This window comes from Novosphingobium sp. PASSN1 (assembly GCF_002278815.1).
Genome location: NZ_NKIS01000002.1, coordinates 283,754 through 340,412, shown reverse-complemented (window position 1 = coordinate 340,412; position 56,659 = coordinate 283,754). Strand labels below are relative to the sequence as shown.

Genomic DNA, 56,659 nt, shown 5'->3' with positions numbered 1-56,659 from the left:
CCACAGGCGACAAGCTGTTCGAACTGACGGGCGAAGGCATCGACCTCGTCAAGGCCAGTGTCAGCTTCTCCCTCGCCGCTTTTATCGAGAACCTCGCGCTTCAGGGCACAGCCGCAATCAACGGCGCCGGCAATTCAGCCGCCAACAGATTGACCGGCAACGGCGCGGCCAATGTGCTCAAAGGGCTGGGCGGCAACGACTTGCTGGATGGCGGGGCCGGGGGCGATACGATGTATGGCGGCACGGATAACGACACATACATTGTCGATTCCACTGCAGACAAGGTCATCGAACTGACCGGCGAAGGCACCGACCTCGTCCAGTCCAGCATATCCTTCACCCTCGGCGCCAATGTCGAGAAGCTCCTCCTGACAGGTTCGGGCGGGAACACCGGTATCGGCAACACGCTTGGCAATGCGCTCACCGGCAATGGAGCGAACAACACGCTCAAGGGCTTGGCGGGCAATGACGTGCTGGTGGGCGGCGCGGGCAATGACGTGTTGGTGGGAGGCACCGGCATGGACACCATGACCGGCGGCACCGGTAACGACAAGTTTGCGTTCGACGACGGCGATTTTGCCAGCAAAACCTCAATCGGGGCGGATGTGATTGTCGACTTCACCGCAGGCGACAAGATCGACCTCGGCCTTGTTGATGCTGTCAGTTCGTCCACCCCCTACAACCAGCCGGGCGATCAGTCGTTTGTCTTCGTCGGCCACAACCGCTTCATGAACGAGATGGGCCGCCAGCTGCGCTATGACGTGGTCGGCGGGAATACTTACGTCTATGGAAACGTTAATGGGGATACGACCGCCGATTTCTGTATCAAGATACTGGGTAGTCATACGCTGACATCCAGCGATTTCGTTCTTTAAACTGCGCGCAGGAGGCGCATCGCCGTGATGACTGGATCAGATACATTGTCGCGGCGCGCCGTTCTGGGCGGGATGACTGGCGCGGCAGCCGCGGCAATGCTCCACACCCCTGCCATGGCTGCGGTTTCGCTCGATCTCGCGAAGTATCGCGGCAAGGTCGTCTATGTCGATTTCTGGGCCTCGTGGTGCGGGCCTTGCAAGCTCTCGTTCCCGTTCATGCAGCAGCTTGCCGGGCGCTATCCCGCCAATGATCTGGCGGTTATCACCGTGAACGTCGATCGCCAGCGCGCGGCAGCAGACCGCTTCATGCAGCAGGTCCGCTCCAACCTCCCCGTAATCTATGACGCGGCGGGCGATCTGGCGCAGACGTGGAAAGTGGCCGATATGCCGACTTCGCTGGTGTTCGACCGCAAGGGCACGATGCGGTTTCGCCATCAGGGCTTCTTCCCGGGCAAAGTGCGCGAATACGATGGGCATATCGCCCAGCTTGTGCGCGAGGGCTGAGGCGGTGCGGGGGGCTCGGCTTGCCATCCTCGCGGCGGCGCTCCCGCTGCTTGGTGCCTGCACGCATATCGGTGCTCAACCTTGGCAGCGTGATGTGCTGGCGCGCAAATCGATGCAGCTCGGCCGCGAGCCTGCGATCATGGCCTTCGACGAACACACGTATTTCAGCAAGGAAGCCGCCTCGGGCGGGCGCAGCTTCGATGGCGGGGGCTGCGGGTGCAATTGAGCCGGGGTGGGCTTGCCGCGACACTGGGCGTGCTGGCGGGCACGCTGCTGGGATCCGCGCCTGCCGCCGCGCAGGTCGAGGCTGCGCCCATTCCCACGACCGCCGCGCCCAATGCCTATGACCAGACCGCGAGCGAAGTGGGCACCATCGTCGCGGACACTGCGCTGCTGATCTATCAGGAAGACGATGACCGCGTCCGCGCGGTGGAAACCACTGCCGCGCTCACCTGGAACACGCCCGGCGGCATGGTCCTCTCGGGCAAGTTCACCTATGATTCGCTGACGGGTGCTACGCCCAACGGCGCGGTCCGTTCGCGTTTTCCCCAAAGCTTCTTTCCGCCGCGCCAGCCGCGCCCCATCGGCATGGCTGCCGCAGCGGGGGAGCTGGGTACCAATCCCGATTCGCACACCGGCGCATCCGGGCGCTACACCATCGCGCCGAACCAGCTACCGGTGGACAAGGGCTTCAAGGACAACCGCAAGGCCTATGATCTTGGCGTGACGCTGCCGCTGGCCAGCGGGCTGAAGCTCAGCGTGGGCGGCGCGGCGTCCTATGAAACGGATTTCACGTCCTATTCGGCGCGCGCTTCGCTCGCCAAGGACTTGTGGAACAAGAACACCACGCTTTCGCTGGGCATCAATTACGAGCACGACACCGTGCGGCCCTTCACCGGCGTCCCGCGCGCGCTTTCGTTCATGGGGGACGAGTTTGTCGGCGCGGCGCGCAAGAAGTGGATCACCAGTGTTGTGGCGGGGGTCACGCAAGTGATCTCGCCGAGCTGGCTGGTCCAGCTCAACTACAGCTATGGCGATAGCCGGGGCTATCACACCGATCCCTACAAGCTGTTCAGCCTGATCGACAGTGCAACGGGCGATCCCTTCTACACGATCTATGAAAATCGGCCCCGGCGGCGGACACGCAACAGCGTCTACGCCGCCACCAAGTTCGCACTGGGTTCGGCGGTCACCGATGCTTCGGTGCGCTGGTATCACGATAGCTGGGGCATCACCGCGATGACTTATGCCGTGTCGGAACATGCGCCGGTGGGGCGCGTCGGTTATGTCGAACCCGGCTTGCGGTTCTATCGGCAGACTGCGGCGCGTTTCTTTGCGCCATTCCTCGGCATCGACGTGCCGACGCCAGCCTTTCTCAGCGCCGATAGTCGCCTTTCCCGGTTCCGGGCGTGGACCTTCTCGCTCAAGGCCGGAGCGCATATTACGCAGCGCCTGGAAATATATGGCGCGGCGGAGCGTTATCTGCAGGAAGGCCAGCGTTTCGATCGCACCGCGCCGGGAGTGCTGGCGCGGACCGATCTGTTCGCAGGCTCGCGTTCGACCAGCCTGATCAGCGGGCTGCGCTATACGTGGCGCTAGGCTGGCGGGCGCTGAGGCCCTGCGCTTGCGGGAAAGTGGAATAGCAATGGCCAAGCCGATCAAGCCCGCCGGAGTGCACAAGCACCGTTTCACCGCGATGGGCACGCCCTGCGAGGTCCAGATCGAATCGCGTGACAGCCGGCTGGCCGGCCAGCTCGCCCGGATCGGCGAAGCGGAAGCGCGGCGTATCGAGGAAAAGTACACCCGCTACAAGCCGACCGGCGTGGTCTGGGCGATCAACAATGCGGGCGGCAAGCCAGTCGAGGTGGATGAAGAAACCGCCGGGCTGATCGACTATGCCGCGCAAGTCCATGCGCTGAGCGGGGGCCGCTTCGATGTGACATCGGGCGTGCTGCGGCGGGCGTGGAAGTTCGACGGATCGGACCGCGTGCCGGAGCCTGAGCAAGTTTCCGCGCTGATGCCACTGATCGGCTGGGGCAAGGTTACGTGGGAGCGTCCGCACCTTAGCCTGCCGCCGGGCATGGAGATCGACCTAGGCGGAATCTGCAAGGAATACGCGGTCGACCGCGCGGCGATGGCGATCATGGCCGCGAGTGAAGGTGGGGCCGATTGCCCTGCCCTCGTCAATTTCGGCGGCGATCTGCGCACCACGCGCGCCAAGTCCGCTGGACGCTGGGCCGTGGCCATCGAATCGCTCGATCCGGCCAAGAGCTCTGGCGGACTGCTGCAAATCGGCGAAGGCGCGATTGCCACGAGCGGCGACGCCAAGCGCTTCCTGCTGAAGGGCGGCAAGCGGTACAGCCATATCCTCGATCCGCGCACCGGCTGGCCGGTGGAAGGTCCGCCGCGCTCGGTCACCGTGGCCGCGCGCACGTGCGTGCAGGCCGGGACGCTTTCCACCCTGGCCATGTTGCTCGGCCCGGAAGCGGAAGCGTTCCTCAAGGCGGAGAAAGCCGAAGCCTGGGTGCTCTGGTAACCGGTGCGGCCTTACCCCGGAGTAACTTCATCTCAAGGATCAGTGGGTTACAAGGGGGTTCGCACAGCAGAGCCGTGCTCCCTGCCGGAATGGTCCGGCGGGCGGCACGAGGGGATCAGGTTTGGCACAGGAATGGCAGCTGCCGGGAGATTCCGGGCAGGACAGGACGGATGCGCCAACCGGTGCGGAACTGCGTGCCGCCCCGCGCTATGCGCTGCTGATCCGCACCGCCAAGATCATCGCAGACGGCCGCGAGTTTCTCTGCATCATCCGCGATGTTTCCGCGACCGGTCTCAAGATCCGGCTGTTTTCCGCGTTGCCGCATGCGCGCGAACTGGCAGTCGAAATGGTTACCGGGGCTCGCTATCCGGTCGATCTGGTCTGGCAGGCAGACGACCATGCCGGCCTGCGGTTCCATCAGGACATGGACGTCCAGCGCCTGCTCGATGAAAGCATGGGCCCTTTCCCCAAGCGGCAGGTCAGGCTCCAGATCGCCGTCAGCGGCGTGCTTCATTCCGGTGGTGAGGCCGTGCCGGTGATCTTCCGCAATCTTTCGCAGCAAGGTGCGCGCGTGGAATGTCACAAATGGCTGCTGATGAACGAGCTGGTGCGCATCGAAACCGGCGTCACCCCGCCGCTCTATGCCAAAGTCCGGTGGCGCAGCCAGCCCAGCTATGGCCTGATCTTCGAGCGCACGTTCAAGCTTGATGAACTGGCGCGGATTTCGGCGCCGTTGCAGTTTGCCGAAGCCCTGCAAGACCACACCCGGGGCGAGGACGATCAGGCCGCTCAGCGCCCGATCTGAACCCACCTGCCGCAGTAGGCGTTTTCGCTGATCCCTTTCGCCGCGTTAACCATCCCTTAGCCATTTTCGTTCACTTCCGTTGCCAAGGCATGAACGCATCAGCGGGAGCAAACGATGGGTAACGGTTTCACAGGCGTGCACGGGGACAGCAGCGAGTACGACGTCGATGTCGCCATCATCGGCGCTGGCCCGGCTGGGCTGACCGCGGGCTACCTCCTGTCGAAGCAGGGCCTCAAGGTCGCGATCATCGAGAAGGACACGCGCTATGTCGGCGGCATCAGCCGCACGGTGGAGCACGAGGGCTACCGCTTCGACATCGGCGGCCACCGCTTCTTCTCGAAGTCGCAGCAGGTGGTCGATCTGTGGAACGAGATCCTGCCGGACGACTTCATCCAGCGTCCGCGCATGAGCCGCATCTACTACGAGGGCAAGTTCTACTCGTATCCGCTGCGCGCGTTCGAGGCGCTCAGCAACCTCGGCATCTGGCGCTCCACCACCTGCATGGTGAGCTACGGCCTGTCCAAGCTCTTCCCGATCAAGGAGGTGAAGAGCTTCGAGGACTGGACCAGCAACCAGTTCGGCAAGAAACTCTATTCGATCTTCTTCAAGACCTACACCGAGAAGGTGTGGGGCATGCCCTGCAACGAAATGAGCGCCGATTGGGCCGCGCAGCGCATCAAGGGCCTCTCGCTCGGCGCCGCGGTGTTCGATGGCCTCAAGCGCAGCCTCGGGCTCAACAAGCGCCCGAACGACGGCATGCAGACCAAGACCCTGCTCGAAACCTTCCGCTATCCGCGCCAGGGCCCCGGCATGATGTGGGAAGCCGCGCGCGACAAGATCGTGGCAGCCGGCAATCATGTGCTCATGGGGCATGCGATGAAGCAGCTTGCCAGCGACGGCCAGGGCGGCTGGCGCCTTGCAGCGACCCGCGCCGATGATGGCGGCGAGACGGTGATCCGCGCCCGCCATGCGATCAGCTCGGCCCCGATGCGTGAACTGGCCGCGCGCCTTCACCCGCTGCCGCAATCGACGCTGGAGGCGAGCCGCCTGCGCTATCGCGACTTCCTCACCGTGGCGCTCAAGATTCAAAGCGAGGACTTGTTCCCGGACAACTGGATCTACATCCACGACAGCAAGGTCCGCGTCGGCCGGGTGCAGAACTTCCGCTCGTGGTCGCCGGAAATGGTGCCCGATGATAGCGTTGCCTGCGTCGGCCTCGAATACTTCTGCTTCGAAGGCGATGACCTCTGGGCTTCGAGCGACGAGGAGCTGATCAAGCTCGCGACCAAGGAAATGGACATCCTCGGCCTCGTCGATCCCGCCAAGGTGATCGGCGGCGCGGTCGTCCGTCAGGAAAAGGCCTATCCGGTCTATGACGATGAATACGCCGCCAACGTTGCCGCGATGCGCGCCGAACTGGAAGCCAGCCATCCGACGCTGCACCTTGTCGGCCGCAACGGCATGCACCGCTACAACAACCAGGATCACGCGATGATGACAGCGATGCTCACGGTCGAGAACATCCTCGCCGGGCACCGCGTCTACGACATCTGGTGCGTGAACGAGGACGCCGAGTACCACGAGGCTGGCGACGAGGGCGCGCAGAACACGCTGCCCGCGCGTCCGGTCAGCGAGGATCAGGCCGCCGCGCTCGCTTCGGTGCGCGATGTGCCGACCCGCATCGTTGATGCCGAAGCCGCCAAGGGAGGGGATCGGGCTGCGGCCTGATCGGGACGCACCCACTCCGTCCGTGATGCTCCGCTAGACAGGATCAGGCTGTGACCGTGCTCGATATCACTCCGATCAATCGCCTCCGGCAGATCGTGCTGGTGCGCTATATCCTCGCCAGCGTGGGTGCGCTGGCGGTGGATATGGGCACGTTCCTTGCCCTGCTCTCCGCCGGGGTTCCGCCCGTCGCTGCCTCGGCCATCGGCTATGCCATCGGCATCGCGGTCCACTGGATCCTCTCCAGCCGCAAGGTCTTTGCCGATCAGGTTGCCGAAAGCGGCATCGCGCGGACCAGGCAGAAGGCGATGTTCGTCATCTCTGCGCTCATCGGACTCGGCGTCACCACCCTGATCGTCGGCGGGGCGAGCGCTGCCGGGCTTGATCCGCGCATCGCCAAGCTCTGCGCCATCGTCGTCAGCTTTGCCGTCACCTGGCTGCTGCGCCAGCGCGTGGTTTTCCGCTGATGGCCACGCTCTATGCCGCGGGCAGTGCTGCCCAGCCGCAGACCGCGGCGGTCACCGATCCCGCCAAGGGCCCGCACTGGCGCGTGCTGATCACGTGGGCGCTGCTGGCCGTCACGATGGTTCTCGTGAACTTCAAGCTGATCGCGGCACTGCGCTTCACCGATCCCGATGATGCGCTGCGCCTGCTGCAAGTGCGCGATCTGCTGGCCGGGCAATCGTGGTTCGATGTACACCAATACCGGATCGCCGCGCCCGAAGGCGTGGCGATGCACTGGTCGCGGCTGGTCGATCTGCCGATTGCCGGCATGATCCTGCTGCTGCGCCCGCTGCTCGGTACGGCCGGGGCGGAATTCATCACCGTGATTGCCGTGCCGCTGCTCACCCTGCTGTGCGGCATGGCGCTGCTGGGCCGCCTCGCAGCGCGTTGGTTCAACGATGAAGTCGTCGCGCTTTCGTGCCTGATGATCGGCCTTTCGCCGCCGATCCTGTGCCAGTTCACGCCGATGCGCATCGATCATCACGGCTGGCAGATCGTGCTCGCGCTCGTCGCGCTGAGCGGACTGCATGCCCGCGATGCGCTGAAGGGCGGCGCGGTCATCGGCGTGGCGCTCGCCGCACTCATGTCGATTTCGATCGAAGGCCTGCCGCTGACCGCGCTGTTCCTCGGGCTCTGCGCCTTGCGCGGCTTGCGCGCGCCCGCCAGCCGGTTTGATTGGCTGTTTGCCGCCACGCTCGGCCTTGCAGGCGGCAGCATCGCGATCTTCCTTGGCACGCGCGGCACCTATGATCTTGCCACGCACTGCGACGCCATCTCGCCGGTCCACCTTGCGCTGTTTGCATGGGTCGCGGCAGGGGCGGCGGCGCTGCGCTTTGCCACCCCGCGCACGCTGGCTGGCCAGATTGCCGGGCTTGGCGTCATTGGCGCCGGGGCTGTGGCTATCATGTTCGGCGTCGCGCCCGAATGCCGGGGCGGCGCGTTCGTGATGCTTGATCCGCTGGTCAAGCGCTACTGGTACGATTCGGTGGCCGAGGGCATGCCCTTCTGGCACACGACAGCCCCCATGGCGGCCGCGATTGTCGCCGGGCCGCTGCTCGGGCTCTACGGCGTGTTTCGCCTGTGGCGCGAGGCGAAGGATGCGCCCACGCGGCTGCTCTGGCTCGATCACATGCTGCTGCTCGCCGGTGCCTGGCTGATCGGCATGGCCGTGGCGCGCGCCTCCGCAACTGCGCTGGTCTTTGCTGCCGTGCCCTCTGCCACGCTGATCCTCGGCTGGGTCTACCACTTGCGCAGCGTGCCGATCCTGCCCCGCCTTGGCGGCTATGCGCTGGTCGTCTCGCTGCTCGCGCCCGGCCTGCCGGTCGTCATGGTGATGGGTGCGGTCAGCCCAGTTTCGGCAAATGCCAGTGCTGGGCAGACAGTAAAGTCTGTCGCCGGGATCAATGTCGGCGCGATGAGCATTTCGAAATGCCGCTACGACGTTGCCGGTGCCGCGCTCAACAAGCTGCCCGCGACCGACATTTTCGCACCGCTCGATATCGGGCCAGACCTGATCGTGAAATCACACGACCGCGTCGTCGCCACCGGCCACCACCGCGGGGCTTCGGGGATGCACGATGTGATCGCCGCGTTCATGGCCCCGCCGGAGGAAGCCCACGCGCTGGTGCGCAAGCGCCACGCCACGCTGATCGCGGTGTGCCCGGATATCTACGAGCCTGCGGTCTATGCCGCGCGCGCGCCCAAGGGCCTGATGGCGCAATTGCTCAACGGCAAGGCGCCCGCGTGGCTTGAGCCGGTGGACATTGCCCCCGGCTCGCACATCCGCTTCTGGAAAGTGTTGAACTAAGACGGTTCCTTCAGCGTGACCCACACGGGCGCGTGGTCGCTCGCCTTCTCACGCCCGCGATAGGCTTTGTCGACGCCCGCGCCGACCAGCCGGTCCGCCAGTTCGGGCGAAAGCAGCGCGTGATCGATGCGGAAGCCGTGATCGCGCGGCCATGCTCCGGCCTGATAGTCCCAAAAGGTCCATAGCCCGCCGCGCGGATGGTGCAGATCGAGCGCGTCGGTCCAGCCATCGTTGAGGAGCCGCCGATAGGCATCGCGCGATTCGGGCTGCATCAGCGCGTCACTGGCCATCGCGCGGGTGTCCCACACGTCCTTGTCCTCGGGGATCACGTTGTAATCGCCGATCACCAGCGCGGGGACTTCCTCGGCCGCGATGTCGCGCATCCGCGCGCGCAGGCGCTCCATCCAGCGCAGCTTGTAGTCAAACTTGGGTCCGGGCTGCGGATTGCCGTTGGGCAGATAGATGCACACCACCCGCAAGCCGAACACATCGGCCTCAAGATAGCGCGAATGCTCGTCCTCCGGCTCTCCGGCCAGCCCGCGCTGCACTTCTATCGGGGTGGTGCCGTCGGCCAGGATGGCGACGCCGTTGAAGCCCTTCTGCCCGTGCCAGATCGCGTGATAGCCGATCTTCTCAAACTCGGCTGCGGGGAAGTCTGCGTCCTGCGTCTTGATTTCCTGCAGGCAGGCGACGCTGGGGCGTGTTTCCTCCAGCCATTCGAGCAGGCGGGGGAGGCGGGCCTTGATTCCGTTGATGTTGAACGAGGCGACCTTGATCGTCACACCGAAAAGCTCGCGCCGCAGCCGCAGCCCGAAGCCGCTTGCGGATTGGTGACGCGGAAGGCCGCGCCGCCGAGCGATTCGACGTATTCCACCGTCGCACCCGCGATCAGATCGAGGCTCATCGCATCGACCAGCAGGCGCACGCCGTCGGTTTCGGAGACGAGGTCGTCCGCTTCCGGCTCGCCGCCCATCTCGAACTTGTATTGAAAGCCCGAACATCCGCCGCCTTCCACCGCGAGGCGCAGCACGGCGGGGCGGTTCTGCTTGGCGGCAATCGCAGCGATGCGGGCCGCCGCGCTGGGAGCGAGCGTGACACCGGCGGCAAGCGCGGGTTCATGGGTGAGCGTGGTCATGAGCCCAAGATAGGACGCCGCGACCAGATGCTCAAGCTATGCAGTCTGAATGTATTCCCGCAGTGCTTCCGCTTCCGCTTCGATGCGGTCGATCCGGAACTTCACCAGATCGCCGATGGAGACGAAGCCGACCATCGTGCCCTTGTCGATCACCGGTAGATGGCGAATCCGCCGCCGGGTCATCAGCGCCAGCGCCTCCAGTGCGCTTTGCTCTGGCGAGACCGAGATGACCGGCGCGGTCATCACATCGCGCACGCGCATCTGCAGCGCGGCGGCACCATGGATCTTGAGGGCATAGAGCACATCGCGTTCGGAAAAGATCCCGGCCACCGCGTTTCCGGCATCGGTCACAGGCAGCGCACCGATCCGGCGCGTGGCGAGTGTATCAACGGCGTTGGCAACGAGATCGTCGGCGTGGCAGTGCCAGACTTCTCCGGAACGGCCGGCGATCATCAGGGCGATCGACATGGCATCCTCCTTAGCTGTTTTCGCGGCAAGTCGTTCCAATGCTTGCCGATTCGTCGATCATGCCACCAAAGGGCAGGCGGGGAAAGCAATTGCCTTGCGCGGACGCACAGCGCATGCACTGGCTATGGCAAACCCCGTCCGCCCCTCTCCGCTCGATGATCCGGACTATGCGCAGTTTGCGTGGGGCCGTTATTTCCGGCTGCTGCGCTGGATGGGCCTGCTGACCCTCGTCGTGATCGCGGCGGCGGTCTGGTATCTCTATTCGGCGTTGGGCCTCGTTTCGATCCACCTCTACATCGCGGCGATGCTGGGCATCGGTTTCACGATGATGCTGATGGCCGCGCTGATGGGGCTCGTGTTCCTCTCAAGCGGGACGGGGCACGACGAAGCGGTCGACAACGGCCTCGAACAGCACATCGATCACTGGTGGAAGTAGGGCAGGTTATTCCGGCGGAGTGAGCCGGTAGTCCTCCACCGGAACGCCGCCGATCACGTGTTCCTGGATGATCCGTTCCAGCACCGCTGGCGTGCAGGAATGATACCAGACGTTGTCCGGATAAACGAGCGCCACCGGCCCCGCCGCGCAGACGCGCAGGCAGCCGACCTTGTTGCGCAGCACGCCTTGCGGCCCGCCCAGCTTGAGTTCACCCAGCCGCCGCTTGAGAAAGTTCCAGCTTTCATCGCCGGCTTCGCGCGGGGCGCACTTGTCCTTGTCCGGCCCGGCGCAGAGCAGGATGTGGCGCTGCGGGGCAAATCCGCCCAGACCCGCGACCGCCTGCCGCGCCAGCGTCAATTCGTCAGGTTTCACCGGATCAGCCATGCATCAAGCCTTTCGCGCAAGGCGGGGTCGATCGGCTGGGGCCGTTCGCCATCGGTGAACACGATCGTGACATGCGCGGTCGCCACCGGGCGGCCATCCTGCAGCAGCAATTGCCGCAGGCTCCAGCTGCTGCGCCCGCCGGGGAGCACGCCTACCCGGCATTCCAGCCCTGCGGGGTAATAAGCCTGCGCCAGATAGTCGATGTTGACGTTGGCCACCATGAAGCGCGCGCCGTCCGTGTTGCGAGGCATGCCCACGGCCGTGATGAAGCGCAGGCGGGCATCCTCGAACACAGCAGCCATCGCCACGTTGTTGATGTGCCCGTTGGGATCGAGATCGGCAAACCGCGTGGTCACGGTGTTGCCGAAGGGATAGCGCGCAGGATCGAGCAGCGCGGGATCAGGTCTGGCCATGAGAGCGGGCTTGCTGCCTAGCCCTTCTTGCCGACGATCCGGGCGATTTCGGCCGCTACGAGCTTTTCGACCATCGGCGGCAGATTGCGATCGAGCCATTCGGCCAGCTGCGGGCGCAGCATATCGCGCACCAGCGCTTCGAGCGACGTTTCGCCGGAGCGGACGATCTGCGGCGCAGCGCCGGGGGCCGAAAGCATGGCGAGGGCAGCCAGCGAATCACGCATCGACGTGGCCGCTTCCTCCGCCAGCAGCGGCGCGTCGTCGTCCTCGTCGTCATCGGATGCGGCGGGTGCAGCGCGGTCTTCGTTCAGGATCTGTGCGGCCACTTCGGTAAGATCGAGCACATCCGCCGGGAAGGAGGCCGGGCGGCTTTCCTGCCGCGGGGCCGGGCGCGCGATAACACGGGTCGGGGTGACAGCTTCTGCCGCCACTTCACGCCGACTGCGTTCGCGCGCAGCATCGGCGCGGTTGTCGCGCGCGATCACCTTCTTGATCGATTCGAGAATTTCCTCGACCGAAGGTTCCGAAGCCTGACGCATGCGTATCCCCAACAAATCAATCGACTGGACCAACCGGCCTGACCGAATCAGGCACCCCCGGCGGGCCCTGTACCATTAAGGAACAGTTTGTGCAGGGATTGTTGCCGTTTGAGCCGGAGTGTCAACCGTGCGGGTGGCCTTAGGCGGGGACGGCGCATCGAGCGCCCAATCGAACACGCGGCCTCGCACGCGGCGATAGTTCGCCTCCGGATCATAGAGCGTGGCGGGATCGAAGCCGAGGTCATCGGCCTGCGCGCGGCCCATCGCGGCCAGCAGATTGAACGACGCGACATAGGCATTGCGCCGCGCCGCCACGAGGCCGACTTGCGCGCGCAGCAGTTCCTGCTCGGCATCGAGGATGTTGAGGATCGTCCGGTTGCCCACGGTGTTTTCCGCGCGCACGCCTTCAAGGCTGAGCGCGGCGGCATCGACGGCGGTCTGGTTGAGCGTGATCACGTCACTCGCCGCGCGCCACTGGGTGTAGGCCGAGCGGACATTGGCGATGACCTGCCGTTCAGCGCTGATTTCCTGCTCCTGCGCGGCGCTGGCATTGGCCTGAGCCTGACGCTGGCGCGCAGCGGGAAGCCCGCCTTGAAACAGCGGGATCGTGGCGCGGACACCGGCCTGCGCGGTTGTCTGGCTCTGGGCGAAGCCAGTGCCGCCAGCGCCGCCGCCCAGCGACCCGAAATAGGTTGAGTAATCGCCCGACGTATAGAGCGAGACCGTCGGCAAACGCCCGGCACCGGCGGCCTTGGCATCATAGCCGGCAGCCTTGGCGCGCTGGTGCGCCGCGGCGAGGTCCGGGTTGCTGTCGAGCGCGATCTGCACCGCTTCCTCAGGGCTTGCCGGGAGCCCGGCCAGTGGCGGCGGCGGCTGAAGGTCGTCCGGCGCCTTGCCGACGATCTGCACATAGCGTTCGCGGCTGGCGACAAGCGCGGCCTCTGCGCTGCGCAGATCGGCGCGGGCAAGGGCGAGGCGCGAGTTCGATTGCGCGACGTCGGTGCGCGTCACGTCGCCGATCTCGAAGCGGTCGCTGGTGGCCTTGAGGTTGACCTCTAGAACCGACACGTTGTTGCGGGTGAGGCCAACCGTCGCGGTGTCGCGGATCACGTCCATATAGGCGGCAACGACCTGGCTGAACACGCCCGCTTCCGTGCCGCGCAGGCCTGCCTGCCCGGCCTCGACGCGGACCTTGGCGGCGGCGAGCGAATTCTTCACCGCCCCGCCCGAGAAGATCGGCACGGAGAGAGTCGGATCGGCGGAAAACACGCGCTTGGGCGCGAGGAAGTTGTTCGGCCCCTGCTTGAGGAATTCGGTGTAGGTCGCCGTACCCGAAAGGCTGGGCAGGCCCGGCGCGCGGGCAATCGGCACGCCTTCGTCTGTCGCGCGCTGGGTAGCGCGTGCGGCGGCAAGGTCTGGATTGGTGGCATAAGCGGCCGCGAGCGCGCCTTGCAGGTCGTCGGCGCGAACCGGGGCCGTGGCTGCAGCAACGGCGAGCGCGGCCAGCGCAGACCCGGCGCGGAGGACGCGCAGCATGATGCTCAGAAGCTCCACTTCGGCTTGGCCGCAAAGGCGGCGAGCGGGGCGAAATCGGCTTCGGCCAGAACGGTCAGCGCCAGCGCGCCGTTCACCTTGCGGCCGAGCGCGAGGCGCGTGACGCCGCGTTCCACGACGCCGGTGACGAGACGGCCATCGGCTGCGATCACCTCGGCAAGCGCGGCGGGCAGTTCTTCGATCGCACCGTCCACCAGCACCAGCGCATGTTCGCCTGCCTTGGCCCAATCGCCCGATGCGGCGACCAGCGTGACGTTGGCGGCCAGCTTTCCGGCCAGCGCGGCGAGGTATCCGCCGGGATTGCCGATCACCAGCACGGTGTCGGCGCTGGTCGGCTCGGCTGCGGTGAGCATCTGGCCATAGGTGAGGGCGGGCGACAGCACCGCGCCTTCGCCCAATGCGACCGCGCGGTCCGCATAGGCCACTGCACGGCGCGCCTCGGGCACGAAGTCTTCGCGCGGCACGGCAAGGAATGCGGCAAGAATGGCCGCATCGTTGACTCCGCTCACGCGCAGTTGGCTATCGATCATCGCGCGGCGGGCACCTTCGGTCTCGATGCTGGCAACTTGGGCGCGTTCTTCCACTACCGTCATGAAATCCCTCATTCGCGGGGCCGGAGTGCCTTGCCGGGCAAACCGGCGCAATCCGGACCATGGGCTGCCCGTCCATGGGCAACCAAGTTCTCGCAAGCCCTTAGAATATCGTCTCGGGTGCGCCAAGCGCTTTGCATGACGCTGGTCGATGGCTAAACGGCAGTTCATCGAAATTGGCCTGCAGGGCGCGGGCCTGAACCAGCGGAAGGAACCAGCGATGGCAGAGATGACGACGATCCGGGAGGAAGACCTCATCGAGAGCGTGGCCGATGCGCTGCAATACATCAGCTACTTCCACCCGATGGACTACATCCGCGCGCTGGGCGAAGCCTACAAGGCCGAACAAGGCCCCGCCGCGAAGGACGCCATCGCCCAGATCCTGACCAACAGCCGCATGTGCGCCGAAGGGCACCGGCCGATCTGCCAGGATACCGGCATTGTCAACGTGTTCATCCAGTGGGGCCAGGATTGCCGGCTGGAAAGCGACAAGAGCTTGCAGGATGTGGTCGATGAAGGCGTGCGCCGCGCCTATCTCGATCCCGAAAACAAGCTGCGCGCCTCGGTGCTGGCCGATCCCGCCTTCACCCGCCGCAACACCAAAGACAACACGCCCTGCGTTCTCCATGTCGAGATGGTCAAGGGCAGCAAGGTCTCGGTCGATGTCGCGGCCAAGGGCGGCGGCAGCGAGAACAAGTCGAAGTTCAAGATGATGAACCCCAGCGATTCGATTGTCGATTGGGTGCTGGAAATGCTGCCGCAGATGGGCGCGGGCTGGTGCCCGCCGGGCATGCTCGGCATCGGCATCGGCGGCACGGCGGAACACTGCGTGCTGCTGGCCAAAAAGGCGCTGATGGAGCCGATCGACATGGCCCAGCTGAAGCTGCGCGGGCCCCAGAACGATATCGAGGCGCTGCGGATCGAGATTTTCGACAAGGTCAATGCGCTCGGCATCGGTGCACAAGGGCTTGGCGGGCTTTCGACCATCCTCGACGTGAAGATCATGGACGCGCCGTGCCATGCGGCGGGCAAGCCGGTCGGCATGATCCCCAATTGCGCCGCCACGCGCCACGCGCACTTCACGCTCGATGGCTCCGGCCCGGCCTTCCTCGAAGCGCCCAAGCTGGATGAATGGCCCGATGTGCACTGGACGCCCGATGCGGCGGCCAAGCGCGTCAACCTCGATACGCTGACGGCGGAAGAGGTGCAGAGCTGGAAGCAGGGCGACCGCCTGCTGCTCAACGGCCGGATGCTGACGGGCCGCGATGCCGCGCACAAGCGCATTGCCGACATGCTGGCCAAGGGCGAGGAGCTGCCGGTCGATTTCAAGGGCCGCGTGATCTACTATGTCGGCCCGGTCGATCCGGTGCGCGAGGAAGTCGTTGGCCCGGCTGGCCCGACCACCGCCACCCGCATGGACAAGTTCTCCGATACCATGCTGAACCTCGGCCTGCTCGCCTCGGTCGGCAAGGCGGAGCGCGGGGTGGCGGCGACGGAATCCATCGCCAAGCACAAGTCGGCGTACCTGATGGCTGTGGGCGGCGCGGCCTATCTCGTCAGCCGGGCGATCAAGCAATCGAAAGTCGTGGGCTTTGCCGATCTCGGCATGGAGGCGATCTACGAATTCACCGTGGAAGACATGCCGGTGACGGTCGCGGTCGATTCGACCGGGCAGAACGTCCACCAGCTCGCTCCGCTGGTGTGGAAGAAGAAGATCGCGGAGGAAGGGCTTCTGCCAGCCTGATCCATCGACCAACGGCCAACCGGGTTCGACCACCCGGCTGGCGTTGGTCCGCTAGTTGGGCGTAGAAGCAGCCGGATGGCCACGCTTCCCGCCGAACCTGCCGATCACCATCCGCACGTGCCTGCACGCGCGGTGCTGCTGTCTGCGGCAGCGCTGTGGTTCACCTATTTCCTGCTCATCACCCTGCGCGGGGCGGTCACGTATCAGGGCGAATTTGCCGAACTGCTGTGGCGGCGCGCGCTTGTCACGCTGGCGGGCATTGCGGTCACGCTGCTGGCCTGGCCGGTGCTGCGCCGGTTTGATGGGCGCAGCAATGGCGTGCGGATCGCTGCCGCGCTGGTGATCATGCTGCCCGCCGCCGTCGCGCTCGCGGCGATCAACCAGCAGGCTTTCGCGCCGGTCGAGCGCAAGATGATCGAGCGCGAGGCGAAGGCCGTGCAGGCGCAGGCCGAAGCGGCGGTGAAGGCGATTCGCGCGCAGCAAGGCGTGGCTCCCGGTGCGATGCCGCCGATGCCCGACGTGCGCACACGCCACGATGTTTCGGGCAATATGCTGATCGACGTGGCGGATCCGCCCATGCCCGATTTCCCGCCCGAGCCGCCTGAACCGCCCGCCGCGCCCGCACCGCCAGAACCGCCTGCACTGCCCGCGTCATCCTCCAAGGAACTCCCGCCGCAGCTGGCCAGCGTGGTGATCCACAAGATGGCGGAAGATCAGGGCCTGTGGAAGCAGCTCACCGATGTGGCGCTGGGCCGCTATTTCCTGCTCATCGCGTGGGCCGGGCTCTATCTCGCGCTGGGCAATGCCGAAATGGCGCGCGCCTCCGAACGGCGCGAGGGTGAATACAAGCGCGCGGCCAAGGCGGCGGAGCTGCGCAGCTTGCGCTATCAGGTCAATCCGCACTTCCTGTTCAACACGCTGAACTCGCTCTCCGCGCTGGTCATGGTTGGCCGCACCGAACAGGCGGAGAAGATGATCCAGACGATCTCCAGCTTCTATCGCCACAGCCTTGCGGGTGATCCCTCCGCCGACGTGCGGCTGGCCGACGAGATTGCGCTGCAGCGCCACTATCTGGAGATCGAGGCGGTGCGTTTCCCCGAGCGGCTGGCGTGCGAATTCGATGTGCCCGAAAGCCTCGAAAGCGCCTGCGTGCCCGGCATGATCCTTCAGCCGCTGGTGGAAAATTCGATCAAGTACGGCGTTTCGGCCAGCACCCGCCCGGTCACCCTGCGCATCGCCGCGCAGGAAGCGGGCGGCAGGCTGGTGCTGACCGTGGCGGATGATGGCCCGGGCAAGACCAGCGCAAACGGCGGCACCGGAATCGGCCTTGAAAACGTGCGCAGCCGCCTTGCCGCGCGTTTCGGTGATGAAGCGCGGGTCGAAAGCGGGCCGCTACCTGCGGGCGGCTATGCCACGGTGCTGACCATCCCGCTGGTGCGGGCAGCCTGCGAACAAGGGGGGCATGATGCGCACGCTGATCGTTGATGATGAACCACTGGCGGTGGAGCGGATGCAGATCCTGTGCGCGCGCATCCCGGCGCTGAACGTCGTCGGTACTGCCAGCGACGGCGCCGCCGCGCTGCGGCTGTGCGAGGCGCTCGCCCCCGAACTCGTGCTGCTCGACATGACGATGCCCGAAGTCGACGGCCTCGGCGTGGCGCGCGGGCTGGCGAAGCTATCGCCCAATACGTCAAAACGCCCGGCGGTGATCTTCGTGACCGCACACGATCACTTCGCGGTGGAAGCGTTCGATCTGGAAGCGGTGGACTATGTGCTCAAGCCCGTCGCGCAGGACCGGCTCGAACGCGCGGTCGATCGCGCGCTGGCGCGCCGCGATGCCGCTCTGCCGGTCGAAGCAGCCCCGGCAAACAGTCCGTGGATCGAAGAGTTCTGGGTCCCCCACCGCAGCGAACTCATCCGCATCGCGGCGGGCGATATCGACCGGATCGATGCCGAGCGCGATTATGTGCGGCTGCATGTCGGCGCACGCAGCTACCTGCTGCTCCACACCATCCAGCGCCTCGAAGACCGCCTCGACCCCGAACGCTTCATCCGCCTGCATCGCTCGACGATTGTGCGGCGAGACCGGATCGCGGGGCTGAAGCATGATGGCCTGGGGGTATGGTCGGCGCAGCTGGTGGATGGCGAACTGCTGCGCATCGGGCGGACTTATCTTGCCAAAGCGAAAGCGATGGCGGGGCGCTAGCTTCTCGGCGCAATCCGGCGATAGCTCAGCGCCTCGGCCACATGCACCCGCCCGATCGTCTCCGCCCCCGCCAGATCGGCAATCGTGCGCGCCACGCGCAGCATCCGGGTGTAGCCGCGCGCCGATAGCCGCATCGCTTCGGCGGCTTGGGCCAGCAGCTTGCGGCCCGGTTCGTCCGGCGTGGCGTATTGTTCGAGGAGGTCGCCTTCCAGTTCGGCATTCGTGCGCCGTCCGCTGCCCTCCAGCCGTGCGGTCTGCACCCGCCGCGCCGCTGCCACCCGCGCGGACACGGCGTCCGAGCCTTCGGCGGGGGGCGGCAGGGCAAGGTCTGCGGCGGAGACGGGATCGACTTCCACATGCAGATCAATGCGATCAAGCAGAGGGCCGGAGACCTTGGACTGATAATCCCCCGCGCAGCGCGGCGCGCGGCTGCAGCCGAGCGCGGGATCGCCGAGATAGCCGCAGCGGCAGGGGTTCATCGCGGCGATCAGTTGCACGCGCGCCGGGAAGGTCACATGGGCATTGGCGCGCGCGACGGTGACTTCGCCCGTCTCCAGCGGCTGGCGCAGCGAATCGAGCACCGCGCGCTGGAACTCGGGCAGTTCATCGAGGAAGAGCACGCCCAGATGCGCGAGGCTCACTTCGCCGGGCCGCACTTTCAGCCCGCCGCCGGTGAGCGCTGCCATTGAGGCGGAATGATGCGGGCTGCGGAAGGGCCGCGCGCGGCTGATGCGGCCTTCCTCCAGCAGCCCCGCCACCGAAGCGACAAGCGAGGTTTCGAGCGCTTCGGCAGGGGTGAGTTCGGGCAGGATGCCGGGCAGGCACGAGGCCATCAGCGATTTGCCCGCACCCGGCGGCCCGATCATCAGCAGGTTGTGCCCGCCCGCTGCTGCGATCTCCAGCGCGCGCTTGGCGGTTTCCTGTCCTTTGACTTGCTTGAGATCGGCGCGGCGCGGCGGCAGTTCCACTTCGCCCGGTTCGGGAACGGCCAAGCGCATCGTGCCCTTCAGGTGATTGAGCAGGCTGATGAGATCGGGCGCGGCGACGATTTCCACCCCGCTCGCCCAGCGCGCCTCCGCGCCCTGGCCTGCCGGGCAGATCAGCCCTTTTTCGATCCCGCTGGCGTGGAGCGCGGCCAGCAGCACGCCGGGGCTGGCGATTACCCGGCCATCGAGGGCGAGTTCGCCCACGGCCACGAATTCCGCGATGGCTTCCAGATCGACCACGCCCATCGCCGCGAGCAGCGCCAGCGCGATCGGCAGGTCATAGTGCGAGCCTTCCTTGGGCAGGTCTGCCGGGGAAAGGTTCACCGTGATGCGCTTGGGCGGCAGCGCGAGGCCCAGGGCGGCGAGCGCGGAATGCACCCGCTCGCGGCTTTCGCCCACGGCCTTGTCTGGCAGGCCGACCACGCGGAAGGCGGGAATGCCCGGCGCGATCTGGCACTGCACTTCCACGGCGCGGGCTTCCAGCCCCAGATAGGCAACCGTTGATACCAGCGCGACCATGCCAAACCCCCAGCCAAGGGGGCAGCCTAAGGGCCAGCCCCTATGCGCGATAGGGGCCGAGCGCCGGTCCCGCCAATTTGGAGGCAAAAGGCATTACGGGCGGTTTACCGCCTTTTGCTGGCAAAATGGCAACCAGCGAGGGAAGATAGTGGCATCATGAAGCGAATCGCCTGCGCCTTGCTGCTCAGTATCGTCTGCGCCGCGCCCACGTCCGCGCAGGAGGTGGCGACGCGGACCTGGGTCGATTCGCACGGCACGCGGTGGACCGAAGTGACGACCACGCAGACTGTGGTCGAAGTGCCGCGCGGCCAGCGCATTGCGGCGGCCATCGCGGGCCTGCCGCGCTTTGGTCCGTTTGCGGTGATCGATGGCGCGCACGCCGCGTTGGTCGGGGAAGTCGATAGCAAGTCGCCCGCGCAGTTCCGGCAGATGCTGGCCGCGAATCCGGGCATCCGCGTGCTCGAACTCGTCGATTGCCCCGGCACCGTGAACGATGGGGCCAACCTCGCGCTCGGGCGGCTGATCCGCGAGCATCGGCTCACCACCGATGTCCCGTCGGGCGGATCGGTGCGGTCGGGCGGGTTGGAGCTGTTCCTTGCGGGCACCACCCGCCGCGCTGCGCCCGATGCCGAATTCGGCGTGCACGCGTGGAAGGACGCGGCGGGGCACCAGCCCGGCGATTACCCCGCCGATGCCCCCGCCAATCTGGTCTACCTCGATTACTACCGCGAAATGGGCCTGAGCAACGAGGAAGCGGAAGGGCTTTATGCCCTGACCAACTCAGTCTCCAACGAGCAGATGCTCTGGCTGCGCACCCGGGATATTGCTCCTTACGTGGCCCTCGGACGTTAACAGGATGAATTTTATATTGTAATGTTGCCTACAAAATGAAATCGGCTAACAATAATGCTGGGGCACCGCGCACATTAATTGAAAAATCTGCTTTTCCGTCACCATTGGTATCGCCTTCAATGTAAAGACCATTGACGATACTATCTACAACATGAATTTGCCCAGCAGCAGTGAAAGGCTTTGTTCCGATAAAGGCAAAGGCTTGATCCCCGGAAGAACTCCGAACTGCATCAATACCTGAAAGGTCGATCCGATCCCCTTGCGCGTGGTTGAAATCAATGATCCCGTCAGCATCGAAGTGTTTTGCGGCGCTGTCACCGACAAAGAATACGAACGTGTCAGCGCCAGAACCACCTTTGAGGCCATCTGATCCTTTGCCGCCGCGCAAGATGTCGTTGCCATCTTGGCCATCGATGAAATCATTGCCCCTTGATCCGGTCAGGCGATCATCGCCCGGGCCTGCAAGGATAGAGTAATGCTCAATTCCAGTTAGGGAACTGCCCGCCTTGATTGAATCTGCGAGTGAAAAGATTAGCGACTTGCTGCCATTGTAGTCGATTAGCAAATCGTCATAACCATCGCCGCCATCCAGCATCAGTCTTGAAAGTCGGGTGGGGGCCTGATCCGGAAGCGTAATCCAAAGGGTATCGTCCCCATCGCCGGCGTTGATTGCAACTGGGCTAGTCGCGCTGATAACGTCGTCAGTCAGTAGGTCGTCGCCGCCCAAGCCAAAGATGGTGTCGTTGCCGCCGAATCCCTCGATCAAGTCAGTCCCATTAGAACCAATTATGTGATCGCCGAATTCGCTGCCTTTAATGTCGACTGTTTCGACGTTGGTGACCTTCGTGCTTGCCAGCTTGCTACCAGAAAGATCAAGATCGAGTGCCGAACCCGCGTATATGGTTAACGTGTCTTTGCCCGTGCCACCGTTGATCGTGAAGGCTGGGCTTGAGGTTTTTAGGATGAGGGCGAGAGCGTCGTTGCCGTTTCCGCCTTTTAGAGAAACTGTGACAGAGCCAGCCGTGACAACCGCGTTGATTGTGTCGTCACCATCGTCTCCGTAAATTGTGTCACCACCCGCACCCGAATCGATGAGATCATTGCCTGCACCGCCGTGAATCACATCGCGCGACGCTACGCCCGCAATCGTATCGTCGTTTGCGCCGCCCGTTTGGTGGAGTGTTTCGTTTTTCGAGCTCCAGCTCCAGCTGGCGACCTGCGTGCCATCATTGGCGTTGGTGCCATAAAGGTATTGCACGGCAGCGATGTCTAGCGGGCCAAGCTTCCGTCCATCTGAGCCGTCCGATGTATAGCTCATGACGGTATGGCTGACATTATCAAGCGTGGTATCAAGCGTTATCGGCCCTGAGAAGGGATGCTTTAGGCCCAGCGCGTGGCCGATTTCATGGATCAAAGCGAGGTAATAATCAGTGTACTTGATATCTATGAACACACCACTGTCATCGCCATAGCGTAGAGTTCTGAAGGGGTAGGAAGAGAAACCTGCACCGCCCTGGTGCCCTGTTAGTACAGCAGTATCATAGTTCCCGAAATTGATATCCCCAACGCCTTTGGTGACTTCGAACAAAGTAATCCCGCAGGCTGATGCCCACGCCGACAGCGCAGTCCGTGCATCGGCCTTTTGCGCCTCCGAAAATGGGGTGAAAGTCGCCAGTCCCTGCTTCGTGTAAACTTCGCTGAGGTACGACGGCGGCTCGCTTGCAAATGAATATGTATAAAACGAAGCTTTGCCCGGCTGCGACGAGACAGATGAACCACTCAGAAGCGACCTGTAGTCCCTGACCACTGTCATGCGATACGTCCCCACCGACAAAAGACAAGGGTGCGGTGCGTTGGTGACAAAACAAAGACGAGGCGCGATCAGCGTGCTTTCATGCCTGCTATCTTGGATCAGTGCGCTGCGCCCCAGCTTGGCCCGGTCCCGATCTCCACGCCCAGCGGCACGGTCAGCGTCACCGCTGGTTCTGCTGCCCCTGCCATCACCGCCAGAATCACTGGCTTGGCGGTTTCGATATCGCCTTCGGGCAGTTCGAACACCAGTTCGTCGTGGACTTGCAGCAGCATCTTCACGTGGCCTAGGCCCGCCGCTGCCAGCGCGGGTTCCATGCGGGCCATTGCGCGCTTGATGATATCGGCGCTGGTGCCCTGAATCGGCGCGTTGATCGCGGCGCGTTCGCTGCCTTGCCGCTCGGCCTGATTCTTGGAATTGATCCGGGGAAACCACGTCTTGCGGCCGAACAGCGTCTCCGAATAGCCCGTGGCGCGCACGCTCTCCAGCGTTTCGTGGATATAGCGCTGGATGCCGGGGAAGCGTTCGAAATAGCGGTCGATCATCGCCTGCGCTTCGTCCGCGCTCACGCCCAGCCGCCCGGCAAGGCCCCAGCGGCTGATGCCGTAGAGGATCGCGAAGTTGATCGTCTTGGCGCGCCCGCGCGTATCGCGGTCCACCGTGCCGAACAGTTCGCGTGCGGTGCGCGAATGGATGTCCTCTCCGGCGGCGAAGGCCTCGCGCAGCGCAGGCACATCGGCCATGTGCGCGGCGAGGCGCAGTTCGATCTGGCTGTAGTCCGCTGCGAGCAGGACGTTCCCGGGTTCAGCCACGAACGCCTCGCGGATCTGGCGGCCGATTTCGGTCCGGATGGGGATGTTCTGCAGGTTGGGATCGTTGGAGGAAAGCCGCCCCGTCTGCGCGCCGACCAGACTGTAGCTGGTGTGGACGCGGCCCGTGGCGGGGTTGATCGCGGCTTGCAAGGCATCGGTATACGTCGATTTGAGCTTCGAAAGCTGCCGCCATTCGAGCACCAGCGTGGCGACTTCCGCGCCTTGTGCGGCGAGGCCCTCGAGCACGGACTGGTCGGTGGAATACTGCCCTGTCTTGCCCTTCTTGCCGCCCTTGTAGCCCAGCTTGTCGAACAGGATTTCCCCCAATTGCTTGGGGCTGCCGATGGTGAAGGGCTGGCCGACCTTTTCGTGGATCACGGTTTCTAGGCCTGCGATGGTTTCGGCAAACTGCGCGGAGAGGCCTGCCAGCCGTTCGCGGTCCACCTTGATCCCGCGTCGCTCCATCCCGGCCACTACCGGCACCAGCGGCCGATCGACGCGGGCATAGATGCGCGTGCCGCCTTCTTCGGGCAGGCGAGGGCTGAGCAGCGCATGGAGCCGCCAGGTCACTTCGGCATCTTCCGCCGCATAGCGCGTGGCATCGGCCAGCGGCACTTCGGCGAAGGAGATCGCCTTCTTGCCGGTGCCGCACAGGTCCTTGAAGGCAATCGTGGTGTGGCCGAGGTGGCGGGCGGCCAGCTCGTCCATGCCGTGCCCACCCACGCCGGTTTCACTGCGCCCGGCATCGAGGCAGAAGCTCATCACCATGGTATCGTCGATGGGCGAAACCATCACGCCATAGCGCGCCAGCACGTTGATATCGTACTTGATGTTCTGCCCGATCTTGAGAACGGCATCACTTTCCAGCAGCGGCTTCAGCAGCGCCAGCGCCGCATCGCGCGGGGCCTGCACGGGCGCCTCGGCAAACATGTCGCTGCCCCGGTGGCCCAGCGGGATGTAGCAGGCATCGCCCGGCCCGAGTGCAAGGCTCACGCCGACAAGGTCCGCCTGCATCGCATCGAGCGCGCTGGTTTCGGTATCGACTGCCACCACGCGCGCGGCCTCAGCCCGGGCGACCCATGCGGCAATGTCGTCCAGCGTTTGCAGGCAGCGATAGCTGGCGGTATCGATGGCGGGCCATTCGGGCAGGCTTTGGCGCGTATCGGCAGCGCCGCTAGGAGCGGGCGCGGATCCGTCCGTTGGCGCTGCGTCAACCGCTGGCGCGGTGCCCAGTTTGCGCAGCAGGCTGGTAAAGCCATGTTCGGCAAGGAAGGCGGCCAGTGGTTCGGGCGGAATCGCGGTGAGCTCGAACGAATCGAGCGGCAACGGCAGGGGGCAATCTTCCTTGAGCTGAACCAGCTGGCGCGAAAGCCGCGCCATATCAGCCTGCTCGATCAGGCTTTCGCGCAGTTTGCCCGGTTTCATCGTGGGCGCGGCGGCGAGCGCGCCTTCAAGCGTGCCGTGTTCCTGAATCAGCTTCGTCGCCGTCTTGGGGCCAATGCCGCGAATGCCGGGCACGTTGTCTACCGCATCGCCCATCAGCGCCAGCACATCGCCGACACGCTCCGGCTCCACGCCGAACTTTTCCATCACCTCGGGCAAGTCGATGCGCTGGTTTTTCATTGTATCGAGCATGTCGATATAGCCGCCGCCTTCATGCGGGCGGCCGACCAGCTGCATCAAATCCTTGTCGGACGAGACGATGGTGACATTCCAGCCCCGCTCCGCCGCAGCGAGGGCATAGGAAGCGATCAGATCGTCCGCCTCCAGCCCAGCTTCCTCGATGCAGGCAAGGCTGAACGCGCGCGTCGCGTCGCGGATCAGCGGAAACTGCGGCACGAGGTCTTCGGGCGGCGGCGGCCGGTTGGCCTTGTACTGGTCGTAGAGATCGTTGCGGAAGGTGATCGAACCCTTGTCGAGGATCACCGCGAGGTGCGTCGGCCCATCGGCCTTGTGCAGGTCCTCCGCCAGTTTCCAAAGCATCGTGGTATAGCCATAGACCGCACCCACCGGCACGCCCGCCGGATTGGTCAGCGGCGGCAGGCGGTGATAGGCCCGGAAGATATAGGCCGAACCGTCGATCAGATAGAGGTGGCGCTGGAGGGCATCTGGGGATGCGCCGGGCTGCGGGCCAAGGTCTGTGCCAAGGTCTTTGATCGTGTCCATGCGCGCTGTCGTAGCGCGTGGCGCGCTGCGGCGAAAGCACCTCGCGTCATGCCGAAATGGCACTGCGAAGGTGATTCACTTGGCTTACTGCGGTCTGATGTAACGTATGCGCTGCGGCAAAAAATGTTTAAAATCATAAATTTAACCGGACTATGACGGCTTTGCTGCTCCTAAGACTTGCAAGCCGGTGAATTGCCGATTAATTGGGGCGAGAAGTCTACCGCCAGAGTAGGCTTTGCGGCGGGCTGCGGGCCCGGCGCGGTCCACTTCAATCCAGGGATTGTAACGCATGCGCAAGCTCCTCCTCGCCGCTGTCGCCGGCACTGCCTTCGCTCTCGCCGGTTGCTCGGAAAAGGCTGCCGAAGCCCCCGCAACCGAAGCCGCTGTGGAATCGGAAGCTGCTGCCGACGCTTCGGCTCCGGCTGCTGACGCTTCGGACGCCTCGGCTCCGGCTGCTGACGCTTCGAGCGAAGCTCCGAAGATGTAATTCAACCCCGTCAAGGGTTTGAATAGAGATAGAGGGGCGTGGTCGCACTAGCGGTCACGCCCCTTCTCTTTTGCGCGTTGCTTGTTTCTTGGCGGGCTGCTTCTCGTTTCAAGCCGCGCACGCAAAAACGCGCCGTGCAGCATGGGCTGCCAGCGCAAGAATCGCAATTTCAGGAAAGTCAGCGGCGCGCCGTCTCGAAGCTGCTCGGCAGCGGCGGCTGGCTGTAGCCATCATAGAGCACGCGGGCGATCTGCGCGATCAGGCCGGCATGGGCGGTGTGGCCTTCCGGCCCCGTCACGAAGATGGCGATGGCGAGGTGGCGGCCATCGGGCAGGCGAACGATGCCGACATCGTCGGTCACGCCGGAGAGCGTCCCCGTCTTGTGGGCAAACACCACGCCTTCGGGCAGGCCGCTGCGGATGCGATTGCGGCCGGTGCTGGTGCGGGTCATCGTATCAAGCAGGACCGCGCGGCTTTCCGGGCTCAGGGCGCCGCCGCGGTCGATCGCCGCCAGCAACTGCGCCATCGCGCGCGGGGTGCTGCTGGTGCGGGTGTCGATCGTCGTCACCGGATTGACCCGGCCATCGTCGCGCACCAGCGTGGCCATCGTGTGATCGAGGCGCTGGCCGCTCACACCGATGCGGCTGAGCCAAGTGTTCACCGCATTGATCCCGCCTACGGCGGCGATCAGGCCGTCGGTCGCGTGATTGTCGCTGCGGGTGATCGAAAGCTCCATCAGGCTCTGCGCCGTCATCACCTCACCGGGGCGGACGGCGGCGACAGCACCGCGTGACTGGGGTGATTCTGCCACCGGCACCATCATCGGGAACTGCTGGTCAAGCCGCAGGCGGCCTTGTTCGACGCCCGCGAGATACGTTGCGGCAATGGCAACCTTGGCGGTGCTGGCCATCGGAAACGGCATGTCGCCGTTGATCATGATCTGCCCGCCGCCATCGAGATCGACCGCCGCCACACCGATCCGTCCGCGCCCTTGCGCAACGATCGCGGCGACCTGCTGCTCGATTGCGGCATCGCGCGCATTCTGCAGGCTGGTACCGGGGCGCGCCTGCGCTGGGGTGGCGACAAGCAGCAACGGCGCAGCGCACCACAGCGCAGCCGCGATCCATTTGCCTATCCTGTTTCCGCCGGAAGCCATCAGAACCCCTTAGCCCACAATCCGTTTAGGATCTATTAGCAGCCTAACTGATTGTGATTCCGTCGCAAGTGTCATGAAGCGCAAGTGGTCGCGCGTAGCGCGCGGCCTGACGCGCCAACGCCAGCGCTGGACATTAACCGCGCGATTAATGATAGTGGCGCGAACAAGCGTGAAGCGAATAGCCCTATCAAAAGCGGGTGTGAGGAGCGGATGACGGCAACGGCACAGCAAACTCTGGCCGATGGCCATGCCGACGGGCTGGCCGATGGTCTGGCCGACGGTCTGCGGCGCGTGATGACGCGGGCTGGCTGGCAAGGCGCGGTGACGGGCCTTGCGCGCCTGTCTGGCGGTGCCAACATGCAGAGCTGGCGGTTCGAGGTTGGCGGCGAAGCGTTCGTGCTGCGCCGCGCGCCCTCGGCTGAATGGGTTTCGTGCCGGGCGCTCGATATGGCGAAGGAAGCCGCCGTGATCCGCGCGGCGCTGGCTGGCGGCGTCCCCGCTCCCGAAGTCGTGGCCGAGCTCACGCCGGACGATGAGATCGGCCTCGGCTTCATCATGCGCTGCGTGCCCGGCTCGCCCGACCCTGAAAATGCGCTGTCCTCCCCGCCCGCGCTGCTGGGTGAAATCGCCGCCGCGATGGCCCGCGTCCATGCACTCGATCCGGCGCAGCTGCCGTTCCTGCCCGTGCTCGAACCCGCCGCCGGGGTCGAAGCGCTCGCGGCGCAATTTGCGGACAGTGGGGGAGACCGCCCGCCCATCGCGCTCGGCCTTGCGTGGCTGCGCGCCAATCTGCCGCCGCCCGCGCCGCTCACCGTGCTCCATGGCGATCTGCGCATCGGCAACATCATGGTCGAGGACGGGCACCTCTCTGCCGTGCTCGATTGGGAACTGGCGCATCTGGGTGATGCCCACGAAGACCTCGCGTTCGGCTGCATGACAGTGTGGCGCTTTGGCAGGCTGGACAAACGCGGCTTCGGCCTTGGGCAGATCGAGGATCTGGCCCGCGCCTATCAGGCGGCGGGCGGCACGGCGTTCGATCCTGCGCGCTTCCGCTTCTGGCTGATCTACCGCACGGTGTGGTGGGCGCTTTCGGCGCTGTCGATGGGCAAAGGCTGGCGCAGCGGCGCTGACCGTTCGCTCGAACGCGTCGTCGTGGCGCGCCGGGCGGCGGAGCAGGATCTCGATCTGCTCCTGCTGCTCGAAGCCGATGCGCCTGAGGCCGAGCGCGCCCGTTCCCTGCCGCCTCCATCGCCGCCACCTGCTGAGAGCGCGGGCGAACCCAGCGCTGCCGAAGTGCTGACCGCCGTTTCCGAATGGCTGGCCGCCACGGTCAAGCCGCACATGACCGCGCCGCGCGAGCGGTTCGAACTGGCCGTGGCGCAGAACGCGCTCGGCATCGTGCGCCGCGAACTCGCCGGCCGTCCGAACCCGCATGACAAGGCGCTGTGCGAGGACATCCTCGCCGGGCGGACCACACTGGCCCAGCCCGGCCTGCTGGCAGACTTGCGCCGCCGCGTGCTGGGTACGCTCGCCGCCGATATGCCGAAATACCCTGCGCTCAGCGAAGCGCGCCGAATTTGGGAGAGCCTGACATGAACTTCGACCTGCCGCAGGAGCTGATAGACTACCTCGCCGAACTCGACGCCTTCATCGATGCCGAGATCAAGCCGCTCGAACAGGCGGACGACAATATCCGCTTCTTCGATCACCGCCGCGAATATGCGCGCACCAATTTCGAGGATCAGGGCCTGCCCCGCCACGAATGGGAGGCTCTGCTGGTGGAGGCGACCCGCCGCGCCGATGCCGCCGGGCACTGGCGCTTTTCCGCCCCCAAGAAGTACGGCGGCAAGGACGGCAAGAACCTCTGGATGGCGGTGATCCGCGATCACTTCACGCAGAGGGGCCTTGGCCTGCACAACGATCTGCAGAACGAGCACTCGATCGTCGGGAACTTCCCGTTCGTGAACATGTTCGAGCATTTCGGCACGCCGGAACAGCAGGAGGAGTTCATCCTCGGCGGCTTTGCGCGCACCCGCCGCGTCTCCTTCGGCCTGACGGAAGCGCGCCACGGCTCGGACGCGACGCACATGGAAACCCGCGCGGTGCGCGAGACGCGCGATGGCGTGCCCGGTTGGCGCATCGATGGCGAGAAGATGTGGATCACCGGGATGCACGTGGCCAGCCACTGCGCGGTCTTCGCGCGCACGGCGGGCGAGCCGGGTGATGCGCGCGGGATCACCTGCCTGCTCGTACCCAACCCCACCGAGGGCTTGGTGATCGAGGAATACCTGTGGACCTTCAACATGCCGACGGACCACCCGCGCCTTTCGCTCACCAATGTCTGGGTGCCGGAAAGCGCGATCCTCGGGCCGGAAGGCGGCGGCCTCGCCATCGCGCAGAGCTTCGTCCACCAGAACCGCATCCGGCAGGCAGCCTCATCGCTGGGCGCGGCGACCTTCTGCATCGAGGAATCGGTGCGCTATGCGCGTGAACGCAAGCCCTTCGGCGAGGAGCTGGCGCGCAATCAGGCGATCCAGTTCCCGCTGGTGGAGCTGGCAACCCAATGCGAAATGCTGCGCCTGCTGATCCGCAAGACGGCGTGGGAGATGGACCGCCTCGAAGCCGAGGAAGGCGGCCACAAGCGCATCGAGCGCGAACTGTCCGACAAGGTCTCCATGTGCAACTACTGGGCGAACCGGCTGGTCTGCGAAGCGGCAGACCGCGCGATGCAGGTGCACGGCGGCATCGGCTATTCGCGCCACAAGCCGTTCGAACACATCTACCGCCACCACCGCCGCTACCGCATCACCGAAGGCGCGGAGGAAATCCAGATGCGCAAGGTCGGCGCGTACCTGTTCGGCTATCTCGGGCCCCGGAAGGGTATGTTCGGCTGAAAAGGAAAGGCGCGAGGGGCCGAAGCTCCTCGCGCCTTGCGCTTGTTCAGGGGGTGCGGAGGCGATGGCGTCCGCACCCTTTGTTGTATGTTCAGGCGAACGCGGCCTTCAGGTCGTCGACCAGATCGAGGCGTTCCCACGGGAAGAAATCGCCATCCGCCTTGCGGCCGAAGTGGCCATAGGCGGCGGTCGGCTGATAAATCGGCTTGTTGAGGCCGAGGTGCGTGCGGATCGCGCGCGGGGTCAGGCCGCCGAGCTTGGTGATGGCCTTGATCGCAGCCTCGATCTTGTCGTCGCCTACCGTGCCGGTGTCGTGCGTATCGACATAGAGCGAAAGCGGCTCCGAAACGCCGATGGCATAGGCGATCTGGATGGTGCAGCGCGTGGCGAGGCCCGCGGCGACCACGTTCTTCGCCAGATAGCGCGTGATATAGGCCGCCGAACGGTCGACCTTGGTGGGGTCCTTGCCCGAGAACGCGCCGCCGCCATGCGGGGCCGCGCCGCCGTAGGTGTCGACGATGATCTTGCGGCCGGTCAAGCCCGCGTCGCCGTCAGGTCCGCCGATTTCGAACGAGCCGGTCGGGTTGATGTAGTAGGTGGTCTCGCGCAGCAGCACGGGCGGGATCACTTCGGCGATCACGCGCTTAACATAGGCATGGAGCTCGGCTTCCTTCTCGCCCTCGTCATAGCCCGGCGCGTGCTGGGTCGAGACGACGACAGCGGTCGCGGCGACGGGGAGCGAACCCTCGTAGCGCAGCGTGACCTGGCTCTTGGCGTCGGGCTCGAGGAAGGGCGCGGTGCCCGCGTGGCGATCCGCGGCCATGCGCTCGAGGATCTTGTGGCTGTAGTAGAGCGTGGCGGGCATCAGGTCGGGCGTCTCGTCGGTCGCATAGCCGAACATGATGCCCTGATCGCCCGCGCCTTCGTCCTTGTTGTCGCCGGCATCGACGCCCTGCGCGATTTCGGCAGACTGGCCGTGGAGGTTGTTCTCGAACCGGAAGGTCTGCCAGTGGAAGCCATCCTGCTCATAGCCGATGCGCTTGACCGTATTGCGCACGGTCTGCTCGATCTCTTCCTTGGCGCCCGGGGCCCATTCGCCGTTCTCGTAGACCCCCTTGCAGCGGATTTCCCCAGCAAGAACAACGAGCTGCGTGGTCGTCAGCGTTTCGCAGGCGATGCGCGCTTCGGGGTCCTTCGAAAGGAACAGGTCCACGATGCCATCGCTGATCTGATCGGCAACTTTGTCCGGATGGCCTTCGGAAACGCTTTCGGACGTGAACAGATAGTCAGTGCGCATAGGGGCTTCCTGTATGATATAAAGATATCTTTATGTCACTGCCTTAGCGTTCTCCGCGCCGCCTTGCAACCACCAGCGATGCAGCCAGCAGCAAGATCGCCCAGCCCAACGCGAGCGTATTGCCAAGGCGGGCAAACAGTGTGGGCGGGTGCGCGGGCGGCACCAGACCGTCGAGCCGCCCGGCCTTGAGGCGCGGCACGAACTGGCGCACGACGCCGTCCGCATCGATCACCGCGCTGATCCCGGTCGTGGTGGCGCGCAGCACTGGCAGGCCCTCCTCGATGGCGCGCATCCGCGCTTGGGCGAGGTGCTGGGGCGGACCCCACGCGCCAAACCAGCCATCGTTGGAGGGATTGAACAGGTAGTCTGGCCGGTGCGCGCGGTCGGTCACTTCGCCGGAAAAGATGATTTCGTAGCAGATCTGCAGGCCTGCCTTGCCGTGAACCCCCATGTCGAGCGTGCGCGGACCGGGGCCGGGCAGAAAGTCGAGGCTTCCCGAAACGAGACGCGAAAGGCCGAGCGGGGCGAGCCACGCGCGCATCGGGAGGTACTCGCCATAGGGTACGAGATGCGCCTTGGCATAGCTGCCGCGAATCGCTCCATCGGCACCAAGGGCGGTGATCACGTTGCGCGCGCCCGTCACATCGCCGCCGCCAATCACCAGATCGGTCGCACCCGTCAGGAGGAGGCTGCCCGGGCCGATCACCCGGCCAATCCGCGCGCGGGCAAGCGCCGGATCGGCCCCGAAGGTGGTCGCGTTGTAGAAGACCTGCGGATAGCCGGAACGCAAGTAATCGGGGAGGCCGCCTTCGGGCCACAGCACCACGCGCGGCGTGCCCGGTGCGCGCGGAAGGGAAAGCCGGGCGATGCCCTGGAACTGGCCTTCATAGAGGCTGGCGTCGTTGATCGTGTCCTGCCCGATGTTCGGCTGAACCAGCGTGTAGGCAAGCTTGCCCGCGCCGCCTGCGCCATGCAGCGGCAGCAGCAGCGGCAAAATCATCAGGGCCGCAGGCAGCGCGGCATAGGCCAGCGCCGCGCCCCACTGCTGGCTCCGGCCCGAACGCCACGCGAACAGCCAGAAGCCGCCGAGCATCACGACCAAGCCGGATAGGGCGTACGTTCCGGTCCACGGCGCGATGGCAGCCAGCCCCGGGCGCGCAAATCCGCCCAGCGCCGCCATGCCCAGCGGATTCCACGCGAACCCGGTAAAAAGCGTGGCGCGCACGTATTCGGCGATGATCCAGCTGCCCGCCAGCGCCGGCAGCAGCGCCGCGCGCCAGCCGCGCGCGAGCCATGCGGCGAGGAACGCCGCAAGCGCAGGAAAGGCAGCGAGGTAGATCGCCAGCAGCAGGACCGCGATCCACCCAAGCCATGCAGGCATTTGCGCCTGATAGGTAAAGGCCGTCGCGATCCAGTTGTTGCCGAGCGTGAAATACCCCAGCCCGAACAGCCAGCCGCACAGCGCGGCGTGGCGGGCCGAGCGGGCATGCTCGATCCGGTCGATCAGGAACGCCAGCGCAGCCAGCGTGCACGGCCACAGCGCCAACGGCTGAAACCCGGTCGCCGCCACCGCACCTGCGCCGATCAGCGCGAACGGCATCCAGCGCGGGGTACGATGCGGCATGGCTTCAGCCCGTTCAGGCGCAGCGCGGGGCTTCGATCAGCCTTCGGCTGCCTCGGCCAGCGGAGTCTTGCGCGGACGGCCACGGCGCTTGGGCGCGGGGGCATCCGTATCGGCTGTGGGCGCTTCCGGTTCTGCCTCGGCGCGCACCCCGATGGCGGGGGGCAGGATCATCGGATCGAGCGCAGCAACCGGTTCCGCTTCGGCATCGCGGCGCGGGCGGCGATCGGTGCGCGGGCGCAGGCCACGTTGTGAACGGCCTTCGCGGACGAACGGGTTGTCGTTCGTTTCGCTGACCGGCTCACCTTCGCTGGCGCGCGGTGCTTCTTCGGTGATTTCCTGACTATCCGACGCCGCGGGCCGTTCGAAACGGGGGCGATAGGGCTCGCGCGGTTCCCGGCTGTCACGTTGCTCACGCGGTTCGCGCTGCTCACGGGGTTCACGCTGTTCACGCGGTTCGCGGTTTTCACGCGGCTCGCGCGGTTCCCGGTTGTCGCGTTGTTCGCGCGGTTCACGTTGCTCGCGGGGTTCGCGGTTTTCACGCGGCTCACGGTTTTCGTCGCGGCGGCTTTGCGGGCGGTCGAACGCCGGGAAATCGGTGTCCATGCCGAAGTCCATGCTTTCGTCTTCGCCGTCCTGCTCGTTCCAGCGCTCGCCGGGCTGGCGCGGGCGCTGCTGTTCGTCGACCCGGACGCGGCTGTCAGCGATGACGCGGAAATAGTGATCGGCGAACTGCAGGTAGTACTCGGCCTGCACGCGGTCGCCGTTGAGATGCGCATCCTGCGCCAGCTTGCGATACTTTTCGAGCATCTGGGGGGCATTGCCCCGCGCGCGGCTATCGATCCGGTTAAGCTGCTGGCCGCCACCCTGCGGGCGGTTGTTGTTCCCGCGACCGCGCCGGCGGTTGTTCCCACGATTGTTGTTCAAGTCAGGCACTTTCCTGTTTCTGTGCAACCGAGACCCGGGTTTCGTTCAAACTTCTCAGTAACCTGGGCCTTACGTGGCGCGCCTTCCGGGTCTGATCTGCATGACCCTGCTGCCGCGCATCCTCTTCCACGAACGAACCATATCGTGGTTCCCAGCATCTGCGCGTCTGCCAGCCTGATGAGCCGGCCATCGTTGCAAATGGTGGATTGAGCCGGGACGGGAAGCCATCGTCCCCCTGCCTGCGGCCCTGATTAGTGACGCGCCGCACCCTTGCCAAGCGAAATGTTTGCCTCTTTCATGCCATTTCGACGCTGCGGGGCCGCCCGGCAAGGTCATGGTGGATCTGCGCGCCAAGCCCGGCCTCGCGCGCCAGCACCGCCACGGCTTCGCCCTGGGTCAGCCCGATCTCGAACAAGGCCATCCCGCCCGGGGCGAGGAGATGCGGCACTTCGGGGATCAGGCGGCGGTAGTCACCAAGCCCGTCCGGCCCGGCAAACAGCGCTTCCGCCGGTTCGTGTGCGCGAACTGAAGGGGCAAGATCGGCCTCCGTTTCCACATAGGGCGGATTGGCGAGGATCAGATCGAACCGGCCAAGTTCCGCCGCCCAGTCGGTTTGGGTCCAATCGCCCGCGATGATCTGCGCGCGCGCCGCAAGGCCGTGGGTGGCCGCATTGCGGGCGGCCACTGCGCGCGCCGCAGCGGATCGTTCAAGTCCGATCCCTTCCGCCTCTGGCCACACCGAAAGCGCGGCGAGCAGCAAGGCGCCGGAGCCTGTGCCGAGATCGAGGATGCGCGAAGGGGGGCGCCCTTCCCGTGCTGTCCGGGCAACCTCGATCAGTGTCTCGCTATCGCCGCGCGGGATGAGCACTGCGGGGCTGACTTCCAGATCGAGCCCATAAAACGGTTGTGTGCCAAGGATATAGGCAATCGGTTCATGGCTCAGGCGGCGGTCCAGAATGGACGTCAAGCCTGCTGGAGGTTCGCCGTCCATGTGCCGCAGCAGCAATTCCGTGCGCGAAACGCCCAGCGCGTGGGCCATCAGCAGTTCGGCATCGAGCCGTGCGGTGTCGCTGGTCGCGGCGAGCCGTTCGGCGGCCTCTCTCAGCGCGGCCCGAACGGTATCAGGCATCCAGCGCGGCCAGGCGCTTGACCTGATCCTCGGCGGCCAGCGCATCGACCAGTTCACCAAGGCCGGGGCCTTCGAGGATCTCGGGCAGCCGGTGCAGCGTGAGGTTGATGCGGTGATCGGTCACGCGGCCTTGCGGGAAGTTGTAGGTGCGGATGCGTTCGGACCGGTCGCCCGAACCGACCATGGCCTTGCGCGCTTCCGCTTCGGCCCCATGCGCTTCGGCGCGGCGCAGATCATAAAGGCGCGTGCGCAGCACCTGCATGGCCTTGTCCTTGTTCTTGTGCTGGCTGCGCTGATCCTGCTGGATCACGACAAGGCCGGTGGGCAAGTGGGTGAGGCGCACGGCCGAATCGGTGGTGTTCACGTGCTGCCCGCCCGCGCCCGATGCGCGGTAGATATCGATCTTGATGTCGCCCGGCTCGATCTGCACGTCGACTTCGTCGGGCTCGGGCAACACGGCGACGGTTGCGGCGCTGGTGTGGATGCGCCCGCCGCTTTCGGTCACAGGCACGCGCTGCACGCGGTGGACGCCGCTTTCGTACTTGAGCTTGGCGAACACGCCGGTGCCCGCCACGTTGGCGACGACTTCCTTGAAGCCGCCGAGCTCGTTGGCATTGGCCGAGACCATTTCGACTTTCCAGCCCTGCTCGGCGGCGAAGCGTTCGTACATGCGGTAGAGATCGGCGGCGAACAGCGCGGCTTCATCGCCCCCGGTGCCGGCGCGGATTTCGAGCATGGCGGGGCGGCTGTCGGCGCTGTCACGCGGGAGCATGGCGATGGCGAGGGCGCGTTCGGCCTCGGGCAGTTCGGTGCGCAGGTGCGCGATCTCCTCATCGGCGAGGGCGCGCATTTCGGGATCGGGATCGGTGCTGGCGCTCAGCGCCGCCAGCTCGCCGCGCATCGCGCTGACATGCGCAGCGGCACGGGCAACGGGCTCAAGCTCGGCGTAGTCGCGGCTCGCGGTGACGAAAGCGGGGCCTTCGAGCGTGCCCGAAGCCAGCCGCGCTTCGAGTTCGGCGAAGCGGGCGGCGATCTGGGCAAGGCGGGTGTCTGAAACGCTCACCGCAGTTCCGCAAAGAACGCTTCGTAAACTTCACCCGCCTTCGCTGCGATCGGCGAGCCATCAACGATCGCGCGAAACGACTTCGAATGGCTCCCATCGCGCACATCGAGGGAAACGATGGCCGCCGGGTTAAGCTTCTTGGCGCGATCAAAGCGTTTGCGCGGGCTTCCGGTGGCAACCAGTTCCGCGGCAAGACCGGCACGGCGCAGCGCGGCAACCAGAGCCAGAGCCTCGATCTCGCGCGCTTCGTTCTCGGCAACCACAGCCACATCCGGCCCAGCTTCGCCCTTGTCGCCCACCAGCATCGCCAGCCGTTCGATCCCCGCGGCCCAGCCGACGGCAGGCGTGTGCGGCCCGCCAAGCGCCTCGATCAGCCCGTCATAGCGGCCACCGCCCAGCACGGTGCCTTGTGCGCCCAGCCGGTCTGTCACGAATTCGAACGCGGTGTGGCGGTAGTAGTCGAGGCCGCGCACGAGCGTCGGTGCGCGGGTCCAGGCGACTCCAGCCGCATCCAGCCCGGCGGTCACCTTGCCGAAGAAGTCCTGCGCCTCATCCGAAAGGAACGCGTCGATCATCGGAGCATCAGCGGTGAACACCTTGTCGCGCGGGTCTTTGCTATCGAGGATGCGCAGCGGGTTCTTTTCGAGGCGTTCCTGCGAATCCTCCGAAAGCTCGGCCTTGTGGGCGCGAAAATAGTCCACCAGCGCGGCGCGCCATGCTTCGCGGCTGGGGGCATCGCCCAGTGTGTTGAGCTGGAGCGTGACGCCGTCCGCAATGCCCAGTTCCTTGAGGATCTGGTCGGCCATCACCAGCAGTTCCACATCCGCCTGCGGTTCGGCAGCACCCAGAATCTCGGCGTCGATCTGGTGGAACTGGCGATAGCGCCCCTTCTGCGGGCGTTCATAGCGGAATAACGGGCCGTGGGTGGCGAGCTTCAAGGGCGCGTGCTGCTGCCAGCCATTGGTGAGGTAGGCGCGCGCGATTCCGGCGGTGAATTCGGGGCGCAGGGTCAGCGATTCGCCGCCGCGATCCTCGAAGCTGTACATTTCCTTGGAGACGACATCGGTCGTCTCGCCCAGGCTGCGGCTGAACACGGCGGTCTTTTCGAACACCGGCATTTCCGCGCGGCGGAAACGGTAGAGCCGCCGCACGCGCTCGAACGTTTCGACCACGAAGGCGAACGCCTCGGCGTCGGGGCCGAAGATGTCCTGCGTGCCGCGGATCGCCTGCGGGGTCGCGGGGGCTTGCTTGGGGGTTTCCTTGCTCATGTCAGTGCGCGCGATTAGCGGGATTGTGCCTGAGGGGGAAGGGGGGGGAACGGGGGGCTGTACCCCTGCCCGGGCTGCCCGGTTGCAGTCCCCGCCGCTTCGCGCCATGAAGCCGTGATGACTTTCACGCCCAAGCGGCCTTCGCGCCCCGCCATTCTGCGCCCCGTTCTCGTCCTGGCCGCAGCCCTGCTTTCCACCAGCGCCTTCGCGCAAGTCCAGCCGCCAGCGAACACCCGGCCCATGGCGGCGGTGTTCGTCGATCCGATCCCGGCGGCTGAGGACAAGCCCTATCCCGGCACGATCAGCCTCGCGATCGATGCCAGCGACGTGACCACAGGCGCCTACCGCGTGACCGAGACGATCCCGGTGCCAGCGGGTTCGACGAAGCTCACGCTGCTTCATCCCAAGTGGCTGCCCGGCAACCACGGGCCGAAGGGCACCATCGCCGAACTGGTCGACATCCGCTTCTATGCAGGCAGCCAGCTGCTGACGTGGACGCGCGATCCGGTCGACGTGTTTGCCTTCCATGTCGATGTGCCTGCCGGAGCGGCGGAGATTACCGCGAAGTTCATCCACACCTCGCCGCTGCGCGAAAGCGAAGGCCGCGTGACGATGACGCGCGAGATGCTCAACCTGCAGTGGGAGAAGATGAGCCTCTATCCTGCCGGGCATTACGTGCGGGCGATCAAGGTGAAGCCCACGGTGACGTTCCCTGCGGGCTGGCAGGTGTTCACCGCGCTGGATGGAAAGGCGGCGAGCGGAAACGTCGTGACCTGGGACGTGACCGACTACGAGACGCTGGTCGATTCGCCGATCTTTGCCGGGCTTCATGCCGCGCGGCACGATCTGGGGCAGGGAGTGTGGTTCGATCTCGTGGCGGACAAGCCCGAGTATCTGCAGATCGCGCCCGAGAACCTCAAGGTCTATCGCAACATGGTCGATGAGGCGCTGCTCGCCTTCGGCGCAAAGCACTTCGACCATTATGATTTCCTGCTGGCGATGACCGACCGGATGGGCGGCATCGGGCTGGAGCACCACCGTTCGAGCGAGAACCAGTATGAGCCGCGCACGCTGATCGACTGGGCGGCGGGCGATTGGGACCGCAACGTGATCCCGCACGAATTCTCGCATTCGTGGGATGGCAAGTATCGCCGCCCGGCGCGGCTGTGGACGCCGGATTACCGCGCGCCGATGCAGGACAACCTGCTGTGGGTCTATGAAGGGCAGACGCAGTTCTGGGGCTTGGTCCTCGCCGCGCGTTCGGGCGTGCAGAGCAAGGAGCAGGTGCTGGGCCAGTTTGCCAACTACGCAGGCTCGTTCACCCAGTATCCGGGCCGCGAATGGCGTTCGGTGGAGGATACCACCCACGATCCGATCATGGCGAGCCGCAAGCCCAAGCCGTTCAGTTCGCTGGCGCGCAACGAGGAATACTACACCGAGGGCGCGCTGGTGTGGCTGGAAGTGGATGCGATCCTGCGTGACGGCACAGCGGGCAAAAAGGGGATCGACGATTTCGCCAAGGCTTTCTTTGGTGTGAAGGATGGCGATTGGGGCGTGCTGACCTATGAGCAGGACGACGTGGTGAAGACGCTCGCGGCGCTCCATCCCTACGATTGGGCCGGGTTCTTCAAGACCCGCATCCAGACCCCGGGCCAGCCCTCCCCGCTCGGCGGGATCGAACGCGGCGGCTATCGGCTGGCGTGGAAGGAAGAGCCCAATCCTTATGACAAGGCGCGCATGGCGGCGGGGAAATACATCTCGCTCAACCATTCGATCGGCCTTGCCATCGATAACGACGGCAAGATTTCCGGCAGCCGCTGGGATGGACCGGCATTCCGCGCCGGGATCGTCACGGGGATGCAGATCCTCTCGGTGAACGCGAAGGCTTATGATCAGGAGACGATGAAGGCGGCGATCACGGCGGCCAAGGGCACGAATGCGCCGATCCAGCTGATCGTAAAGCGCGATGATGTCGTCCGGACCGTGGCGCTGCCCTATTTTGACGGCCTGCGCTGGCCCTGGCTGGAGCGCGCTGCGCCGGGCACTGCGCCCACCGGGCTCGACAAGCTGCTGGCGCCGCGCGCGGTGCCGGTGAAGTCTGGGGTAAAGCCTGGGGCCAAGAAGTCCGCTGCGTCGTAAGATGGAAAGTGGCAGCGGCAGCGCGCGGGCGTTTGGCCAAAGGTTCGCGCCGCCGCGCTTCGTGCTGTTTCTGGCACTGCTGATGGCCGGGATTGCCGCGCGCGGCTGGGCCAGCGGCTTTGCCGATCCGGCGGACGCGCTGGTGGTGGGCTTCGATTTCGCGGTCGCCGGTTTCCTGCTCTCGCTGCTGCCGCTGCTGCGCGCCTGCGATATCGCGGCCATGCGCCGCCATTCGGAAGAGAATGACGCCAATCGCATCGTCGTTCTTGCCATCAGCACGCTGATCACGCTGGTGGTGATGGCCGCGATCGCGGGCGAGCTCCCCGCTGCCAAGCACGGCGAACCGGGCGCTTTGCCGCGCCTGATCCTCACCCTGCTGCTCACCTGGCTGTTCGCCAACGTGGTCTATGCGCTGCATTATGCGCACGAATACTACAAGCCGGGCACCCAGCCGGGCGAGGATGCAGGGGGCATCGATTTTCCCGGCAGCGGACCGCCCGACTACCTCGATTTCGTCTATTTCGCGCTGACGCTGGGCATGACCTTCCAGACCTCTGACGTCGCGATATCCTCGCGTTCGATCCGGCGGATCGTGACGGCGCATGCCTTCGCCGCGTTCGTGTTCAACATCGGGGTGATCGCCTTCACCATCAACGGGATCGGCGGGATATAGCGATAGCACCCTAGGTTCATGTTGCGACGCACAACGCCCGGCGCTAGAGAGCGCGCGCAAGTTTCCCCCGGCCCGTGCGGCCCAGCGAAAGCGTCCCATGAACATCGACATGATCCCCACCGGCGAGAATCCGCCCGAAACGCTCAACGTGATCATTGAGGTTCCCGTCGGCGGTGAACCGGTGAAGTATGAGTTCGACAAGGCTTCCGGCGCGCTGTTCGTGGACCGCATCCTCCACACGCCGATGCGCTATCCGGCGAACTACGGCTTCGTGCCGCACACGCTTTCGCCCGATGGCGATCCGCTCGATGCGCTGGTGATTGCGCGCTCGCCGTTCGTGCCCGGCTCGGTCGTGCGCGTGCGCCCGATTGCAGTGCTCAATCTGGAAGACGAGCACGGCGGCGACGAGAAGCTGATCTGCGTGCCCGACGACAAGACCTTCCCCTACTACCGCGACGTTGCGGAGCAGAGCGACCTGCCCGAGATCGTGCTCCAGCAGATCGAGCACTTCTTCACCCACTACAAGGATCTGGAGAAGGAAAAGTGGGTCCGCGTCGGCAAGTGGGGCGGCGCCGAGGATGCCAAGCGCATCACGATCGAGGCCATCGAGCGCGCGCAGGCTGCCGGCAAGTAAGCTTGCGTGATGAGGGCGCGGTCGCCGCGCCCTCGATCCTACCCGCCCTCAATCCCCGGCGACGCTGAGTCCGTCGATGCGCAGGGTCGGCACGTCGATGCCGCGCCAGGTCTCGAGATCGTCAGCCGCGATGAGCCGGGCAAACATGTCGATCAGGTTGCCCGCCACGGTGAACTCGGCAATCGGGCCGGTGATCTCCCCGCCCTCGATGCGATAACCCGAAGCACCGCAGCTGTAGTCGCCGGTCACGCCGTTCACGCCGTGGCCGATAAGTTCGGTGATGTAGATGCCGTCGGCAATGTCGGCCATCAGCCCGGCGCGGCTGACCGAGCCGGGCTGGAGCACGAGATTGCCTGCCGTGACGTGCGGCGCGCCCGATCCTCCGCGTGAAGCATGGCCGGTGGGCACCGCGCCCAGCTGGCGCGCGGCGGCGGCATCCATCAGCCAGCCAGTGAGGCGGCCTTCTTCGATCAGCTTGCGCGGGCCGGTGCGCAATCCTTCGCCATCAAACGGACGTGAGCGCGGGCCGCGCAGGCGCAGCGGGTCTTCGCTGATGGTGATGGCCGAATCGAAGATCTGCGCGCCGTCCTTGTCCAGCAGGAAGCTGGCGCGCCGCGCGATGGCCGCGCCCGACATCGCGCCAAGCAAGTGGCCGACGAACGAACTGCCGACACGCGGATCGAACACGATGGAATAGGTGCCGCTCTTCACCCGGCCCGGATTGACCCGCGCAACGGTGCGCTCCCCTGCCTCACGCCCGATTGCGGCGGGCGAGGGCAGATCTGCGGCATGGCGCGCGCTGCGCCACGCATAGTCACGCTGCATCCCGCTGTCCGTGCCCGCCAGCACGCTGGCCGAACGGCCATGACTGGTCGCGGCATAGGCGCCGCTGAACCCGTGGCTGGTGGCCAGCGCGACAACGCCGCGCCCTGCGCTGGCGCTGCCGCCTTCGCTGTTGGTGACGCCGGGCACCGCGCGGGCCGCGTCTTCGGCTTCCTCGGCCCAGCGGCGCAAGGTTTGCGGATCGGGTTCGTTGAGGTCGACGAGATCGAGATCGGGCGCCTGCTCCCGCAGCAGCAGCTCCTCGGGCGCGAGTCCGGCGAACTTGTCGGCCGGCGCGGCGCGGGCCATGTCGACCGCGCGGCTGGCGAGTTCATCGAGCGCGCTATCGCCAAGGTCGGTTGAACCGATCGAGGCCGAAGCGCCGCCGACAAACACGCGCAGGCCGATGTGTTCGGATTCGGACCGCTCGACATCTTCGAGCGCGCCGAGCCGCACGGATACGGCTTCGGAAGAATCGCCAATATAAACAGCATCGCCAGCTTCGGCGCCGGCCCGCACCGCGCGTTCGATCAGCGCGTGGCAGCGTGCCTGGGCCTCTTGGGGGGAAAGCATCGGGGGCGGGGCCTTTCAAGCGGACAATCGGCTGGCTCCGCAGTGCAGAGCCTTCGCCGGGCGATCTAGCCCGCTCCTGCGCTTCCCGCAATCAGCCCAAAGACATTAGGCCAGCGAGACAAGCGTCCGGAACACGGCCGCCAGCAGAAACGGCACGCCAATCGCAACCGCCCAGATCGCCAGCTGGTCGCGGCGGAAATCGGCAAGCAGCGCGGGATCGGATGCCTTTGTGTCGCTCAGGCTTTCCCAGCGGCGTTCGAAGTGGCGAAACATCGGAATGATCCCGGCCACCAGCACGATCAGCGCCAGCATCGGCAGCATCGAGCCGCCTTCGCCTTCCAGCGTGCGCAAGGTGACGAAGATCTGCAGGGCGGTGTAGACGAGCAGGCTGTAGGCGACCGTGTCGCTCATCCGCTTGCGCCAATCGCTTGCCCGATCACTTGGCTGGCCTGCCATAGCTGACCTTTCGCTGCCCGGATCCGCGGCTATGCCTTTGCGCATCGGTCTTGCCCCTGTTTTCATGCTCTCCACGCGAAGTAGACCACGCATTCCGATTTGTTTCAAGCACTGCAATATTTGCAGTTTCGCCCTGCCTTGGGGCAATCACCGCGCTGCTGGTACAAATACTGCCATGCATAAATCCTGCCAAAGGCGTGCAGACGGGCTTTGCCCGCGCCGCGGACCCGGCTATGGACCATTCGCCTATGGACGAGATGCCTGCCACAGCGACCAACCATGCCACCCTCGAGAAGGGCGGGCTGGAAGTGGTCTCGATCGCCAAGAGCTACGACAAGCGCGCGGTGCTCACCGATATCTCGCTGTCGGTGGCCAAGGGCGAAGTGCTTGGCCTGCTTGGGCCCAACGGTGCGGGCAAGACCACCTGCTTCTATTCGATCATGGGGCTGGTACGCCCGGATTCGGGCCGCATCCTGCTCGATGGCGTCGATATCACCCGCCTGCCGATGTACCGCCGGGCCATCCTCGGCCTTGGTTACCTGCCGCAGGAAACCTCGATCTTCCGGGGCATGACGGTCGAGCAGAACATCAACACGGTGCTCGAACTGGTCGAGCCAGACAAGGCGACCCGCGCCGCCGAGCTGGACCGGCTGCTCGATGAATTCGGCCTGACCCGCCTGCGCGCCTCACCGGCCATGGCGCTTTCGGGCGGGGAGCGGCGGCGCTGCGAAATCGCGCGCGCGCTCGCGGCCAATCCCTCGATCATCCTGCTGGATGAGCCGTTTGCGGGTATCGATCCGCTTTCGATCAGCGATATTCGCCATCTGGTGATCGATCTCAAGAACCGGGGCATCGGTGTGCTGATCACCGATCACAACGTGCGCGAGACGCTCGATATCGTGGACCGCGCCTGCATCATCTATGGCGGCCAGGTGCTGTTTGCCGGCAGCCCCGAGGCGCTGGTGGCCGATCCCAACGTGCGGCGGCTCTATCTCGGTGAGGGCTTCACCCTGTGACGGTTCAGGGTATCACCCCTCCGCGCTTGGAAGGATAGCCAGCGATGGCGCTGGGTCCGCGGTTAGACCTCCGCCAAAGCCAGTCACTGGTCATGACCCCGCAGCTCCAGCAGGCGATCAAGCTGCTGGCGCTGTCGAACCTCGAGATCGAGGCCTTCATCGGCGATGCGCTGGACTCCAATCCGCTGCTCGAACTGGGCGAGGGCGCAAGCGATGGCCCCGTTGATCCGGGATTCGAGGGCGAAGCGGAAGGGCTGCGGCGCACCACGCTCGAAAGCTCACCGGTCGATCAGCTGGTCAGCGAAGGCCGTGCGGCGGATGATCGTCCGCTGGATATCGATGCCACCGCGCTCGACCGCGACCGCGATACGGGGGACGGCGCGCGGAGCGACTTCACCGACAGCCTCGGCAATCTTGGAGGCGGCGATTTCGGCAGCGGAGGTGCGGGCGGCGAAGGGCCCGATATCGACGAGCGCGGCGGCAACAGTGCAACCCTTGCCGAGCATCTCCACGCCCAGATCGGTGCGGTCACGTCGGACCCGGCGCTGCTGTTTGCCGCGCGCTGGCTGATCGGCCAGATCGACGAGGCGGGCTACCTCACCACCACATTGGACGAAGCGGGCGGCGCGCTCGGTCTGCCGCAAGTCGCCATGCAGGCTGCGCTCGGCCTCGTCCAGTCGCTCGATCCCACGGGCGTGGGCGCGCGCAATCTCGGAGAATGCATCGCGCTCCAGGCGCGCGAGGCGGACCGCTATGATCCGTGCATGGCGCGGCTGATCGACAATCTCGATCTCCTCGCTCGCGGCGAAATCCCCCGGCTCAAGCGGCTGTGCCAGGTCGATGACGAGGACTTTGCCGACATGCTGCGCGAACTGCGCAGCTATGATCCCAAGCCCGGCCTGCGCTTTGGCTCCGGCCCTGCGGAAGCGGTCGTGCCCGATATTCTGGTGCAGGCGGTGACGGGCGATGATGGCGTGCCCGGCTGGGATATCGCGCTCAATCCGGCCACTCTGCCGCGCCTTGTCGTCAACCGGCGCTATTATGTCGAGATGCGCGGTGCCTGCGTGGCCAAGGACGCCAAGGCCTGGCTGGGCGAGCGGCTGGCCGATGCCAACTGGCTGCTGAAAGCGCTCGATCAGCGGCAGAAGACGATCCTCAAGGTCTCGGCGGAGATCGTGAAGCAGCAGGAAGGCTTCTTCCGGCTGGGCGTGGCGCATCTCAAGCCGCTGACCTTGCGCACGGTGGCCGAGGCGATTTCGATGCACGAATCGACCGTCAGCCGGGTCACCTCGAACAAGTACCTCCATTGCGCGCGCGGCACCTTCGAGCTGAAGTACTTCTTCACCTCCGGCGTTGCCTCGTCCGATGGCGAAGGCGCGGTGTCTGCCGAAGCGGTGAAGGCGGCGATTCGCCAGCTGATCGAGGCGGAAGACCCCAAGGCGGTGCTGTCAGACGATACGCTGGTCGATCTGCTCAAGGCGCGCGGCTTCGATCTCGCCCGGCGGACAGTGGCGAAATACCGCGAGGCGATCGGCCTTGGCAGTTCGGTGCAACGGCGGCGGCAGAAGACGCTGGCCGGCGTGCGATGAAAGTGGACAGGGGAGACAAGTGGTCATGAAGTTCAAGCTGGTTCTCGCCGCTGCACTGTGCAGCGCGGCTTCGCCGCTTGCCGCCCGCCCAGTGGAATACCGGATGATCGCCGACAAGGCCGATATCGGCCGTTATATCGCCGATCAGAACGGGCAAACGATCACGATCGACTTCGACATCAAGCAGAACGGGCGCGGGCCGACGATCAAGGAAAAGATCGTGCTCGCGGCGGATGGTTCCCCCGCCAACTGGACGATCACCGGGCGCACGACATTCGGCAATGCCGTGAACGAGCGGTTCACGCGCAGCGCGGCAGGCGCGAAATGGCAGGATCTGGCCGGGCCGGGCGCCATCAAGGGCCCTGATGCGCCACGCTACTATGTCGCGCAGAACGGTTCGGTGAGCGATATCGCGCTGATGGCGAAAGCCTTGCGCAGTGCGCCCGGCATGGCGCTGCCGGTGGCGCCGGCAGGCCTTGCCCGGCTGACGGAAAAGGGCCGCCACGTGTTTGACGGGCCGGATGGCCGACTGGACGTGACGACTTACGAATTGAGCGGGCTGGCGCTCGATCCCAGCATCATCACGCTCGATGCATCAGGAGAGCTGTTCGCCGTTTCCTCGCCGGATTCGGTGCTGGTGCGCAAGGGCTACGAGGCAGTTGCGGTCGAGCCGCTGCGCGCAGAGGCCGAGCGGCTGGGGGCGGAGCGCTTCACCACGCTGCAGAAAGACAACGCCCGGCGCTATGCCGGGCCGGTGCGCATCCGCAACGTGCGCGTGTTCGATCCGGCGGCCAAGGCGCTGACCGAGCCGCGCGATGTCGTGGTGTTCGGCCGGAAGATCAGCGAAGTCGTGCCCGCCGGCAGTCCGGCGGTTCCGGGAGAGACCACCATCGACGGGGCGGGCGGCACGCTGGTGCCCGGCCTGTTCGAAATGCACGCCCACCTCGCGCAGCAGGACGCGCTGCTCAATGTGCTGGCGGGCGTGACTTCGGTGCGCGACATGGGCAACCGCGACGATGTGCTCGATCAGCTGAATGCGCGGATCGAAGCGGGCGAACTGGCGGGGCCGCGCATTGTGCGTTCGGGCTTCATCGAAGGGGAAAGTCCCTATTCGGCGCGCAACGGCACGGTCGTCGCCTCGCAGGACGCGGCCATCGCGGCGGTGCGCAAATATGCCGCGCGGGGGTTCTGGCAGGTCAAGCTCTACAACTCGATGAAGCCGGAATGGGCACCCGCCATCGCTGCCGAAGCGCACCGGCTGGGGCTGCGGGTGGCGGGCCATGTCCCGGCATTTTCCAATGCCGATGCGATGATCGCCGCCGGGTTTGACGAGGTCACGCATGTCAACCAGCTCATGCTCGGCTGGGTGCTCAATCCGGATGAGGACACGCGCACGCTGTTCCGCTTTACCGCGATGCGGCGCTTCCCCGCGCTCGATGTGAAATCGGCCAAAGTGCAGGCGACGCTCGATGCGATGGTCGCGCGCCATGTCGCGCATGAACCGACCATCGGCATCCACGAACTGGGCCTTACCGCGCTGGACGGCCAGCCCAATCCCGGCGCGCTCGATTATATCGATCACATGCCGCCTGCCGAGCAGCGGCAGCTCAAGCAGGCGCTGTTTGGCACGGATACGCCGCAGCAGCGCGCAGACTATGTCGCGGCCTATGGCAAAGTGCTGGAAACGCTGACCGAGATGAACCGCAAGGGCATCCTGCTCATCCCCGGCACCGATACCGGCGGCGCGTTCACCTATCACCGCGAGCTCGAACTGTTCGGCAAGCTGGGCCTCACCCCGGGGCAAGTCCTTGCGCGCGCCACGCTGGAGATGGCGGCCTACCTCCATCAGGATCAGCAGCTGGGATCGGTGGAGCGCGGCAAGCTCGCGGATTTTTTCCTCGTGCCCGGCGATCCGGTGAAGGATCTGAAGGCGATCAAGGCCATCGCGATGGTGGTGAAGGACGGCACGTTCTACTACCCGGCGGAAATCTACCCCAAGCTCGGGATCAAGCCGTTTGCCGCTGCGCCGAAGGTGACCCAGCCGGATTGATGCGGCCAGCCTGAGGCAGGCGCACCGGGCGGTTCAGTGGCCGCCGGGTGTGCCCGGTCGTTCGGCCAGCATGTGCTGGATCATGCCCTGCAGGTTCGCGTCATAGCGCGCGAGGATCGTGTGATCCTCGGCCGTCTGCCAGTGGGTGACAAGCTCGCGGCCATTGAACCAGTGCAGCGCATAGGCGGGCGGATCGGCCACGATCAGCGGGCGCTGGTCTGGCACGTCGGGGTCGATTGGCCTGAGATCGAGCGCGACTTGCGGCGCGGTTGAGGGGCAGGTGGCGACGACGAGGTCTTCCCAATGCGTCGTCACGGCGCGGTGGATGTGCCCGCAGATGAGGCCGATGACATTGGTCCGCCCGCGCAGGCATTCGGCAAGGCGCTCCACCCATGGCTCGGCGGGATCGGTGTTCATCCAGGCGATGCCCACTTCGATCGGCGGGTGGTGCTGCACGATCAGCGTCTTGCGGTCCGGCTGTGCATCGAGCTGGGCCATGAGCCACGCCGCCCGCGCTTCGCAGAACGCGCCGCCGTGGCGGCCTTCTTCCAGCGTATCGAGCACCAGCAGGCGCATTGCCGGGGTTTCGATGGCATATTGCAGGAAGCCGCCATCAAACTTCGCGCCGGGGAACACATCGGCGAATGTCGCGCGCTCATCATGGTTGCCGAGCGCGTAGTAGACGGGAAAGGGCAGGCCCGAGAGCGCCTCGTCGAGCCGCTCGTAGCTGGCGCGGTCGCCCCGGTCGATGAGGTCGCCGGTGGCGAGCAGCATGTCCGGGCGCGGCACCATGCGCGCCAGTTCCGCCACCACCCGGTCGAGCCGCTGGCGGTTGAATTCGCCGGGACTGTCGGGCTCGAAGCCCAGGTGAATGTCGGTGATCTGCGCGATCAGCATCCGGCGGTCCCCAGAATGCCTAGCGCAGCGCTGGCGAGTGGCGTGGGCGATCCCAGGCTGCGGTAAGCAGCGCAGGGCCTTTGCGTTTGTCGGCCGGCTTCCACGGTGCGCCGTTGTCCATGTGATACTCGTGACACATCGCGCAGCCCGATGCGACCGGTTCCTTGACGTGCGCGCTCGCCAGCTTTGCCCCGCCTTCGCCGACATGGCACGAACGGCACCCGCCCGCGCCATCGATCCCCGGCACCAGCACGGCATTGGCATCGTTCGAAGTGGCCGCCTTCACATGGCAGCTGGCGCAATCGGACTTGCGATGGTCCTTATGGTCGAACCAGCCCTTGTTGTAGTAGCGTCCGTTCTGCGCGACTTTCTGGACGCTGAAGCCGCCCGTCGCCGCGCCGCCGCTGCGCGTCACGGTATGGCAATCATAGCACATGCCGCCCTTGCTGAAGACCGCCGCCACGGCCTGATCGGCCTGCATCGGATAAAAGTGGACCGCGCGGGCATAGTCTGCCGCGCTCGATTGCTGCGCGGCGGCCCCCGGGATGCGCCGCGCCATGCCCGAAAGGCTGGCCGGCCGCGGCGGCATGCCGCCCCGGAATGCGGCGCGCAGATCGGCGACGACTTGTTCGGGCTGGCCGTGCCGCAGCGTGCGGAACGTGCCGCCGATCTCGTCGAAGGTCAGCGAATGGCAGCTCTGGCAGGCCTTCTCCATCTCGACCGGCTTGAACCGAGCGCCGCCGCTTTCTGTCTGGTGGCAATCCTTGCAGCCCAGCGCATCATTTGCGGCAAATTCGCCCGGACGGCGGCGCACCATCTGCGCGATGCCGTTGGTTTTCGAAAGGTGCTGCGCGTGGGTGAACTTCAGGCCGGTGTTTTCCTTCATCCCGTCCTGCCACACGGCGCGCTGGAACAACGGCTTGCCGTCCCCGCCGATCCCGGAAACCAGCATGGGCCGGAACTGGGGGTGGGCCGTCCCGAAATCGGCGGCATCGGCGATCTTCGTGTCAGACAAGCGCGTCTTCAACCCATCGTGGCATTCGGTGCAGAATTGCTGCCGAGTGGCGGGCATAGCACCCGCGCCCTCATGCTCGGTGTGACAATCGACACACCTGCCCGCCGGACGGTTGAACGCCGTGGCCACGGCGCGCTGGAATCCGGCGAACCCGGTGGGCACCCCGCGCGCTTTCAGCAGCCGCGCGCCATCGGCGATATGCTCGTGCGCATCGGCCTTGTGGCAGGTCATGCAGGCGTTATCACGCACCGCCACGAACGGCTGCACGTGGCAGGACTGGCAATCGTTGTTCAGATTCTTGTGCGCGAGGCTGAGGTTGCCGGAAGACCATGCCGTATCGCCATGGATCCCCGCAGGGCGCCGCGCATCCTTGTGCAGCGCTAGCGGCTGGTAGGTCGCCCACGACCAGATCGGCACCGCCAGAAACGCGATCAGCATCAGCGCGGCAAAACCCCATGCGGAGAGGCGCTTGCCCGGCAGCAGTTTCTGCAGCGTGTAGGCGCTGCCGATATCGATGGCTTCGGCGCTTTCCGAGACGGCCTCGACACGGCGCACGGTGAAGGCGGGCAGGCCGCTCTCCGCCTCGCGCGTCAAAGTGATGCGGTGGCCGCCGAAGCCGAGTTCCGCGCCGGTCGCGATCTCCAGCTCACTTGTGGTGGCCGAACGGCCATTCACGGTGAACGGCTGCTCACCGATCGAATCGATGCGCAGCGTATCGCCGTCCACAACGCTGACGCGGGCGTGCCGGGGATCGACGGCAAGATCGGGCAAGTGAATGCCCGAAGATGCATCGCGGCCGATGACGAGGACATCGCTCTCCACGACCGAGCGGCGGACGATCTCCTCCCCGCTGGATTTGAGGGCGATCTGGCGGACGACAAAGTTCATGGGCGGGCTCATGATGGCGTTCACCAGTAGAAGAAGACGCTGACGATATGCGCGGAAAGCGCGGCGATCAGCGCAAAGGTCATGGGGACATGGACGTAGAGCCAGGCCTGCAGCCAGCCCTTGAGCCTGAGATGGCGCCTCAGCCGCGCCAGCATGGCTTCCTTGCGCGTGAGCAGCGCGTCCACCTTGTCGAGCGGATCATCGGCGATGCGCGGCCGGTGCGCGCGCAGGCGGCGCAGTTCGCCCGCCGCCTCACGCGTGGCATCGCCGGGATAGCGCCCGGTCAGGCGGTTGATGATCGAGCCGGTGAACGGGTCCTGCTCAAGGCTGCGGCCCACCAGCGCGGCGCATTCGGGATCGAGCGGCTGGGCGGCATCGTGCAGCTGCCGGTCGAGCGAGCGCAGTGCTTCGACCATCTGCTTTTCGGTGATCGCGCCTTCCGCATCATAGCGGTTGGCCGATAGCGCGCGCGGCAGGGTGGCATAGGCGGTCACGCCGAAGATGCCCGAGACGATCACGATCATCATCAGCGCCCACGCCAGCGTGTGGACGTTCCAGCCGAAGGCGAAGCCCGAATGGAGCGTGCCGATCACGATCAGCAGGACGCCCAGCCAGACATGCGCCGAAGTCCACGCCTTCAACGACCAGCGCCCCGGCGTGATCGCGCGCTTGCGCATGCCCAGCGCGGTCAGCCACAGGATCAGCAGCGCGCCGATGGTGCCCAGCGTGTAGCCCAGCCAGCTTGAGCCGAAGTGGCCGGGTGGCAGCGGCACGAAAATATAGAGCAGTATCAGCGCGGCAGCGAGCGCGGCAGACAGCTTGATCCACTTGGCGTTCTTGTGGACGAGGAAGCCCTCGTGCGTGCTCTGGCGTTCGCGCGTCGCGCCGGTGCGGCGCTTGGTGGCGGGTGCCGGGGCGGGTGCTGGTGTCGTCGCCATGGCTCAGGCCCCCTCGTTCTCAAGCCGGGCGACGGTCAGGAACTCGTCGGGCGAAACGCGGATGGCCGCGCCCGTCGGGCAGGCGCGCACGCAGCTGGGGCCGCCGTCGATCCCCGCGCACATGTCGCACTTGATCGCCTTCTTGCGGTCTAGCTTGTCGTCGGCCACCGGATCGCCGGTGTATTTGGTGTTCTTCTTCGACCACTTGTACGGCGGCTCACCCGGCCCGGGGCCACTGCCGAAGAGGAGCCACGAGATCAGCGAGGGCTTCTTCGGCGGCACCTTGTCCATGCGGATCACGCCATAGGGGCAGTTGCGCTGGCAATTGCCGCAGCCGATGCAGGTGTCGTCGATGAACACTTCGCCGTCCGGCCCGCGGTGGATCGCGTTGGGCGGGCAATCGGCCATACAGTGCGGGTGTTCGCAGTGGCGGCAGGATGTCGGCACGTGGAGGTGCGCGAAGCTCTTGCCTGCTTCGCGGTCCAGCCTTGAAAGCCCGTCGTGGCTGTCGGCGCAGGCCTTTTCGCAGTTGTCGCAGCCTACGCAGAGCCGCTCGTCAATCAGCAGCACGTCGGTCGCTTCACCAAGGCCCTGCGAAACGAGGAACTTGGCCTGTTCCGAATAGAGATCGACGACGCCGGAGAACCCGTCCTTCTTCGATTCGACGAAGGCATTGGTGGCGCGGCGCGCTTCCATGTCCTTGCGCGCCCGCGCCAGCAGCGCGGGTTTGGCGGCGAGCACGCGGCCGAACGCCTCGCCGTCGATCTTGATCACTTCGCTCTTGATCGCCGCGCGCACGGTGGCGGTGCGCTGGCCGCCATCGATCAGTGCCATTTCGCCGACATAGGAGCCTGCGGGGAGATAGGAGAGGAACACCGGTTTCCCGCCAACGACCTTCTCGACGATCATCGAGCCGACGCGGATGACGTAGATGTCCTTGTCGTCTGCGCCTTCGGTGATGATGGCGTCCCCGGCGCGGACGCCCATGATCTTCGCGGTATCGACCACTTCGCGCACGTCGTCTGGCGTGAGGCCGGAGCCGAACATCTGGAGGAGCTGGCGTTCGGTGGAGATGCGCTCGATCGCGCGGCGGGCGCTCGGCACCTGGCTTTGCAGTTTGAGCGCGGCGTTGCGGCTGATCTCGACGCAGATGCAGTCGCTCGCCGCCACCACGGTAGCGCCGCGCCGCCGCCCGGAGATGAGGCCGACTTCGCCGAAGATCGAGCCCTGCTGGATCGGCACGACCTTGCTCGGATCGTTTGCGTCGATCCGCACATGCACCGCGCCTTCGGCAATGGCGAAGAGCGAGGAGCCGGGATCGGCCTTCTCGAAGATCGTTTCCCCCGCCTTGTAGAACCGGGCGTCCGAATCGAGCATGAACTCGCGCAGCTGCAGCGTCGTCATGCCGCTGAGGATGGCGATATTGGTGCGCAGCAGTTCCAGCCAGTCGTTCACGCTGCGCTTGCCGGGCAGGCCTGTATTCGGGAGATGGGCGAACTTGGCCTCCAGCAGCGGTTCGTCCGCTGGCTTCAGATCGGTGTTGCCGCTGACGAACTCGATGACATCATAGCCCTGGTTCATGCAGTGCTTGATGAGGGGATAGCCCGCCAGCGCGCCGATCACGAAAATGCCCGGCGCGGTCGATTCGAACTGCGGTGAAAGCGTGGGGAAGGCGAGGCGGTCATTGCTCGCGAACTCGATCCCGCAGCCTTCGACAAAGCCGCGCGGCGGGGCCGAGCCGATGCGTGCGATGATCCGGTCGCAGCGGATGCGCTCCTCGCCGTCGCGCGTGGAAAGCGTGATCCAGCCCGGCTCGACCGCCTTGGTCTCGGTCTCGTAGCGGATCGTCAGCTTGCCCGCCGCGTCATCCTCCACCAGCGCCTTGGCGTTGGGTTCTTTCGCGGTGGCGAAGCTTTCGCGCACGTTGGCCGATTTGGGCGAGCGGTTGAGCACGGTGACAACGTTGCCCTGCGCCGAATCCTCGGCCAGCCCGCGTGCGTTCTCGATCCCCGCGTCGCCCGTGCCCACCACCACGATATGTTCGTCGAGCACGGCATAAGGATCATCGAGCTGATACGTCACATGCGGCAGATCGCCGCCCGGGCAGCGCATCAGGTTCGGGTTGCCCTGCGTGCCGATGGCCAGCACCACGGTTTCGGCCATGACGACTTCGCCGCTGGTCAGCGTGATCGCATAAGGCGGGGCGTGGCGCTGCACTTCGGTTGTCGTGGTCGAACCATCGCGCGCGCGGGTGACGATCTTCTGGACCGAGCCTTCTATGGCGGGGCCGGTGCCCTTGATCGACTTGACCTCGGCGTTGTACTTCACATTGACGCCGAGTTCCTCGGTGCGCTGGTTCCAGCGGCCAAGGATGTCCTCGCGCTTGCCGGCATCGAATTCCTGATCCGAACGCAGCACCAGTTGTGATGGCGTGGCCATCACGTGCTTGCCCTTCTGGTATTTGTAGATCGTGTCGGAGAGGTGGTCCGTCTTTTCAAGGAGGACGTGGTTCAGCTTCAGCTGTGCCGCATGGCTCGCCGCGCTCATCCCCGCTGGGCCGGATCCGATGATCGCAACCCGAAATACTTGATCGCAGACTTCGCTCACCGGTGCATGCCCCCGCAATGCGCAGCGCGGGCCCTTCTGCGCTGGCCCTGCGCCTGGTTTTTCCGACATGCGATCCCGTTTGCGCGCAAGCTTAAACGATGTGCAGCGCATTGCCAGCCGCAATTTGCCCCGTGCGGAGCGCCGCAGGGGCGATGGCGCGATGACCTTGTCACCACCGCTTGCAAGGCACCGGTGGCAGAGGATATGCCCCTTGGCCAAGGGCTGTGCCGATCGCGGTGCGCCGGGGAGCATGTGATGACCGAGGCCGAACCCAAGCCGACAGCCGGACCTGCCCCCAGTCCGTCAACGGCATCTGGCCGCGGCGGGCGCGTGGTGCTCGTGCTGGCTGCCGCCGTCGCGCTCACGGCCGGGGGCGTTGCCGTCTGGCGCGGGCAGCGCGATGCCGAAATCATTGCCCAGCCGCCCGCACCCACCGAAAGCCAGGCACCCGCTGTTGATGATGTGATCACCCGGCTGGAGGCGCGGCTCAAGGCCAAGCCCGATGATGCGGAGGGGTGGCGCATGCTTGGCTGGTCCTATTTCCAGACCCAGCGCTTTGCCGAAGCGGCCACCGCGCTCAAGGAAGCGACCAAGCTCGATCCCGAACATGCCGAGACGTTTTCGTTCCTCGGCGAATCTCTCGTGCTGGCGAGCAAGAGCGAAGGCAAGATTCCGTGGGATGCGCAGGCGGCCTTCAACAAGGCGCTCAAGCTTGATCCCAAGGATGCGCGCGCGCGCTATTTCCGCGCCGTGGCGATGGATCTGGGCGGGCAGCACCGCAAGGCGATCGACGCGTGGTTCGCGCTCCTCAAGGATACGCCGTCCGATGCGCCTTATGCCGAAGATATCCGCGCGGTGATCAAGAGCGTGGGGGATCGCTACAGGATCCCTTACGAGGAACGCCTTGCCGCCGCGCAGTTTGCCCCGCCGGCCAGTGGCATGGCCACCAATGGCGCAGCGGTCGCAGGTGGCGCCATTCCCGGCCCCTCCTCGGCCGAGATCAAGGCCGCCTCCACGCTGCCCAAAGGCCAGCAGGAAGCGATGATCCGCGGCATGGTCGATGGGCTTGAGGCCAAGCTGGCGAAGAACCCGGGCAATGTGGACGGCTGGATCATGCTGATGCGCAGCCGCATGCAATTGGGCGAACCGGGCAAGGCGGCAAAGGCGCTGGAGGGCGGGCTGGCAGCCTTCCGCAACGATCTCGGCGCGGCGCGCAAACTGCGCGAAGCCGCAGGCGCGATCGGCGTGCCGGGATCGTCTGCGGCGCGATAAAGCGGCATCTCTTAAAAAAGGTTTCTGCACGCATTACGGATCGCGGCGCGGAATATAGACGGCTAGGCAGAGTTTACACTTTGATTATAATGACTTTTTACCCGCTTCCTCGGTGTTCCGCAGTCCTGCCGCCTGCGAAGGGTACCGGGCTTGCCGCTTACGATAAATTAACCTTTCATGTTCATTGGTCATATGGTTAATGGCGCTGAAGGCCCTGGTTGCAGGGCTGACCGCCACCGGGGAATGGCAACAAGGGGCTGATCCATGCGCGTGCTGCTGATCGAGGACGAGCCGACTACGGCCAAGGCAATCGAGCTTATGCTCTCGACCGAAGGCTTCAATGTCTATGCAACCGATCTCGGGGAAGAAGGCCTCGATCTCGGCAAGCTCTATGATTACGATATCATCCTTCTCGATCTCAACCTGCCCGACATGCATGGGTACGACGTGCTCAAGAAGCTGCGCGTCGCCAAAGTGCAGACCCCGGTGCTGATCCTTTCCGGCATTTCCGAGATGGACTCCAAGGTGCGCTCGTTCGGCTTCGGTGCCGACGATTACGTGACCAAGCCGTTCCACCGCGAAGAGCTTATCGCCCGTATCCACGCCGTGGTGCGCCGCTCGAAGGGCCATTCGCAATCGGTCATCCGCACCGGCAAGCTTTCGGTCAATCTCGATGCCAAGACGGTCGAGGTCGACAGCGCGCGCGTCCACCTGACGGGCAAGGAATACGCGATGCTCGAGCTGCTTTCGCTGCGCAAGGGCACCACGCTGACCAAGGAAATGTTCCTCAACCATCTCTATGGCGGGATGGACGAGCCGGAACTCAAGATCATCGACGTGTTCATCTGCAAGCTGCGCAAGAAACTGGCGCACGCCTGCGATGGCGAGAACTACATCGAAACCGTCTGGGGCCGCGGCTATGTGCTGCGCGATCCGGACGAAAAGCTGGATGTCGAAGCGGCCTGATCGGCCCTACCGGACTTTCAACCGAACAAGCCCCCCGTGCACCGGCCCGCCAGCAATGGCGGGCCGTTTGCGTTCAAGCTTCAACCGATCCGGTGAAACAGGTTGGTTTCCAGCTTGGGCATCGCGGTTCCCGCCCAGATGATCGTCTCGGTCATCGATTTCCGGTCGCGCGAAACGGTGTAGACCCGCGTCGAAACCGGTGTGCCGTCCTTGCCCAGGGTCATCACCAGCGTGCCGGGTGCAGGCTGGCGCAGCGATCCGCTGTCGATGAAGGGCATGTTGCCGGTGACGGGGACAGGCGCGGCATCGAGCGCGGCGGTGGATTCGGCATGGAGCGCCGCGCCATCGGGGTTCACGATTTCCACCTGCGTCGTCCAGCGCGCATCGGGCGCCACGCTGAAGCGGATGGTCACGCTTTTCGGCCGTTCCTCGGCAGGCACGCGCGCCACATCGAGCGCCCAGCGGCCGACGAGCGGCGAGCCGCGCGCGGCCGTTGCGGCTGGCTGCGGACGGGCGGCATTGTACGGCAGGTCTGCCGCCATGATGAGGGATCCGGCGGCAATGATGGGGAGGGCGATCAGCATGGCAATCTTTCCTTTCGGTCCGAACAGTCCGCGGCTTGCGGGCTGCGCCGATCCCTCCGCCGCAGGAAGTGCCATGGGTAGATCAGGATTCTTGTCCCAGATTTTCTGTTCATCCAGCAGCCGGGCAAGCTCGCGGCTGCTGCCCACGCCGGTCTTGCGCCGCGCATCGCGCAGGCGCTCGTTGATCGAGGCTTCCGAACGCTCCAGCAGCACGGCGATCGACTTCACCGTGTGCCCCGCCGTCAACAGGCGCAGGATCTCGATCTCTTTCTCGGTAAGCTTGTCCGCCAGCGCGCCCTGATGATCGCGCGGCGGTGCGGTGAAAGGG

General features: G+C 65.5%; 50 protein-coding genes (2 of these 50 cut by a window edge). 25 read left to right on the top strand and 25 right to left on the bottom strand.

Features of this window, described 5'->3' with window-relative positions:
* From CFE35_RS04405 to CFE35_RS04365, 9 genes are all read left to right on the top strand, one after another.
* Positions 1-875: the 3' portion of a calcium-binding protein gene (locus tag CFE35_RS04405; protein WP_292928322.1), read on the top strand. The gene continues 184 nt to the left of window position 1, outside the view; 875 of the gene's 1,059 nt are visible here — the last part of the coding sequence; the start codon falls outside the window, past its left edge; its stop codon occupies positions 873-875.
* 27 nt (positions 876-902) lie between these two features.
* On the top strand, positions 903-1,379 hold the full coding sequence (locus CFE35_RS04400) for a TlpA disulfide reductase family protein (RefSeq protein WP_292928320.1): 477 nt from the start codon (positions 903-905) through the stop codon (positions 1,377-1,379).
* A gap of 4 nt (positions 1,380-1,383) precedes the next feature.
* Positions 1,384-1,605, top strand: a complete 222-nt coding sequence (locus CFE35_RS04395) for a DUF4266 domain-containing protein (RefSeq protein WP_292928318.1) — start codon at positions 1,384-1,386, stop codon at positions 1,603-1,605.
* A complete protein-coding gene (locus CFE35_RS04390; protein ID WP_292928317.1) occupies positions 1,596-2,978 on the top strand; it encodes a DUF3570 domain-containing protein in 1,383 nt (460 codons plus the stop codon). The genes CFE35_RS04395 and CFE35_RS04390 overlap by 10 nt, the downstream gene beginning before the upstream one ends.
* Positions 2,979-3,024: 46 nt before the next feature.
* Entirely contained in the window at positions 3,025-3,915 is an 891-nt protein-coding gene (locus tag CFE35_RS04385; protein WP_292928316.1) for an FAD:protein FMN transferase, read from the top strand.
* A 121-nt stretch (positions 3,916-4,036) separates the two neighbouring features.
* Positions 4,037-4,720 (top strand): PilZ domain-containing protein, encoded by a 684-nt coding sequence (locus tag CFE35_RS04380; RefSeq protein WP_292928315.1) that lies wholly within the window; start codon positions 4,037-4,039, stop codon positions 4,718-4,720.
* 114 nt (positions 4,721-4,834) lie between these two features.
* Entirely contained in the window at positions 4,835-6,448 is a 1,614-nt protein-coding gene (locus tag CFE35_RS04375) for an NAD(P)/FAD-dependent oxidoreductase (RefSeq protein WP_292928314.1), read from the top strand.
* 50 nt (positions 6,449-6,498) lie between these two features.
* Positions 6,499-6,912 carry a GtrA family protein gene (locus CFE35_RS04370; protein WP_292928313.1) on the top strand — a complete coding sequence of 138 codons (414 nt, stop codon included), beginning with the start codon at positions 6,499-6,501 and terminating at the stop codon, positions 6,910-6,912.
* Positions 6,912-8,756 (top strand): hypothetical protein, encoded by a 1,845-nt coding sequence (locus CFE35_RS04365; RefSeq protein WP_292928312.1) that lies wholly within the window; start codon positions 6,912-6,914, stop codon positions 8,754-8,756. Before CFE35_RS04370 ends, CFE35_RS04365 begins: the two co-directional genes overlap by 1 nt.
* Here the strand turns inward: CFE35_RS04365 and xth are convergent.
* Genes xth through CFE35_RS04350 form a run of 3 tightly spaced genes read right to left on the bottom strand, consistent with a single transcriptional unit; the run spans position 8,753 to position 10,359 of the window.
* Positions 8,753-9,532, bottom strand: coding sequence for an exodeoxyribonuclease III (gene xth / locus CFE35_RS04360; RefSeq protein WP_292928857.1), 780 nt, complete (start codon positions 9,530-9,532; stop codon positions 8,753-8,755). The genes CFE35_RS04365 and xth overlap by 4 nt on opposite strands.
* A 2-nt stretch (positions 9,533-9,534) precedes the next feature.
* Complete coding sequence (locus CFE35_RS04355; protein ID WP_292928311.1) at positions 9,535-9,891, bottom strand: iron-sulfur cluster assembly accessory protein; 357 nt, start codon at positions 9,889-9,891, stop codon at positions 9,535-9,537.
* Positions 9,892-9,927: 36 nt separating this feature from the next.
* On the bottom strand, positions 9,928-10,359 hold the full coding sequence (locus CFE35_RS04350) for a CBS domain-containing protein (protein WP_292928310.1): 432 nt from the start codon (positions 10,357-10,359) through the stop codon (positions 9,928-9,930).
* 124 nt (positions 10,360-10,483) lie between these two features.
* On the opposite strand from CFE35_RS04350, the gene CFE35_RS04345 reads away from it, so the two are divergent.
* A complete protein-coding gene (locus CFE35_RS04345; protein ID WP_292928309.1) occupies positions 10,484-10,795 on the top strand; it encodes a hypothetical protein in 312 nt (103 codons plus the stop codon).
* 6 nt (positions 10,796-10,801) lie between these two features.
* On the opposite strand, the gene CFE35_RS04340 is transcribed toward CFE35_RS04345, so the two are convergent.
* From CFE35_RS04340 to CFE35_RS04320, 5 genes are all read right to left on the bottom strand, one after another.
* A complete protein-coding gene (locus tag CFE35_RS04340) occupies positions 10,802-11,179 on the bottom strand; it encodes a (2Fe-2S) ferredoxin domain-containing protein (RefSeq protein ID WP_292928308.1) in 378 nt (125 codons plus the stop codon).
* The gene (locus CFE35_RS04335; protein WP_292928307.1) at positions 11,164-11,592 is read right to left on the bottom strand and encodes a thioesterase family protein; all 429 of its coding nucleotides are present in this window, start codon (positions 11,590-11,592) and stop codon (positions 11,164-11,166) included. Before CFE35_RS04335 ends, CFE35_RS04340 begins: the two co-directional genes overlap by 16 nt.
* Positions 11,593-11,609: 17 nt before the next feature.
* Positions 11,610-12,131, bottom strand: a complete 522-nt coding sequence (locus CFE35_RS04330; protein WP_292928306.1) for a DUF2497 domain-containing protein — start codon at positions 12,129-12,131, stop codon at positions 11,610-11,612.
* A 75-nt stretch (positions 12,132-12,206) separates the two neighbouring features.
* Complete coding sequence (locus CFE35_RS04325; protein ID WP_292928305.1) at positions 12,207-13,667, bottom strand: TolC family outer membrane protein; 1,461 nt, start codon at positions 13,665-13,667, stop codon at positions 12,207-12,209.
* 5 nt (positions 13,668-13,672) lie between these two features.
* The gene (locus CFE35_RS04320; RefSeq protein ID WP_292928304.1) at positions 13,673-14,278 is read right to left on the bottom strand and encodes a protein-L-isoaspartate O-methyltransferase; all 606 of its coding nucleotides are present in this window, start codon (positions 14,276-14,278) and stop codon (positions 13,673-13,675) included.
* Between the two features lie 217 nt (positions 14,279-14,495).
* On the opposite strand from CFE35_RS04320, the gene CFE35_RS04315 reads away from it, so the two are divergent.
* From CFE35_RS04315 to CFE35_RS04305, 3 genes are all read left to right on the top strand, one after another.
* The gene (locus CFE35_RS04315) at positions 14,496-16,019 is read left to right on the top strand and encodes a fumarate hydratase (RefSeq protein WP_292928303.1); all 1,524 of its coding nucleotides are present in this window, start codon (positions 14,496-14,498) and stop codon (positions 16,017-16,019) included.
* 75 nt (positions 16,020-16,094) lie between these two features.
* A complete protein-coding gene (locus CFE35_RS04310) occupies positions 16,095-17,504 on the top strand; it encodes a histidine kinase (RefSeq protein ID WP_292928302.1) in 1,410 nt (469 codons plus the stop codon).
* Complete coding sequence (locus CFE35_RS04305; protein ID WP_292928301.1) at positions 17,485-18,225, top strand: LytTR family DNA-binding domain-containing protein; 741 nt, start codon at positions 17,485-17,487, stop codon at positions 18,223-18,225. Before CFE35_RS04310 ends, CFE35_RS04305 begins: the two co-directional genes overlap by 20 nt.
* Here the strand turns inward: CFE35_RS04305 and CFE35_RS04300 are convergent.
* Positions 18,222-19,730, bottom strand: coding sequence for a YifB family Mg chelatase-like AAA ATPase (locus tag CFE35_RS04300; protein WP_292928300.1), 1,509 nt, complete (start codon positions 19,728-19,730; stop codon positions 18,222-18,224). The genes CFE35_RS04305 and CFE35_RS04300 overlap by 4 nt on opposite strands.
* 156 nt (positions 19,731-19,886) lie before the next feature.
* On the opposite strand from CFE35_RS04300, the gene CFE35_RS04295 reads away from it, so the two are divergent.
* Positions 19,887-20,582, top strand: a complete 696-nt coding sequence (locus CFE35_RS04295; protein WP_292928299.1) for a hypothetical protein — start codon at positions 19,887-19,889, stop codon at positions 20,580-20,582.
* A 28-nt stretch (positions 20,583-20,610) separates the two neighbouring features.
* Here CFE35_RS04295 and CFE35_RS04290 read toward each other — a convergent pair whose 3' ends face one another.
* Both CFE35_RS04290 and polA read right to left on the bottom strand, forming a co-directional pair.
* Complete coding sequence (locus CFE35_RS04290; protein ID WP_292928298.1) at positions 20,611-22,395, bottom strand: matrixin family metalloprotease; 1,785 nt, start codon at positions 22,393-22,395, stop codon at positions 20,611-20,613.
* 98 nt (positions 22,396-22,493) lie between these two features.
* Positions 22,494-25,370, bottom strand: coding sequence for a DNA polymerase I (gene polA, locus CFE35_RS04285; RefSeq protein WP_292928297.1), 2,877 nt, complete (start codon positions 25,368-25,370; stop codon positions 22,494-22,496).
* A 289-nt stretch (positions 25,371-25,659) separates the two neighbouring features.
* Between polA and CFE35_RS04280 the strand changes: the two genes are divergently transcribed.
* A complete protein-coding gene (locus tag CFE35_RS04280) occupies positions 25,660-25,857 on the top strand; it encodes a hypothetical protein (protein WP_292928295.1) in 198 nt (65 codons plus the stop codon).
* Positions 25,858-26,035: 178 nt separating this feature from the next.
* On the opposite strand, the gene bla is transcribed toward CFE35_RS04280, so the two are convergent.
* Positions 26,036-27,013: a class A beta-lactamase gene (gene bla / locus CFE35_RS04275; protein ID WP_292928293.1), complete on the bottom strand. Its 978-nt coding sequence runs from the start codon at positions 27,011-27,013 to the stop codon at positions 26,036-26,038.
* A 210-nt stretch (positions 27,014-27,223) separates the two neighbouring features.
* On the opposite strand from bla, the gene CFE35_RS04270 reads away from it, so the two are divergent.
* Together CFE35_RS04270 and CFE35_RS04265 are read left to right on the top strand one after the other, a co-directional pair.
* Positions 27,224-28,609 carry a phosphotransferase gene (locus CFE35_RS04270; RefSeq protein ID WP_292928291.1) on the top strand — a complete coding sequence of 462 codons (1,386 nt, stop codon included), beginning with the start codon at positions 27,224-27,226 and terminating at the stop codon, positions 28,607-28,609.
* Positions 28,606-29,907, top strand: coding sequence for an acyl-CoA dehydrogenase (locus tag CFE35_RS04265; protein ID WP_292928289.1), 1,302 nt, complete (start codon positions 28,606-28,608; stop codon positions 29,905-29,907). The genes CFE35_RS04270 and CFE35_RS04265 overlap by 4 nt, the downstream gene beginning before the upstream one ends.
* Positions 29,908-29,998: 91 nt before the next feature.
* Here CFE35_RS04265 and metK read toward each other — a convergent pair whose 3' ends face one another.
* The 6 genes from metK to hisS form a co-directional block, all read right to left on the bottom strand.
* Positions 29,999-31,204 carry a methionine adenosyltransferase gene (gene metK, locus CFE35_RS04260; RefSeq protein ID WP_292928287.1) on the bottom strand — a complete coding sequence of 402 codons (1,206 nt, stop codon included), beginning with the start codon at positions 31,202-31,204 and terminating at the stop codon, positions 29,999-30,001.
* Positions 31,205-31,247: 43 nt separating this feature from the next.
* A complete protein-coding gene (gene lnt, locus CFE35_RS04255; RefSeq protein ID WP_292928285.1) occupies positions 31,248-32,828 on the bottom strand; it encodes an apolipoprotein N-acyltransferase in 1,581 nt (526 codons plus the stop codon).
* A gap of 36 nt (positions 32,829-32,864) precedes the next feature.
* On the bottom strand, positions 32,865-33,752 hold the full coding sequence (locus tag CFE35_RS04250; protein ID WP_292928283.1) for a DUF4167 domain-containing protein: 888 nt from the start codon (positions 33,750-33,752) through the stop codon (positions 32,865-32,867).
* A 295-nt stretch (positions 33,753-34,047) separates the two neighbouring features.
* A complete protein-coding gene (gene prmC, locus CFE35_RS04245; protein ID WP_292928281.1) occupies positions 34,048-34,881 on the bottom strand; it encodes a peptide chain release factor N(5)-glutamine methyltransferase in 834 nt (277 codons plus the stop codon).
* Positions 34,874-35,944 (bottom strand): peptide chain release factor 1, encoded by a 1,071-nt coding sequence (gene prfA, locus CFE35_RS04240; RefSeq protein ID WP_292928279.1) that lies wholly within the window; start codon positions 35,942-35,944, stop codon positions 34,874-34,876. The genes prmC and prfA overlap by 8 nt, the downstream gene beginning before the upstream one ends.
* Positions 35,941-37,212 carry a histidine--tRNA ligase gene (gene hisS / locus CFE35_RS04235; protein WP_292928277.1) on the bottom strand — a complete coding sequence of 424 codons (1,272 nt, stop codon included), beginning with the start codon at positions 37,210-37,212 and terminating at the stop codon, positions 35,941-35,943. The genes prfA and hisS overlap by 4 nt, the downstream gene beginning before the upstream one ends.
* Before the next feature lie 117 nt (positions 37,213-37,329).
* Here hisS and CFE35_RS04230 point away from each other — a divergent pair, with 117 nt between their 5' ends.
* From CFE35_RS04230 to ppa, 3 genes are all read left to right on the top strand, one after another.
* Positions 37,330-39,351 (top strand): peptidase M61, encoded by a 2,022-nt coding sequence (locus CFE35_RS04230; RefSeq protein ID WP_292928275.1) that lies wholly within the window; start codon positions 37,330-37,332, stop codon positions 39,349-39,351.
* Position 39,352: 1 nt separating this feature from the next.
* Positions 39,353-40,024: a DUF1345 domain-containing protein gene (locus CFE35_RS04225; RefSeq protein WP_292928273.1), complete on the top strand. Its 672-nt coding sequence runs from the start codon at positions 39,353-39,355 to the stop codon at positions 40,022-40,024.
* Between the two features lie 97 nt (positions 40,025-40,121).
* Positions 40,122-40,658 (top strand): inorganic diphosphatase, encoded by a 537-nt coding sequence (gene ppa / locus CFE35_RS04220; protein WP_292928271.1) that lies wholly within the window; start codon positions 40,122-40,124, stop codon positions 40,656-40,658.
* 48 nt (positions 40,659-40,706) lie between these two features.
* On the opposite strand, the gene CFE35_RS04215 is transcribed toward ppa, so the two are convergent.
* A complete protein-coding gene (locus CFE35_RS04215) occupies positions 40,707-42,053 on the bottom strand; it encodes a metallopeptidase TldD-related protein (protein ID WP_292928269.1) in 1,347 nt (448 codons plus the stop codon).
* 105 nt (positions 42,054-42,158) lie between these two features.
* Entirely contained in the window at positions 42,159-42,464 is a 306-nt protein-coding gene (locus tag CFE35_RS04210; RefSeq protein ID WP_292928267.1) for a hypothetical protein, read from the bottom strand.
* 293 nt (positions 42,465-42,757) lie between these two features.
* Between CFE35_RS04210 and lptB the strand changes: the two genes are divergently transcribed.
* The 3 genes from lptB to CFE35_RS04195 are packed head-to-tail and all read left to right on the top strand — an operon-like array spanning position 42,758 to position 47,164.
* A complete protein-coding gene (lptB, locus tag CFE35_RS04205) occupies positions 42,758-43,525 on the top strand; it encodes an LPS export ABC transporter ATP-binding protein (protein WP_292928855.1) in 768 nt (255 codons plus the stop codon).
* A 44-nt stretch (positions 43,526-43,569) separates the two neighbouring features.
* Positions 43,570-45,114 (top strand): RNA polymerase factor sigma-54, encoded by a 1,545-nt coding sequence (gene rpoN, locus CFE35_RS04200; protein ID WP_292928265.1) that lies wholly within the window; start codon positions 43,570-43,572, stop codon positions 45,112-45,114.
* A gap of 25 nt (positions 45,115-45,139) precedes the next feature.
* Positions 45,140-47,164 (top strand): amidohydrolase family protein, encoded by a 2,025-nt coding sequence (locus CFE35_RS04195; protein ID WP_292928263.1) that lies wholly within the window; start codon positions 45,140-45,142, stop codon positions 47,162-47,164.
* 33 nt (positions 47,165-47,197) lie between these two features.
* Here CFE35_RS04195 and CFE35_RS04190 read toward each other — a convergent pair whose 3' ends face one another.
* Genes CFE35_RS04190 through CFE35_RS04175 form a run of 4 tightly spaced genes read right to left on the bottom strand, consistent with a single transcriptional unit; the run spans position 47,198 to position 53,509 of the window.
* On the bottom strand, positions 47,198-48,061 hold the full coding sequence (locus CFE35_RS04190; RefSeq protein ID WP_292928261.1) for a phosphodiesterase: 864 nt from the start codon (positions 48,059-48,061) through the stop codon (positions 47,198-47,200).
* 19 nt (positions 48,062-48,080) lie between these two features.
* Positions 48,081-49,964: a cytochrome c3 family protein gene (locus tag CFE35_RS04185; RefSeq protein ID WP_292928259.1), complete on the bottom strand. Its 1,884-nt coding sequence runs from the start codon at positions 49,962-49,964 to the stop codon at positions 48,081-48,083.
* Positions 49,965-49,984: 20 nt separating this feature from the next.
* Positions 49,985-50,902, bottom strand: coding sequence for a hypothetical protein (locus CFE35_RS04180; protein ID WP_292928257.1), 918 nt, complete (start codon positions 50,900-50,902; stop codon positions 49,985-49,987).
* A gap of 3 nt (positions 50,903-50,905) precedes the next feature.
* Complete coding sequence (locus CFE35_RS04175; RefSeq protein ID WP_292928255.1) at positions 50,906-53,509, bottom strand: cyclic nucleotide-binding domain-containing protein; 2,604 nt, start codon at positions 53,507-53,509, stop codon at positions 50,906-50,908.
* 255 nt (positions 53,510-53,764) lie between these two features.
* Between CFE35_RS04175 and CFE35_RS04170 the strand changes: the two genes are divergently transcribed.
* Positions 53,765-54,781 carry a tetratricopeptide repeat protein gene (locus CFE35_RS04170; protein ID WP_292928253.1) on the top strand — a complete coding sequence of 339 codons (1,017 nt, stop codon included), beginning with the start codon at positions 53,765-53,767 and terminating at the stop codon, positions 54,779-54,781.
* A 264-nt stretch (positions 54,782-55,045) separates the two neighbouring features.
* On the top strand, positions 55,046-55,747 hold the full coding sequence (gene ctrA, locus CFE35_RS04165; protein WP_292928250.1) for a response regulator transcription factor CtrA: 702 nt from the start codon (positions 55,046-55,048) through the stop codon (positions 55,745-55,747).
* A gap of 80 nt (positions 55,748-55,827) precedes the next feature.
* Here the strand turns inward: ctrA and CFE35_RS04160 are convergent, their stop codons facing one another.
* Positions 55,828-56,659 carry the 3' portion of a helix-turn-helix transcriptional regulator gene (locus tag CFE35_RS04160; protein ID WP_292928248.1) on the bottom strand. The gene runs 14 nt beyond the window's last position, so the window shows 832 of its 846 coding nt (coding positions 15-846); its start codon lies off the right edge, out of view; its stop codon occupies positions 55,828-55,830.

Bases quoted from the DNA above. Each gene is read 5' to 3' on its own strand.
- CFE35_RS04280 (WP_292928295.1), top strand. From the start codon at position 25,660: ATGCGCAAGCTCCTCCTCGCCGCTGTCGCCGGCACTGCCTTCGCTCTC.
- CFE35_RS04300 (WP_292928300.1), bottom strand. From the start codon at position 19,730: ATGGTCGCGCTGGTATCAACGGTTGCCTATCTGGGGCTGGAAGCCCGC.
- CFE35_RS04345 (WP_292928309.1), top strand. From the start codon at position 10,484: ATGGCAAACCCCGTCCGCCCCTCTCCGCTCGATGATCCGGACTATGCG.
- CFE35_RS04290 (WP_292928298.1), bottom strand. From the start codon at position 22,395: ATGACAGTGGTCAGGGACTACAGGTCGCTTCTGAGTGGTTCATCTGTC.
- lptB (WP_292928855.1), top strand. From the start codon at position 42,758: ATGGACGAGATGCCTGCCACAGCGACCAACCATGCCACCCTCGAGAAG.
- CFE35_RS04315 (WP_292928303.1), top strand. From the start codon at position 14,496: ATGGCAGAGATGACGACGATCCGGGAGGAAGACCTCATCGAGAGCGTG.
- polA (WP_292928297.1), bottom strand. From the start codon at position 25,370: ATGGACACGATCAAAGACCTTGGCACAGACCTTGGCCCGCAGCCCGGC.
- CFE35_RS04230 (WP_292928275.1), top strand. From the start codon at position 37,330: ATGACTTTCACGCCCAAGCGGCCTTCGCGCCCCGCCATTCTGCGCCCC.
- CFE35_RS04215 (WP_292928269.1), bottom strand. From the start codon at position 42,053: ATGCTTTCCCCCCAAGAGGCCCAGGCACGCTGCCACGCGCTGATCGAA.
- CFE35_RS04325 (WP_292928305.1), bottom strand. From the start codon at position 13,667: ATGCTGCGCGTCCTCCGCGCCGGGTCTGCGCTGGCCGCGCTCGCCGTT.
- CFE35_RS04195 (WP_292928263.1), top strand. From the start codon at position 45,140: ATGAAGTTCAAGCTGGTTCTCGCCGCTGCACTGTGCAGCGCGGCTTCG.
- rpoN (WP_292928265.1), top strand. From the start codon at position 43,570: ATGGCGCTGGGTCCGCGGTTAGACCTCCGCCAAAGCCAGTCACTGGTC.
- CFE35_RS04400 (WP_292928320.1), top strand. From the start codon at position 903: ATGACTGGATCAGATACATTGTCGCGGCGCGCCGTTCTGGGCGGGATG.
- CFE35_RS04320 (WP_292928304.1), bottom strand. From the start codon at position 14,278: ATGACGGTAGTGGAAGAACGCGCCCAAGTTGCCAGCATCGAGACCGAA.
- prmC (WP_292928281.1), bottom strand. From the start codon at position 34,881: ATGCCTGATACCGTTCGGGCCGCGCTGAGAGAGGCCGCCGAACGGCTC.
- CFE35_RS04305 (WP_292928301.1), top strand. From the start codon at position 17,485: ATGCGCACGCTGATCGTTGATGATGAACCACTGGCGGTGGAGCGGATG.
- CFE35_RS04270 (WP_292928291.1), top strand. From the start codon at position 27,224: ATGACGGCAACGGCACAGCAAACTCTGGCCGATGGCCATGCCGACGGG.
- CFE35_RS04310 (WP_292928302.1), top strand. From the start codon at position 16,095: ATGGCCACGCTTCCCGCCGAACCTGCCGATCACCATCCGCACGTGCCT.
- CFE35_RS04170 (WP_292928253.1), top strand. From the start codon at position 53,765: ATGACCGAGGCCGAACCCAAGCCGACAGCCGGACCTGCCCCCAGTCCG.
- CFE35_RS04335 (WP_292928307.1), bottom strand. From the start codon at position 11,592: ATGGCCAGACCTGATCCCGCGCTGCTCGATCCTGCGCGCTATCCCTTC.
- CFE35_RS04180 (WP_292928257.1), bottom strand. From the start codon at position 50,902: ATGGCGACGACACCAGCACCCGCCCCGGCACCCGCCACCAAGCGCCGC.
- CFE35_RS04330 (WP_292928306.1), bottom strand. From the start codon at position 12,131: ATGCGTCAGGCTTCGGAACCTTCGGTCGAGGAAATTCTCGAATCGATC.
- lnt (WP_292928285.1), bottom strand. From the start codon at position 32,828: ATGCCGCATCGTACCCCGCGCTGGATGCCGTTCGCGCTGATCGGCGCA.
- ctrA (WP_292928250.1), top strand. From the start codon at position 55,046: ATGCGCGTGCTGCTGATCGAGGACGAGCCGACTACGGCCAAGGCAATC.
- CFE35_RS04340 (WP_292928308.1), bottom strand. From the start codon at position 11,179: ATGGCTGATCCGGTGAAACCTGACGAATTGACGCTGGCGCGGCAGGCG.
- CFE35_RS04265 (WP_292928289.1), top strand. From the start codon at position 28,606: ATGAACTTCGACCTGCCGCAGGAGCTGATAGACTACCTCGCCGAACTC.
- bla (WP_292928293.1), bottom strand. From the start codon at position 27,013: ATGGCTTCCGGCGGAAACAGGATAGGCAAATGGATCGCGGCTGCGCTG.
- ppa (WP_292928271.1), top strand. From the start codon at position 40,122: ATGAACATCGACATGATCCCCACCGGCGAGAATCCGCCCGAAACGCTC.
- CFE35_RS04365 (WP_292928312.1), top strand. From the start codon at position 6,912: ATGGCCACGCTCTATGCCGCGGGCAGTGCTGCCCAGCCGCAGACCGCG.
- CFE35_RS04355 (WP_292928311.1), bottom strand. From the start codon at position 9,891: ATGACCACGCTCACCCATGAACCCGCGCTTGCCGCCGGTGTCACGCTC.
- CFE35_RS04350 (WP_292928310.1), bottom strand. From the start codon at position 10,359: ATGTCGATCGCCCTGATGATCGCCGGCCGTTCCGGAGAAGTCTGGCAC.
- CFE35_RS04190 (WP_292928261.1), bottom strand. From the start codon at position 48,061: ATGCTGATCGCGCAGATCACCGACATTCACCTGGGCTTCGAGCCCGAC.
- CFE35_RS04225 (WP_292928273.1), top strand. From the start codon at position 39,353: ATGGAAAGTGGCAGCGGCAGCGCGCGGGCGTTTGGCCAAAGGTTCGCG.
- hisS (WP_292928277.1), bottom strand. From the start codon at position 37,212: ATGAGCAAGGAAACCCCCAAGCAAGCCCCCGCGACCCCGCAGGCGATC.
- CFE35_RS04295 (WP_292928299.1), top strand. From the start codon at position 19,887: ATGAAGCGAATCGCCTGCGCCTTGCTGCTCAGTATCGTCTGCGCCGCG.
- CFE35_RS04375 (WP_292928314.1), top strand. From the start codon at position 4,835: ATGGGTAACGGTTTCACAGGCGTGCACGGGGACAGCAGCGAGTACGAC.
- metK (WP_292928287.1), bottom strand. From the start codon at position 31,204: ATGCGCACTGACTATCTGTTCACGTCCGAAAGCGTTTCCGAAGGCCAT.
- CFE35_RS04385 (WP_292928316.1), top strand. From the start codon at position 3,025: ATGGCCAAGCCGATCAAGCCCGCCGGAGTGCACAAGCACCGTTTCACC.
- CFE35_RS04185 (WP_292928259.1), bottom strand. From the start codon at position 49,964: ATGAACTTTGTCGTCCGCCAGATCGCCCTCAAATCCAGCGGGGAGGAG.
- CFE35_RS04210 (WP_292928267.1), bottom strand. From the start codon at position 42,464: ATGAGCGACACGGTCGCCTACAGCCTGCTCGTCTACACCGCCCTGCAG.